This is a genomic window from Anaerococcus senegalensis JC48, from assembly GCF_000321005.1.
Lineage (GTDB): Bacteria > Bacillota > Clostridia > Tissierellales > Peptoniphilaceae > Anaerococcus > Anaerococcus senegalensis.
Map to the genome: position 1 here is coordinate 443,601 of NZ_HE578907.1, position 57,671 is coordinate 501,271.

Consider the following 57,671-nt stretch of genomic DNA (forward strand, 5'->3'; position numbering starts at 1 on the left):
AATAATCTGATATAGGAAAATACGGTAAATTCCTATTCATCAATATCCCTATTTTCTATATCATCTTCATATTCATTTACAATTTTATCAATTGTATCATAATCCCAATAATGTGAAAATAGATGATATATTTCATCTAATTGCTCTTCATCTTCTAAAGAATTCAACTTAATTTCTCCAGTTTCTTCATTATCTAATTTATATAATAGTATGATTAATTCACTATTTTCAGAATCTACTAAAGCTATATAATCTTCTCCGTCAACTGAAAATATATCTATTAGATAACACTCACTAGGAACTTCACCAAGTTGTAATTCAATTATTGCTTTTCCTTCGTTCTTCTCAAATTCAATTTCATGACCATGAATTTCTATTTTTTTTGACATTTTTACTCCAAACTTCTATCTAGTCTAAATAAAACTTCTTTTATTAAAGAAAATGTTTTTAAAATATCTTTAAAATCACTGGTAGATTTTTTTATATCTACTTGTTTATATTTTACCCCAATTGATATCATATTAACATCAAATTTATAAAAAATTAAGTTACAATCTAAAGAATATTGTGTTTTTATTATCTTTATGTTGGATTTAAATAAATAATCATATGCATTTTTAAATACTTTTGCTAAATAATTATTTTTATTTTGCCATGATGGAATCATTAACCTATTTGTAAATTTACCTTTATTTACATTACAAGCTAATTTTGTTTTTTCAATCATTTGTTGTAAACTATCCTCTGATAATGATCTAAAAATCATAACAATATTCAATTTATTACTTGATGTAGTTGATTTTGCTAAAGTTGAAGATGATATTGTTGTTTTTGTATTGCTATCTACAGAAAATGTTCCATTCATAGCTAATTCTACAAACGATGAAATATGATTAAAAGATTCTTGAGTCATTGGGTAAAATTTAGTTTCTTCTATTTTTTCAATCTCAAATTTTAAATTTGGTTCTATGCGTAGATTAGTTGATAAATACTCACTTACAATTAATTTAAATACATCTAATAAATCATTCTCAAATTCTTTTTTACATACAAGATCAACATAACTTATGTATGGATTATTATCAAATCTTGTACCACCTCTAATTTCTATTACATCTAGATCTACTTTAGACTTAATTTTTCTTAAAAATGTCATTAACATCTTAGTAGAATTATTAAAGAAATTATTTATTTCCGAAGTAATATTGTTACCAAGTACATCATTTAAACTTATTCTATAAAAATAGTTTTGTTCCAAAAAGTTTTTTTCATTTATTTCCATTCTTTCAATTGGTATTTCAATAGTACTTAATGTATAAGAAGCAAAACTTTCTGCTATACAATTTGACTCATTAAGATTTAAATTTATTATATTATTTGATCTAATTACTGACCTAAGTTTGTTAAAATCTCTATTATATTCATTAAAATGATTATTTGTAAGTAATATATCAAAACTATCTAAACCATCTTCTAAAAGCAATATAATTGAGATAAGTCCACTTATCTCAATTATATTAATATTAGTTTCTATTTCAGATTTTTGCTCACCTATTAATTTTATATAAGATGATGAGTTGATTTTATCACTAATATTTAGATGTAAAACTGCTTTTGGATTTTCATTTTTTATATAATAGCAATCATTAATTAATGAAATTTTTAATTTTTTTCTTTTGCTTTTGATAAAACAAATTTTATTAGTGATTTATTATCATCAATAACTTTTATATATTCACTTAAATCTCTAGTTATAGATTTTAATTTATGATGATAGTTCGAATTGTCCATACAAAATTCCTTTTAGTAATATTTTTTTACATCTACCTTTTCTTTTATTTTATTAGTTTTTTCTAAATATTTTTCTTGTCTTTTAATCATTAATAAGGTGTCATGAATCTTATCTTTTATTTCATCAAATTCTGGTAAGTGAGCATCATGAGTGTGATCAAGTTTAATTATATGATAACCAAATTGAGTTTTTACAGGTTCTGAAATCTCACCTTCTTTTAATTTATCAAGAGCTTGTTCAAACTCTTTTACCATTGCTCCTTGTGGAAATTCTCCTAAATCCCCACCTTTACTAGCTTTATCTGTTGAATATTTATCTGCTGCTTTTTCAAATTCTAATCCAGAATTTATTTCTTCTAATACTTTGTTTGCTTCGTCTTCACTTTCAACTAAAATATGACTAGCCTTATAAGTTTTTGGTTGTTCTATAACTTCTTTATTGTTATCATAATATTCTTTTAATTCATCATCGCTTACTTTTATATCCTTAAATAGTAAGTGCATAGAATAATTCTTTAACATATTTTCTTTAGTTAGCTCTAGTTGATCTATAAATTCTTTATCTTGATCAAGTTTATTATCGATTGCATCTATATACATTAACTCTTGATTAACAAGTTCATCTGCAATTTGATGTATTCCTTGAGGATTTAAAAATTGTTGTCCTCCTTGCATTTGTGTTATAAAGCTAACTACATCTTTTTGATTAATTTTTTTTCCGTTTACTTCTGCTAAAATATCATTTTGTTTATCTGTCATTTTATCTCTCCAATAGTTCTATTTTTTTAGGATAAATCCTAATATATTTTTCTTTATAAAGTCTACCAATTGCTCTTTTATAAGCTGATTTTGAAAAACCAAATGTTTTATAAATTTTTTCTGGCGATGATTTATCACCTAAATATATAACACCATCATTCTCTTCTAAATAATATAAGACCTTTTTACTATCATCATCTATTTCTAAATAAGATCTTTTTCTATTTGATAATTCTATTTTCCCATCAGTTTTAACTTCTTTAACTCTTAATTTTAAGAGCTCACCTTCAATATGAACTCCTTTTAGCTCATTTATTCTTATTAAAGAATCATATTGATTATTAATAGCAACAAAGGCTCCTATATGTTTATTTATAGAATATATCCTGCCTTCAACAGTATCATTTTCCTTAAAATTATGCTCATTTGATAAAAGATTTCTAATTTTACTTGTTAATAAGGGCATATTTTCATTATCAAAATAAACTGCAACTGGATAAGTCATATCCTTAATGATTCTATAAGTTTTTTCACTAGATGGCATTAATAACTTTATCTTGTCCTGAAATAGAAAATATGCACCATTTTTTTTAACATCTATACAAGTCATGCTATAAATTTTATTAGCTTCTAAGTTTATATTTCTGCTAGCTCTTAAAGTATTATTTTTATCATAATAAATATAAGTTTCTATTTCATCACCTTGCTTAAATTCCATAATTTCATTTTTATCGATTGAAGCATTACCAAATTTTGTTTTAATGTATGCTTTATTTTTATTGAATCTTTTTATTTTTAACTTATTTATAAAATCACTCCTACTTAATTTAAAATATCATATGTAAAACCTTCACCCAAAACTTCAGAAATTGTATGTGTAAATACAAATGCATTCTTATCTATTTTTAAAATATCATCCTTAATAGGTATATATTTCCTAAAAGGTACAACTGTTAGAAGTATATCTCTTTTTCTATGAGAATATCCTCCCTCAGATTTATACAAGCTAACTCCTCTTCTATATTTATTTAGAATCATTGAATTAATTTCATCACTGTAGTCACTAATGATTGTAATGGCTATTTTTCTTCCTAGTCCTTGAATAAAGTAGTTAAAGCCAAAAGACTGTATTATTACAGACAAAACTGCATACATAGCCATTTCTATCCCAAATTCTTTAACAGCCATTACTACAACCAAAAAATCTATAGAAAATAAGCATTTTGCTAGAGCTATATTAAAATATTTATTTACAATAGCAGCAATTATATCTGTTCCTCCCGAAGATGAGTTATTAAAAAATATTTTACTTAAAGCATAAGATACTATACCTGATCCAAACAAAATATTTATTATTGTATCATTTGAAAATATTGTATTTGGAAAAAATTTTTCAAAGTACATTAGACTTAAAGATATAACTGTTGCGGACAGAACTGATTTACTACCAAATTCTTTTCCCATTAATATAAAAGCCAAAATAAATAGAATTAAATTCAAAAATAATGACCATTGTCCAACAGTAAAAAAAGAAAACCACTTTGAAAATATTAGTGAAATTCCTGTTACACCACCTGAAGCTATATTATGTTGCACTAGAAAAAAATACATTCCAAAAGCTATTAATATTGAATTAAAAATAATATTAATAGCTTTAATAATTTTACCACCCATTGCACTTATTTCCTTATAATAGTATTTATTTAAATTTTATCATATTTTATTATTACACACAATTGTATGTTAAATTATAAAAGATAGGAAATATAAAAGGCTAAGAAACAGACTTTCCTAGCCTTTTTCAAATCACCTTGCCCAAGAAGGTATAATTTCTGAAAAATTATCATACATATTTAATATTTCTTCTATTTCAAAGTCACTTAAATATGATTTTTTATTATCTCTTATATCTACCAGAGATTCTAGTATAAAATATGCCTGGTAAAAACTCAACAGTCTATAAAATTTTCTGGAAATCACGTCATTTTGATGATAAGAATCAATAACTCCCTTTGAAAATTCTGGATGTTTAATAGCTATTTTATTAATGTTAACAAAATCACTAACACCATCTCCTACTTTAATTTCTTTTAATCCACGTATATCAATTTCGCCCTCGTTGAAAATTCTAATGTTTTTAAAGCTAATATTTTGATATAGTGAATTTGAAGTTGTATTTTTGCAAATATATTTATTTGAAATTAAATAATCTACTAGTATATAATCATTATTCTGATTGACTTTATTCAATCCATGTCTATACAACAGAAAATTAACTTTTGTATCTATAGACTTATACCAATCAACTTCATCTTTTTTATCTATTTTTTTTATATGAATATTTTTAAGTATTCTCCCAAATTTAGATCCTATAGCATACGCTCTTTCTTTGCTAACTTTGTCCAAATATTCACCTAGAGACATTTCATTTCTATATTCAAATATTTTATATGATTTATTTATATCTGGCATAATTCCAATTTCATATAAATCTAATGTATCAAGCAAATCTATACTTTTTAAATAATTATTAATGATTTCTTCTTTTTTTAAATTTTCATAGTCATTTATATTGTAAAGGCCCAATACATATGATTTATTTACAATCTGAACTCGTAATTTATTTGAAGAAATTTCTTCTATTAAAGTAATTTTGTCGAATTTATCATTAAAAAATTTACTTCTTTTAATGATATCAAGAGGTTCATTATTCATATTTTTAACCATTAATTATGCTTTTCAACAGATTCCTTAACTTCTTCAACATCTTCTAAATCAAGAACTGTTAATGCAAATTTTTCTTCATTTTCAAAGTTAGAATTTCTTATTATATCTTTAACTTTAGGTAATTTTGAAGCTGATCCTGAGAATTCATCCAATCCAAGCCCCAATAATAATTTTGTAGCTTTTGTATCAGACGCAAATTGTCCACACATTCCTGTCCATTTTCCAGCTTTGTGACTTTCATCAATAACGTGTTTAATTGACCTAATTACAGCTGGATTAAAGTTATCATAAATATCTGAAATATTTTCATTACCCCTATCACAAGCAAGAGTATATTGAGTTAAATCATTAGTTCCAATAGAGAAGAAATCAGAATATTTTATTAGTTTATCAGCCATTATTATAGATGCAGATGTTTCAACCATTATTCCAAGATCAATATCCTTATTATAAGCTATTCCTTCTTTATCAAGATCTTTTTTCAATTCTTCAAGGATTATTCTTGTTTGCTTTATTTCATCTGTAGAAATTACAAAAGGAAGCATTATTTTTAAATTACCATAAGCTGATGCTCTCAGTAAAGCTCTTAATTGATCTTTAAAAATATCTTGATGATCTAGGCAAAATCTTATAGCCCTATAGCCTAAAAATGGATTTTCTTCTTCAGCAAAATCATAATAGTCAAGGCCCTTATCTCCACCAATATCCAAAGTTCTAACTACTAAAGGCTTTTCTCCAAGCATTTGAGTAGCTTTTTTATAAACTTCAAATTGTTCTTCTTCTGTAGGGAAGTGATCATTTTCCATATATAAAAATTCAGTTCTAAATAGTCCAACTCCATCACAGCCATGTTCTATTGCAACTTCTAGGTCAGCAATATTTCCAATATTAGCAGAAACTTCACAAACTTTTCCATCTAATGTTTTTGCTTCAAGATTTTTAACTTTTTCTAGTCTTTGTCTTTCTTCATTTTCTTTTTCAATTTTCACTTGATATTCTTTAACTTCATCTTCTGAAGGATTTATTATTAGTACACCTTGGTTTCCATCTATAATAGCTAATTCGTCTCCATTAATTTTTGTTGAAATATCTTGCATTCCAACTAAGGCCGGAATATCTAAATTTTGAGCAATTATAGATACGTGAGAGGTCTTTCCACCAAGATCTGTTGCAAAGGCTAAAACTTTTTCCTTATCCATATTTGATGTATCTGAAGGTGTTAATTCTTTAGAAATAACAATACATTCTTCATCCAATTTTGATAAATCTTTTGGAACTATATTTTTAATCTTACATAAAACTTGAAATCCAATATCTTTATAATCATCAGCTCTTTCCTTTAAGTATTCGTCATCAAGAGCTGACATAACCATAACCATTTGATCAACAGTTTCACTGGTAGCTAGTTCTGCATTTTTATTGTCATTTTGAATTTTTTCTTTAATTGTATCTGAGAAATATGGATCTTGTAAAAGTTCTTTATGAGCTCTAACTATATTTAAAACTTCTTCATTTTTTTCATTATTTTCTTTGTACTCTAAATCATTAAAGTAAGAATTAATAGCTTCATCTACTTTTTTTAAATGAAGATCCTTTTCATCATCTTGAATGCTTAATTTATCAATAACTAATTCTTCTTTATTAAATAAAAAAAGTTTACCTATAGCTACTCCATTAGAAGCTATAATACCTTTTAATTTATCTGACATTTTCAAATTCCTTTCTAAATTATAAAAATATAGGGGTACAAGAAGTACCCCTTAATTAATTATTCTGATAAGTTATCAATAAAATCAGCTAATTTATCTGCAAATGCTTCTTCGTCTTCTCCTTCAACAACAATACCAATTTCAGTACCTTTTGAAATTCCAAGACTCATTACATTAAATATGCTCTTAGCGTTAGCTTCTTTGCCATCTTTAACTAATTTTACATCACCAGGATAATTTTTAACGAATTGAACTAATGATGCAGCTGGTCTTGCATGTAGACCTGTTTCGTTAGTAACAACAATTTTTCTTTCTGCCATAATTGCCTCCTAAATTATTATACTATTATTTTAACATTTAAATAAGTTACATTCAACTAATGCTTTTTTGTACTATCTCTTTCTATTAACTGAGCATCTAGAATCCAATTGTTCTCGAGAATATCCTCTTCTCCTCTAATTCTTTTGATTAATGCTCTAATTCCAATAGCTCCTATATCATAGTTAGGGATAGAAACTGTAGTTAGTTTTGGCCTATATACTCTTGATATTTCAAAATCACCAAATCCAACAACTGAATAATCATCTGGTATTTTTATACCATTATCTAAGCAATAAGATATAAATCCTACTGCAGTTTGATCATTATAAAAGCTTATAGCACTTATATTTTCGCTTTTAGCTTGAGAAATAACTTCTTCTCCTATATTATACCCATCATCACTATTTTTTCCATCAGCTTCTATAATAATAGATTTTAAATTATTTTCTTTTATAAATTTTTCATATCCATTAATTTTTGTATCTGTTAAATAGTTATGATTTTTTAATGTAACATAAGCTATATTTTCATGCCCTTGTTCGTATAAATGTTTAATTAGCTCATATTGTTCTTTTTCATAATCTATTTTTACTGTATTAATTTTTTTGAAATCATGTAATTTGTCTAATAATAAAAATGGTATTTTATTATCTCTTAATTTTACTAATATTTCTGCAGATATGTCTTCACTTATAACTACAATTCCTTCAACTTGTTTTGTTGATAAAAATTCTATAGCATTTTCCAAAGCATTATCATCACCATAAGTACTTGAAAGAATAATATCATATTTATAGAGGTGTCCAATTTCTTCTACTCCCCTAATTAATTGTGCCATATATTCGATACCAATATCTTCAACTATAACACCAATTAGATTAGATTTTTTCATTACTAAACTTCTAGCAAGTTGATTTGGTTTAAAGTCAAGTTTATTGATAGCATCTAAAACTTTTTTTCTAGCCTCTGGGCTTACAGGTTTTGAATCATTCATTACTCTTGAAACTGTTGATATTGATACACCTGCAAGTTTTGCAACATCTTTAATTGTTGGTTGTGCCATATATGCTCCTTTCTATAAAACATAAATAAAGGCCATCATCATTGATGGCCTATCTTCCTGATATTACACTCTTTACAATGTCAAAAACATCCATTATTAATGAAGCATAATCATTTATTGAAGCTATTCCTTCTCCAAATGTATCAGTTGTATCTACTACACTTTCCCCAAAATAATTAACTGTGTCCTTTACATCAACAGTAATATCACTTACGTTAGAGATAGCTAGATTTGCATTTGATATAGCCATCTTTAAATTAGGATCAGAAACTAATTCGTTAACATTATCTACTAAAATATTAGCTTGATCAACAAGTGCTGGTAGTTTATTAATTACTCCATCCAAATTATCCTCATTTTTATCAACGATTTTTTGAATGGAATCTACTAATCCTGAAGCTTTTTTCAAGAATAAAGCTAAAAATATTATAGCGATGATGCCTACTAATAATAAGATAATATCAGCTATTAATCTTAAATTTATTGTAACCATTATCTACTCCTTATTTATTTTTTCTATCTTCAGCTCTTTTAACTTCTCCAGCTTTCTTTTTAGTATCCTTGGTTACATCTTTTACTTCTTCTTTGCCTTCTCTTACGTCCTTAGCTGCATCTTTTGCACCGTCTTTTGCAGCATCTTTAACATCTTTGGCATCTTCTTTTAATTTTTGCGCTTCATCTTTAACGTCTTTTGCGTTATCTTTTAAATTTCCTTTTGTTTTTTCAGCTGTATCTCTTACAACTTTTTTACCTTCTTCAAAACCTTCTTCAATTGGTTGTAATTCTGTATATGCTCTATCTTTAAAGTCTACATAAGAATCTTTAGCGTTTTCAATCAAATCATTAGTTGTATCTTTTACTTGATTTACAGTGCTATCTACAGAATCTTTAATATCTTTTCTTAAATCTTTTCCTGATTTTGGAGCTAAAAATAAACCAGCAGCAACACCTGCTAATGCACCAACCAAAGCTCCTTGAGCTCTCATTCTGCTATCATGATTTTTAACTTTCCAAATTTCATATTTAATTTCTCTTTGTTTTCTTTGTGCTTTACTTTCAATATAATCAGCTATACTCATTTCAACTCTCCTTAATTTTTATTTTATATAATTAATTTGTACCCATAATTCAAGTAAAATTAACATAGGTTTAAAAAATCCAAGGCGGTCCTTTTATTTAATACCTTCGCGTTTGTGAAGGTGGGTTTGCTGTTTAAAATTTCTGACTTCCACTCAAAGGAGGCTTGTCATCAAAGTCAAAACTCCGCAATCCCTTATAAATGTTGTAGGTTTAAATTTGGACCTTTCTCCTTGGAATATATTCATTATATATCATGAAAAGCATAATTGCAAATTAGTTATACTATCTTAAAACACTTGAATTTAAATGCTTATAAAAATCAGGTTTGGATAATATCGTTATTTTCTTTTGATCTCTAAATCTTTTAAATTTTACTCTATATGAATGTAATAAAAATCTATCCAGTTCATATTTTGATCCGTATAACTCATCGCCGATAATTGGATGATTTAAATTGGATAAACTTAATCTAATTTGATGAGTTTTGCCAGTGTAAATTTTACAATACATTAAAGTTAAATTTCCATAATTTTTTAAATTTTTAAAGTAAGTCTTTATATAATCTCCTTCATTATCAACTTTCATCTTTTTACTTACTTCATCATATTTAATAAATAGATTGTAGTAATTATTTATAATCAAGTTTCCTTCAACTATAGCCAGGTATTCTTTATCAAATCCATTTTTTTCAATTAGTTTTTGATAATAAGCCTGAGCATAGGGATTTTTTGCCACCAACATAATTCCAGAAGTATTCATGTCAAGTCTATTTATTAGTCTTATCTGAGATTTTATATTATTTTCTTTAAAATAATAAGCTATATAATTTGAAAGGTTTTCTTGATTTTTAGAATTTACGGTTAGCTTATGTGGTTTTTCAACTGCTAAAATATCATCATCCTCATACAGAATTTTAATTTTTTTATTTACAGGTTCATAATTTAAATTTTCATTTTTTATTATGATTTTTATCACATCTTCTGGTTTTAAATTAATATTTTTTCTAATTTTTTTATCATTTAATAAAATAGAATCTTTAATAATTTTTCTATACGCTCTGTTTGAAATATTTTTATTTTTCATAAATTGATTTAATTTTATGTATTCATTAACTTTAAACTCTATATTTCTCATTTTTACCTCGTAGCTTTTTTTATGTTATAATTAATTATATCTTAAGAAAGGTAAGTAACAATGACTAAAATAATCAATATTTTTAAAAATAAATCTAGATATAGCAAAAATATATACAATAAAACCAAGTATATTTTAAATGATTATGGGTACGAAGTTTCTGTTAATTTCAATCCAAAAGCTTGTTTAAACCTTGTAATTGGTGGAGATGGTACTTTTCTAAATGCTGTGAAAAACTCAAATTTTTCAACAATACCTTTTATAGGAATTAATACTGGTCATTTAGGATTTTATCAGGAAATTAATCCTGATAATATTGAAGATTTTGTTAAATGTTTTTCTGAGAAAAAATATTATATAGAAAATTTACCAATGCTCGAATCTAAAATTGGAAAAAATAAAATTAATGCTGTTAATGAAGTAGTAGTAAAAAGTAACAGAAATCAAATTGTAAGACTCAGACTTTTTATTGATGATAACTTTATAGAAAATTTTTCAGGTGATGGTCTAATAATTTCTACACCTCATGGATCAACTGCATATAATTTATCTTCAAACGGCGCAATTTTACACCAATCTTTAGAGGGATTTCAACTTACTCCAATAGCACCAGTATTCTCTAGTCTAAACAGATCTTTAAAAGCTCCAATAATTCTACCTAAAAATGCTGAAATTGAAATAAACGTAAGCAAAAGAGATAATTATCACACTGTTTTTTTATTTGACGGAAAAGAATTCAAATCAAACAATTTTAAAATAACTACAAAAATTTCAAATCATGAACTAAAAAAACTTATTTTAAATAAAAACCATTATTGGTCTAACATTAAAAATAAGTTGTTATAATTTTAATATAAAAACGGCTAAATATGAAATATAATTTTTCAGATTTAAACCGTTTTTTTAGTATTTTATTATTAATAAATATTTACATTATTTATTATATCATTAATCATTCTGCCGCCAATAGGAACTGCTACTTCTCCAGCTACTTCATCTGAATCTTCTACTACAATCGCAAAGGCCAGTTTTGGATCATATGCAGGTGCAAATCCTACAAACCAAACATCTATTCCACCACCTTTTTTATCAACAGTTCCAGATTTTCCAGCAATTTGAATTGATTGTAAATAAGCTGATTTTGCTGTACCATAATTAACCACATCAACCATATAATCTCTAATTGTATTAGCTATTTCTGTACTTGTTACATCTGATATAACTTCACTTTTGCTTTCTTTTATCACTTTACCATCTTTATTCACAACATTTCTTACAAGTCTTGGTTGCATCATTTTTCCATCATTTGCTATAGTTGATGCAATCATTGCCATATGAAGAGGTGTAACTTTTGTTTTTCCATAACCAAATCCTGTCATTGCTGTATCAACTTCATTTAAATCATCAAAAGGAATTTTAGGATTAACTTTTTCCAAATCAAATTTGTAATTTTTATTAAACATATAGTCTTCAGTAACTTTTTTGAAATCTTTTTTACCAATTTCATCTATTTTAGATGCGAAATAAGTATTTAGTGAATTCATTAATGCTGATCTAAGATTTACTTGTCCATAAGAATAATCACCAAAATTTGTAATTTTATAATTTTGTATAGTTACACTACCAGTATCATTAAAGTTTGTATCTATTCCACTTCTTAAAATTGTATCAGCACTTACAATTTTCATTGTTGACGCAGGTCTGTATATACCTTGGCTAGATCTATTTAATAATGGAGCATCAGTATTTTGAATTAACATATCCCAATTTTCATCCAGTGTATTTGGATCAAATGAAGGTTTTGAAACCATAGCCAAAACTTCTCCATTTCGTGGATCCATGACTACTATTGATCCAATATGATTTCCTAAACTGTTATAGGCAATTTCTTGTATTGTTTGATCTATTGTTAGATTTAAATTATTACCTTCCCCACTTTTTTCTACCATATTTCTAATCTTTGAAGTTGGCTGGTCTGATATATTTAATAAGTCTTTATTATAAGTTTTTTCCAAACCACTTTTTCCATATTTTACAGAATTATATCCTGTAAATGCAGAATTTATTTCTCCATTATTATATGCTCTAACATTATATCCATTTTCATCCTTTTCATTATAAACTAGAACATTTCCATTTCTATCATAAATATTTCCTCTATTAATTTCATTTTCATCTACCCACAATCTTTTATTATGACTATCTTCTGATAATTTATCAGCTTTAAATAATTGAAAATATACCAAATAAAAAACTATAGACAAAAACAATACAATAAAAAATATCATAACATATATTAGTCTTTTATTCATTGTTGATTTTTCTAGGATATGTTTATTATCTTCGTCATCCAATCTATGTTTTTTTTCTATTTCTAGCATTTTTTGAATAAATGGTTTTTGTTTATCTTTTTTCTTTTTCATTCTCATCACCATTTTCTATATTTTGACCGCAGTATTGAAGAATTGCTAGCAAAATAAATCCTGATACCATTGATGATCCACCAGCAGAAATAAAAGGCAAGGTTACCCCAGTTAAGGGTATTAATTTTAAAACTCCACCTAATATTATTAAAGTTTGAAGGGCAAATAAGACACCAATACAAAAAGCAAGTATAGAATAAAATTTATTTTCTTGTTGTAGAGATATTTTTATAGCTCTATAAACTAAAATAAGAAATAATAATACTACTGCTATTCCCATAAAAATCCCATATTCTTCGCATATTGCAGGAAAAATAAAATCACTTTCTGCTACAGGAATATAATCTGGCCTACCTAATCCTATTCCTGTTCCAAACAATCCACCACTTGCTAAAGCAAATAAAGATTGAGTTATTTGATATCCCTTGTCATCTATAACAGACCAAGGATCTAGCCATGTTTCAACTCTAACTCTTATATGAGAAAATAAAAAGTAAGCCAAAACTGCACCAAACAGTACTAAAATCAAATTTATTAATATTAATCTTCTTTCTCTTTCATATACAAATTGTGTTAATATCATAGTTCCAAAAAATATTAAGGCTGTTCCTAATTCTTTTTGTATAAAAAACATCATTATAAAAATATAAATTCCTAGAGACAAATAATATTTCCCAAAAGCTTTTTTTCTAAATTTATTATAGTTAGAATAAAAACTTGCAATAAAAAATATAAAAGGAACCTTAATAAATTCTGAAGGTTGAATACTTATTGGTCCAATAGTAATCCAATTTTTTGCACCTCCAGATGCAAAACCAAATATAATTGTTGCAATAAAAAGAATTATTGAAACTACAAAATAAAAAACAAAATGTTCATCCCAATTTTTATTTTTAGGTAATATAAAATAAGTAATAAAAAATATCAATACACCAATAAAATAAAATAACAATTGCTTTTTACCTAATGAGGGGTCTAATCTGTAAATCATAACAACACCAATAGAAAATAGCATATTAACTATTAGCAATAAAATACTATCACTTCTTGTATATTTATTTGCCAAAACTGTAGATAAAATAGTTATGGTTAGTATTGCTACATATGCATAAAAATCACCACTTTGTAATTTATCGGCATTGTATATCATCGATAAACTTAAAGATAAGAATTCAAAAACAAATAATAGAAAAAGAGCTGATGCCTTATATTTTTTTTGGTTAATTATATTCTTATTTTCTTTTTTAATCATCTTCATCACCATTAATAAATAAAAATTTTAATTCTCCAAATTTAATTATATCTTTATTTTTCAATTCTATAGCTTCGCTAATTCTTTCATCATTTAGATATGTTCCATTAGAAGAATTTAAATCTTCTAAAAAATATATTCCATTGTCTAAAATAATTCTTGCATGAAAACTTGATAAAAATTTATCTTTTATACAAATTGAATTTCTCTCATCTCTTCCAACTGTATTATTTTCACCTATATAATAATATTCTTGAACTTTAAATTTATGTTCTTGGTTTTGATTTATGAATTGTAAATATGTATCTGAAATTTGTTCTTTTTTTACTGCATATCTTACATCATAATAAATAATTCTTATAATTGAATAAATAAAGTACAATACTATAACAACAAAAACATATTTTAAAATTGTTGATAATAATTGATACAAAGTCATATTTCCAAAAACGTGAATCGAAAATACCTTATCTATAAAGTTAAAAAATTGATCCATACGACCTCCTTACTTTTATTTATTATTTTATCAAAAATATATAATTCTTTAAATTAAACTTGTTAAATACAATTAATATAAATACTTGCTAGATTTAAATTTATACAAAATATTATGCCTATGAACTTTAGCAAAATTTTATTCATAGGCATTTATTAATAATCTAAAATTAATCAATTTGATCGATTATTTTATTTACTTCTTCTTTTAATTTAGATTTTTTTTCTTCTGATTTTTCCATACTATTATCAATAACATTCAGATATAATTTAATTTTAGGTTCTGTACCAGATGGTCTTAATACAAACCATGAATCATCTTCTAGATAGTATTTTAATACATTTGATTTAGGAAGGTCAGTATCATCAAATTGATAATCTACAATTTTTTCAACATTTAATCCAATAATTTTTTCTATAGGATTTTTTCTGATTGCTTCCATAATTCTTTTTATTTTCTTAGCTCCATCAAGTCCTTCCAATACTATTGATTGAACTTCATTAGAATAATATCCATACTCTTCATAAATATTTTCTAATACATCTAATAAGGATTTTCCTTGTTTTTTATAGTAAGCTGTCATTTCACTTATAAGCATAGCAGAATTTACTGCATCTTTGTCTCTAACAAAACTCTTATAATTGTAACCTATACTTTCTTCAAATCCAAAAATAAATTCACCCTTGCCTACTTGTTCAAATTTATTTGCAACTTCATATATATTTTTAAATCCTGTTAATACTTCATAAACATCTACTTCAAATCTTTTTGCGATAGGTTTTACAAGATCTGTTGATACAATAGATTTAACTATAGCACCATCTTTAGGAAGTTCATTGTTTTCTTTTAAAGCTGTTAAAATATAATTTGTAAGTAATGAGCCAATTTGATTCCCAGTTAAAAATTTATATTTACCCTCTTTGTCTTTTACCTCTACAGCGCATCTATCAGAATCAGGATCAGTTGCTAATAATAACTCTGCATCTTTTTCATATCCTAATTCTTCTGACAATTTAAATGCTTTTGGATCTTCAGGATTTGGATAACCTACTGTAGAAAAATCTGGATCTGGATTTTCTTGTTGGTCTACAATATAAATATTCTTAAATCCTCTTTGATCAAGAATTCTTCTGACTAATTTGTTTCCACATCCATTTAATGGTGTATAAACTATTTTCACATCTTTATCTATATTATCATTTATTGTACATTCTAAAACTTCTTTTACATAATCTTCTATTAAGGAATCATCAATCCAAGAAATTAATCCTTCATCCATAGCTTTTTCAAAATCTAATCTTTTTATCTTTGAATAATCATCATAATCTTTCATATAATTTTGAATTTTAACAGCAGTATCTTCAAGAATTTGACTTCCGTCAGATCCATATGCTTTATAGCCATTATATTCTCTTGGGTTATGGCTTGCTGTAATCATTACACCTGCTATAGATTTTAATTTTCTAATAGCATAAGAGCAAACTGGAGTAGGTTGAATTTCTTTAAAAATGTTTACTTTTATTCCATTTGCCGCAAAAACTTCAGCAGTTATTTTGGAAAATTCATCTGATTTATGTCTAACATCATAACAAATAGTAATTCCTCTTTTTTTTGCATCTTCACCCATTTCATTAATTGTGTCTGCAAATCCTTGACTCGCTTTAGCAACTGTATATTGGTTCATTCTATTTGTACCAGCACCGATTTTTCCTCTTAAACCTGCTGTACCAAAAGCCAATTCTTGATAAAATCTATCTTCTATTTCATTTTCATCATTTTCTATTTTTTTCAACTCATCTTTTGTTTCATCATCAAAGAAATCATTGTTTAACCAATTTTTATATATATTTTTATAATCCATTTTTTTCTCCTTTTACATAAATATTTGCAGATAGTTTGCCAATTTTTTTCACATCAGATACACTTAATCTTTTATTTATAATACCCTTTTGATTAAAAATTTTAACAAGTGATTTATCTAAACCAAAAATTCTATCTCTCATGTTTTGATTAATATCAACTTCTTTATCTAAGGCATTAATTATAAAATAATAAGTTTTATCAAAAAATTTAATTTTGTAAGCAATTATGTGGTCATCTAAATCATCTATAAAAAAAAGGGAGTTTTTTATATCTGAAGACTTGGTCCATTTAAAAGCTCCAATTTTTTTTCTAATTTTTATAAGATCCTTAACAAAATCATACATTTCAATATTATTAATCTTATCTAACCAATTAATTCCATTGATATTTAAGTTTGAATTATATGAATTGCTATTATTATTTTTTGAATTATTAAATTCGTTTCCTTCATAAATAAATGGTTTACCAAATGATAAAAATAAAATAGAAAATCCTAATTTTGAAATACTGTTAATATCTGCTTCAATATTTAATGATACTTTTAATTTGTCATAAAAAATTAAATTATCATGACAATTTATATAATTAATTACTTCACTTGCATCATCTGCAAAGCCATTTCTTTTTTCATCATAATAAATGCTACCAGCTATCCCTGTTTCAATTTGATTTTTTAGAAAATAATTGCCTTGAATATATCCTTTAGAATATCCATTATTATCACCTTTTATAGCATCTCTAAACTTATCATTAAAGACAGAAAATCCATTTGACCTTTGACTTCCTATTAAAATCTGTTTTTCTAAGGCAAGCGCAGATTCTCCTCCCATCCAAGGTTCACCATAAATGATTAGGTGTGGCTTAATTTTTTTTAATTCTTTTAATGCTATTTTTATAGTATCAATATCTATAAGTGCCATCAAATCAAACCTAAATCCATCTATATCATATTCTTCAACCCAGAATTTGAGAGAATCTATTATTAATTTTCTAACAAATGCCTTTTCGCTTGCAAGCTCGTTTCCAACTCCTGATCCATTTGAAAAATATCCATCTTTATTTCTTCTATAATAATAACCAGGAGCTAAAATTTCAAGATTTGAATCAACCGTTTTAAAAGTATGATTAAAAACTACATCCATTATTATGTTTATATTGTTTTTGTGAATTGTTTGAACCATTTTTTTTAATTCATAAATTCTAGTTTTTGGGTTCTGAGGATTTATTGAATAGGAACCTTCTACATTAAAATATAATTCTGGATCATAGCCCCAGTTATAGTTATCATCATCAAAAAATTTTTCGTCTTCTTCAAAAGTAGTTATAAAATCAAAAATAGGCATTAACTGAATATGAGTAATTCCTAGGTCAACAATATTACTTAGACCAGTACTTATATTAGATAATTTTGTTCCAGTTTCAGCAAGACCTAAAAATTTTCCTCTATTTTTAACACCAGAATTTTTGTTTGATGTATAGTCTTTAACATTTAATTCATAAATAACAGCATCATTTTCATTATTTATAACTAAATTTTTTCTATAATCATCTGGATTTGTGGTGTTAAAGTCTACAATTGCAGACATAAGACTATTTATCGAACTAGCTTTTGAATAAGGGTCAGTAACTTCGTACTTATCTTCAACCAAATAAGAATAAAAAAAACCATCTAAATCTCCACTTATTTTACAGTAAAATATTCCAAATTCTTTTTTTGACATGGAAAATTTATCTTTTCGAGTTTTTCTATAATCATTTGTTAATAATAAATCAATGTTTTCTCTATCGGGAGCAAAAACTCTAAATTCTGTATAAGATTTTGTATATATAGCTCCCATTTTTATATCTTTTATATCTTTGTATTTGTATATCATATTTCTTTTTTAAATTTTTCTAAATAATTACGAAATTTAAATTCTTTTGCCCATAAAATATTATCTATTTCATTATCAATCCATTTATTTTTATCTAAATAATCCCTACTTATAATTGATCTAATATTAAATAGTTCTTGATTGTCATTAAATACAAAAAATGAATCATTATAAGATAATATATAATCATAAATGTTTTTAAAATTATAAGGCAATGTATTGTAATCTTCGTTTATCAAGTTGTCAACTGTATGTCTTATTATATCATTTTTATAGTAGAATTCACGAGCATCGTATAAATTTTCATTTTGAACTTTAATAATTTCTTCATATTCTTTTCCAAACTTATAAATTTTATTTGGTGAATTTATATTATTTAAAACTCCTGCCTTGCTTGAAACAATATTTGAAAAATTAAAAATTGAATTAAGCATATCAAAACTTTGATTGTCATAGATAGGTAAAGTTAAATGACTATAAATATCACATGCCGGATAAATTTTCTTTAATTTTTCTACGTTCAAATCTTCAATAAAAATGATTTTAATTTTTTCTTTAATCAACCTATCTTTATCTATCATATGCTTTAGTGCAAAGATAAATTTTATTATCTCTTTTGCCATATAATAGCTATCACTCGCTTTTCCAGAAAATATATAGGTTGTAGGTGTAATGAAAATATTAGAATTTTCTTTGAGCATATAATATGTGCTAGCAATAGTTATTGCATTTAGCAATTGACGCTTTGCCTCATGAAACATACTAAGTTGCATATCAAAAATTGAATAAGGATTTATAGAATTATTTCTATCTAAATTAAAATAATCAATAAATTTTATTTTATTATTGTATTTCATTATATCAATATCATTATAAAATTCTAGATTTCCTTTTAAGTCTTTTAATTTTTCTAGGTTATTATTTTCTAAGATATCTATATTATATTTTTTTAAAATTTCTTTAAGATTAATATTTCTAGACTGGCTATACATATATCTATCGATACCAAAATCAAGAGTAGAAAAGTCTTGTATAAAATCTTTATCATTATCAACAATTATCTTAGACAAGTAAAAATACTCATCAACAAAATAATAATTTATTTTATTATATTTTATTTGATCATTTTCTATTATATTTACATTTAAATTATTTTTAGCATATGAGTCTAATTTCAAAATTATATTATATAAAGAGATATCAACTAATTTAATCATTGACATATCATAGTATTCTTTCGAATCAGGAGTAACCAAAAAGGCAATATGATCAAAAACTTTCTTGCAAATTTCTACACATTTTTCTAAATCTAAATCATACCCAAAATGCAAACATCTTATAAATTCGATTATTGCCAAAGAAGGGTGGATATCACAAAGTATTATTTTTATTTTTTCGTAAATCTTTTCAATATTATCATTATTTTTAAAATATCTTCTAAAAATATCTTGAATTGTGGAAACACAATAGAAATATTCTTGTTTTAATCTAAATAATTTACCTTCATATGTCGAATTATCTAGATATAAGAATTGTGTTAGTGAATTATTATCTATATAATCTTCATAGTATTTTTTAAAATCTGAACTAATATTATTAGAGTAGTTAATCTTATTTATAGACTCAGCTTTCCATAATCTTAAGGTATTAACAAAATCGTTCTCATTATTATATATTGGCATATCATATGCAACAGATTTCAATTTTTTATCTCCTATATTAATAAGATATGAAAATGCCTTTTTGTGTTCCCATTTATTTCCTTTATAAAGCCATTCATTAGAATCTATAAGTTGAATTCCATTCATTATTTTTTGCTTCATACCTCCACTTTCATATCTTAAAGCATATGAAAGCGACTTTATTTTATTTTCACTCAGTTGTTTTGAAAGATACCAAGCACCAGTCCCAATTTCACTAATTCCAAGGCTCGCTTCTTTTTCATATTTTATTAAATCACTCATAGATATATTTAAAATAGATAAACATTCACGAACTTCGTCTTGATAATTTAATGAATCTATAGCATTTGATAAGAATTTTCCAGGATTATATTCAAAAGATAAAATGTATACTTCTTTACTTTTAAAGTTTTTCTTTGATTTTGACCAATTTTTACCAATATCTTGCATTAATGCTTTGACAAGTCCATCGTATATTTCACTAAGCCTTGCTTCTTTTATATCTTTAGCATAAAAAGAATACAAAAAATTTTGTATTCTTTTTAAAATAAAATTATTCTCTTTTTTCATTTCTAAGCCTTAATACTCTTGTACAAATCAATATATTTTTTTGAAGATTCTTCCCAATCATTCTTTTCATTCATTGCATTTTCTATAAGTTTATTAAAAGCATTTTTATTATTTCTATATAAATCTATAGCATTTTTACTAGCAAAAAGTAATTCATGTGCATTAATATTTTCAAAAGAAAATCCTGTACCCTCGCCAGTGTATTTATTGTATGCTTTAACCGTATCTTTTAATCCACCAGCTTCTCTTACTATTGGTAAAGATCCATATCTCATTGCAATCAATTGGCTTATACCACAAGGTTCAGAAATTGAAGGCATCATAAATAAATCACTTGCTGCATATAATTTATGGCTTTCTTTTCCATCATAATAAATTCTTGCAGCTACTTTTTCAGGATATTTCCACTCAAAATATTTAAACATTTCTTCATAAGTATAGTCGCCTGTTCCAAGAACTACCAATTGTATATCCTCTTGCAATAGTTCATCTAAAATATATCTTACAAGGTCAAAACCTTTCATTGACGTTAATCTTGAACAAATTGCAATCATAGGAACATCTGGGTTTACTGGCAAACCATACTCTTTTTGTAAATTTATTTTATTTTCTATTTTCTTGTCAATAGATTTCAAATCATAATTTTTATAAATATTCTTATCAGTTTTTGGATTCCATAGATCGTAATCAATACCATTTACAATACCTGATAATTTATTTTGATATTCCCTTATAACTCCATCAAGACCTTCACCATAAAATGGATACTTAATTTCTTCAGAATAATTTTCACTTACTGTATTAAAGGCAGTAGAATGAACAATTCCACCCTTCATAAAATTTATAGCATCGAAATATTTTAGATCATGCTCATTAAAATAATATCCGTCAAGACCAGTAAGGGTTAAATATCCAGAATCAAATACTCCTTGATATTTTAGATTATGAATTGTAAACAAAGTTCTTATATCATCAAAAAACTTATCCCCTTTTCTAAAATCATTTACATAAATATTTACAAGAGCAGTATGCCAATCATTAGCATGAATTATATCCGGCTTAAAGTCAATTTCTTTACCAAGTAAAGTGGAAGCTTTTGAGAAAAATATAAATCTTTCAGCATCATCGTCGTAACCATATGCATTTGGTCTATCAAAATATTCCAAATTATCTATAAAATAAAATTCAACATTATCCCATTTTAAAGAATATATCCCAGCGTATTGATGTTTCCAATCGAGATCTACATAAAACTCTTTTATTTTTTTCATTTTATTTTTATAAATATCATCAATACTTGAATACAAAGGCATTACAACTCTTATATCAATACCTTTTTTTACAAGTTCCTTTGGTAAAGAACCTGCTACATCTGCAAGTCCACCTGTTTTAATAAAAGGATCAGCCTCACTTGTTAAAAATAATACTTTCATATTGCCCCCTTAGTTAATGTGTTCTCCCTTATCTGTTAAGTAAGGATGGGTTCTGTTTCCAAATAATTTAACATCTTCAAATACTTTTGTATCTTTATCAGTAATTACATGATTTAAAATTGCACCTTCACCAATTTCTGAATTTTGGAATATAATTGAATTTTTAATAACTGCTCCTTTTTTTACAGTAACTCCTCTAAAAATAATTGAGTTTTCTATTTCACCTTCTATAATTGCTCCATTTGCAACTAAAGAATTTCTTACTTTTGAACCCCTTAAATATTCTGTAGATGGTTCATCCTTACTTTTCGTGTATACCATCCCTTGTTTATAAAATATTTCATCAAAATAATTTCTATCTAACAAGTCAAGACTTGCTTCAAAATATGTCAAAGTATCCATAATTACTCTTAAACTTTCTTTTGATTTATATAAGCCTAAAGATTTCTTCTTAGGATATTTAAATAAGGCATCTAGAATATTTGTAGAATTATTTTTTTCGATAGAATATCTTAGAAGATCCATAAAAACATCTTTTTTAATTAATAGAGATCCTGTAAATAAATTAATTTCTTCTTCAAGACCCAAATTTATACCAACACTTGAAGGATACCCATTTTCATTAGTGTTAATAATTCTTCTATTTAGATAGTAGCCATAATCATCTTTTTTAGTTTGGGTAAAAATTAAAGCGTCTAAATTTTCTTCTTCCATTTTTTCATAAGCATCTGTAATATTAACCTTAGAAATATACATTGGATTAGTTATATAAATATATTCACGTTTATTATCAATAAAATGTTTCATTGTGTTATAATAAGTTTCTATTTCATTAGCCAATCTAGATCTGTTGTATACTGGTGGATTTATCATCAAACCACCGCTTCTTCTATTTAATTCCCAATTTCTTCCATCACCTACATGATCAAGTGTTGACCTTAAAGGCTCACCACCATATAAAATAACACTTGATATATTATGATTCGTTATATTTGATAAGGTGAAATCAATAATTCTATACCTACAACCAAAAGGAAGCATATAATCCGGTCTTATCTTACATAGGGTATCGTAGTTTTTTTCATCAAATTCTGAACTATAAATTAAAGCAAGTATATTTTGCATCTTATTCCTCCTCTATTCCATCTTTACTAACAAGATAAACTGATGTAGAATTTTTATCTCCAATATTTTTTGTAATTTCCATATCTTCTGTAATAACAGAATTGTATACTCTCACACCTTTTTTTATAGTTACTCCTGATAAAATAACACAATTATTTACGCATGCATCTTCTTCAATTTTTACGTTAGAAAATAAAACAGAATTATTAACTTCTCCATCAATAATGCATCCTTCATTTATCAATGCATCATTCAAAATACCCTTACTACCAATTCTATGAGGAGGTAAATTCAATGCAGTTGTATAAATTTTCCAAGAATCGTCTTGAATATTAAGAGGATTTTCTGGATCTATTAAATCAAGGTTAGCTTGCCAATATGATTTTACAGTTCCTACATCCTTCCAATATCCATCAAACTTATAAACAAACAAATCTCTATCATTATTTAACAAATAAGGAATAATATCATGACCGAAATCATTTGTAGATTCAGAATTATTATGATCCTCAATCAGCGCTTGTCTTAACACTTTCCAATTAAAAATATAAATTCCCATTGATGCAAGATTTGATTTTGGATTCTTTGGTTTTTCTTCAAACTCAACAATCCTACCTTCATCATCTGTATTCATAATCCCAAATCTTGAAGCTTCATCCCAATCCACTTCCATAACAGCAATAGTTGCATCAGCACCTTTTTTTGTATGTTCCTCAAGTAGTTTAGTATAATCCATTTTATAAATATGATCACCTGAAAGAATAAGAACGTATTCAGGATTGATACTGTCTAAATAATTAATATTTACAAAAATTGCTCCAGCAGTTCCTTCAAACCATCTTCCACCTTCTTCAGTATAATATGGTGTTAAAATTCTTAATCCACCAAAATTTCTATCATAATCCCAAGCTGCACCAATTCCTAAATGTTTATTTAATAATTGAGGTTTATATTGAGTTAGAACTCCGATATCTCTAATTTCTGAATTTGTTGCATTTGATAAAGCGAAATCAATAATTTTATATTTACCACCAAAAGGTACAACTGGTTTTGCCATTTCTTTTGTTAAGGCTTTTAATCTTGATCCTTGCCCACCTGCTAGAAGCATAGCAGCAATTTTATTATTATTTCTCATAGAACCTCCAAATATTTCTAGATTAAATTAATCCAAATAACTTAATATAATAATACCCAAAACTAAGAAAAATAATTTTCACAATTTAATTTTCAATAAAAATATCATGCATAATTTTGAAATATATTTATAATTGAGTATAATAATAGCGTTAACTACTGCGGGGATGTTTTGGTTTCGACGTGCTTGTTAAGATTTAAGCTGCAAGTCGTTTATCAATTCGTAAAAATTGAAAATTAAATATAAAAGCAAACAATAATAGCGAAAGACAATTCGCATTAGCTGCCTAATTTAGGCAAGCAGCAAATAAAAATTAAGCCACAATAATTTTTATTTGTTTCATAATTTTATGTGGCAACTAATGTACAAAGCTTTGAGTATATTTAGTATTTATGAAGCTAGTCTAGTAAGTTATTTGTAAGTAGATAAGTGCTAGATGAATTTAAAATACTTACTAAACTTGTAGATGCTTTTATTAAGACTCGTGCGGATACGGGTTCAAATCCCGTCATCTCCACCATACATATTATAAACCTTGATTTTTCAAGGTTTTATTTTTTTGAGGTACTAAAAAGGTACTAAAAATTTTATCATCTTTTTATCATCTCTTTTGATTGTTTCAACGTTTATATTTAGCCATTTAAAAAATCATTTTTTTATTTTTTTATTTTGTTAAATATTTTTTATTTTTTCTTATTAATTAAAGTCCTTTTCAATCTCCATTTTCCAATAAAAAAAGCACTCAATACAGTTTTTTTATTTCTGTATCAAGTGCCTTTTTTGGTGTTACCTTGTAACATCATTTCACTTTTTATTATTATATTTCATTTCTTGAAATTTTGTCAATTTTATATTTTTTATTTCCTAGAGTTTATATTTTTTATGTTATAATATTTTTGTTATCGTTCCTATACTGATATCAGTTAGGGGGTGATTCATTTGAACAACTTTCTACATTCTCTCTTAGTGTCAATCATGGGTGCTATAATTTCTCACTATATCATCAAATGGTTAGATTGCCACTATAACAATAACGATAATTAGCCTAAACAAAAAAGACGGGAGTTCGTGTCTCTCGTCTTTTTGCGTGTTCATTGAACAACTTTCTTTTCTCATGTACATTATATTATCTTTTACCTTTAAAATCAAATTTATTTATTTGATATTGTAAAAGCAAAAAACGACAATTTGTTATGCCGTCCTTTGGTTAAAAATAATTTATATATCTATATGACTATATTATACACATTAGATTTTTAGTTTCAACTATTATTTTTTGGAGTTTTTTCAATTGTAGATTGATTGACTTTTTTTATACCTTAAATTCTTCATCATTTTAACTATATACATTTTAATTTCTCTAATAATAGAATTGTATTAGCATAAATATAAAATCGCTTATATCTCAAATAAAAGAGCCTTATTTTCATACTCATTTATTAATTTTAAAATTTGGAGATTATTTAAGGTTTATTTTTATATCCTGCCCTTATTTCTTTTTTAAAATCTTTCATAAAGTTTTTCATACACTTTTTTTCTCTTTTTTCTCTTGCAAATAATGTCGCCCATATTTGAGGATCTTTATTATTTGCTTTTGTTGTTTTATCCAATGAGTAATTAGTAGCTTTTAGATAACTTATTTCATTTTCTTGATAATATTGCTCTTTATATTCTTTGAATTGTCTACAGCTCTTTATCTTTATTTTTATGTTTTGCAAATTACGTCCAATTTGAGTTTTTGATAAGCCTATTTTCTTTTCTATTTCTCTATATGATAAATCATAGATATAGGCTAGTTTTATAAGTTCTATTTCTTCATCATTGAGTAAAATTTTAATATTTGAAATTATATCTTTATTTTCACATTCTTTGAATACATCTGCTTTTTCATCTTCTAGTAAATCAAGTCTAGTTACTTTTTCATCTTCATCTTCCATTGACTTTAAAAATTCGTCAAGGCTTGTATCAGTATTATAATCAAGTCTATATCGTGTTATTGATTTTATATAAGAAATCGCATAGGTTGAAAATGAGTACCCTTTTTCTATATTAAAGTTTTCAACTGCTTTCAATAAGGCTATAAATCCCTCTTGTTCTAGTTCTTCTTTATCGTGTATTTCTGCTATATAATAAGGTCTTATGCCTATGTATATTAAATTATAATTTTTTAGAGCTATTCGGTTTCTTAATTCTATATCTTTTGTTTCCTGATACTCACTTAATAATTTTTCATTATCTCCATAAGTAGACAATTTGCACCCCCTAACAATTGTATTTTTAGGTTATTATAGTTTTTAGTAAAAACGGGGGTATTTATTTATTGATTATACGTTCAAAGCTTTATTTTTACATATTTATCATTATTTTACCTATACAATTATATGTCTTGATTTTTAACTTGCCTTATATCGCATTTTATGAAGTCTATTTTTCTTGTGAATTAGATTGTTAATTTATTTTATTGATATTTCAATGTTTTTATTTTTGTATGTGATTATTGATGTGATCTTTAATATTTTTTATATGATTTTGGAGATTGTTTTACTATTTCTTTTATATTTTGGTTTTTGTTGATTTTAAGATTTTGAAATATATAATATTAGTATTAAATTACGCTCCTTATTTATGCTTTTTATTTTTTAAAGTATAATATTTTATGAGAAACATTATTCCTCTTATTTTTATATTTTTATGACTTCTAAATTTATATTTAGGAGTCTTTTTTTATGTAAAAAAATTAAGCATATTCCTATGCCTAATCTTTTTATCGCTATTTTATTTTATGATATACACCCTTTATTTCTCCTATTATTTTTTTCATTTTGATAATCTTCTTTGGAGATTATAAGTGCTTTATCATTTTTTACTAATGCTATTATTTCACTATCTAATTTATTTGTTTTTTTAAAAAATACTATATCACCTTTTAATATATTTTTAATATCTCTATCAGCTTTTATTAAGAAATCTATACCGTCAAATATATCAAGAAAGCTTATTTTATAAAAATCACTTTTCATTGTATTTATTTCCATAGCCTCTCACCTTTCTTGTCCATACTCTATTACATCTTCATTTATTGCTTTTAATAATTTTAAGGTATGACTACAAGCCTGACTATACATTATATCGGTTATTGATATATTATTATAAAATTGTATTTTTAGATAAACGCCTATTTTTGTTGTGCCTATTTTCACCGTTGGAAATCCCTCACATAGAGTTATTTCATAGCCTTTTGATGTTTTTTCTCTTTTACTTCCATATAGCAATATATCTTTTCCTTGATTTCTTATTTCTTTTAAATAAATTTCTTTGAAGTCGTCTATTATTTTAAATATTTCTTTTTGATCAACGTACATTTTAGATCTCCAATAGTTTTTCTTCTCTCATATTCATTTCATTTTCCATTATCATTTTTCTTATTTCGCTATAATGGTCTTTTGCTTTTGTGATTAATAAGTTAGTTATGGAGATATTTCCAAATAATTCTATTTTTAAATATACTCTTATTGGGCTTACTCCTATTCTTATTGTTGGTGTACCCTCACACATTACGACTTCACGTTTATTTTCTGATTTTTCTAATCTAATGCCTTTATTTAGTAGTTCAGCACCATAGTTTTCTATGCCATTTATGTATATTTCTTTTATTTGGTCTATTGTTTGAAATATTGTTTTTTCTGTAATTTCCATTTTATACCTCTTATTTTATTTTGAATTTGGTTGGTTGGTTATTTGTTCGGGTATAAATTTTTATTTCTTTTGAAGAAATATTTTATATATTGTTTTTTTCAATATATTCTTTTACAGCTTTTCTTATTAGTTCGGTTTTTGTTATTTTTTCCAATTTAGCAATTTTTTTTATTTCTTTATCTAATTTTTCATCTATTCTTATGCTATAGATATGTCTTTTCTTTTCGTTTGCTTTCATTGGTGGACGTCCTTTTTTTACTTTATCTAGTCCCATTATTTTTTTCCTTTCGTGATTTATTTTAACTTATATTTTTATTTTTTGCAATACATTTATTATATATTATCATACATTTTTAAAAGTATGAAATTACATTGTCTTTACATTTTATGATATACATTAATTAAATCATTTTTTATTATAATTTTATCGCTTATAGTGTTATAATTATGTTAGTAAAAACGGGTTATTTTATTATGAAAGGAGCATTAAAAACATAATGTTAGATAGTGTGAAAAAGTTAGAAAATGATTATGATAATTTTATTAGTAATCGTGATAAGCAAATTGGAGATATTGAAGATAAGATTGATGATAATACCATTGAAATTAATAAGCTTAAAAAAAGATTAAGTAATCCTGATGATATTGACAGTTATCTTGATATTAATAGGGAAATTGAGAAAAAGCAAAAAGAAATTAATGATCTAAAAGTTTTAAAGTCTAACTTAAAAGCTAAAAAGTTTGATATTAAAGCTTATGAAAAAAGTGTTATTGATGAAACTACTTCTTATTTAAAAAACAAGGAAAAAGAAGTTTTGAATTTATGTAAAACTGTAGATAGTTTAAATTCTGATGTTTGGAGCGTAGTTAATAAGTCGACTGATCTTATTGGAGATATTTATAGAAATGAAACTAAAACTGATAAGGGTTACTGGACTGAAAGAAATATATCTAATGAGCTCGATGACCAAACAAGATTCTTTTTGAAAAATATTGTTGAAACTTCATATTATAGAAATCGTTACATGAAAGAAAAGGGAGAAGACAAATGAAAGAAAACAATGGTTCATTTAACTTGGTAAATGATTATGATAATGATAGTGAATTATTAAAATCTATTAATGACAATTTAGAAACTATCGCATCAGTAGCAACAGGAAAATTAGAAGAGGATGAACTTAGAAAATTCGTTCATAAGTTAGATAACAACAATATTGAAGAAATGTCCCAAAGTAATTTAAATAAACTTTTTAAAAAAATTTCAGACGATATTGAGGAAAAAGATGAAGTAATTTATCATAATAAAAGTAGGGACGATTATAACAAACTATATAATGATCCAGATGTTAGAGATTGGTTAAGAAAATATGAATTTTAATAAGTAATACATGCAAAAATTTTATTCAAATTTAGTTAAGTATAAACTGAAAGGATATATCTATGCCCAAGGTTTTATTATGTGGGCTGATGAAAGAATTAATGAATTAATTAATAATAAAACATTAGCTTTTGATAATGACAATTCACATAATGAGTTGATTGGAGATAATGACCCATCAAGTATTGGTGATGAAATAGATATGTTGAGGACTAACATCAAAGAGAATGAAAGTATTATTGAAGAGATTGATTGTGCCTTTAATAACATAAGTGAAGCCTATAAAGATATAACATTAGTGATCTATGGAATGCCTTATAAAAATAATAAGATACAAGCTTTAAAGGATAGATATCATTATAGCAAGGCTAATTTATATAACATAGCTAACGATACATTGAAACATCTTTCTTTGAGTTTGTTCGGTAATTATTAAATAAAAAAATAATTAATAAAAATTAATTTAAAACGAATAATTGTATAGAAATTTCATAAAAATATTTTTAAAAAAAATTTTTTTGATGTTGAGGGGGAATACCCCCCCTCCCTCCAAGCTCGATCGGAGTTCCCCCATCACTGTACAAATATACACATGAAGTAATAAAGAAGTTTGTTAATTAAAAAAACAATATGAAAAATTATGTAAAAAAAATCATTTTTGTATGTGGTTTTATCGGTTCTGGTAAAACTACTTACGCAAATAAACATTATAAAACTGTTACTGACCTTGATTTTATGCCTGAATTTTCTAAGAAAAAGGATCAAATAAATCTTACTTTGAAATTATTAAAATATAATGATAAAGTATGCCATATTACTTGTTTTCCTACTGATGAGGAATTACAAGCTTTTAAAAATTATGATGTAGATTTTATATTGATTGATACATCATTAAAACAAGCTAAAACAAACATATTAATTAGAAATAGAGATAGGGATATAGCGAACTTGAATAACGTACTATTAGCAAATCAAAAGTATAAATCAAAGTTTAAAGATTCTAATATCCCGTGGCGTAAAATAAGGGTGTTTAATTGAAAGGGTACAAGAGTACTCTTTTTTTTATTTGATGAATTATCACCTCTAATCTATAAAGGTTTTCATTATAGAGTTTTTTTCCTTTCCTTAAAATTTTTTGGTATGTTACAAGGCTCTATTTTGAGTTTTAAGCGATTTTAGTATTTAAGCCATATAAATATATTGGTTTATATTATAAATCGTCTGTACGCTTAAATTATTAATTATTTTTAATACTTCCAAGCGATTGGAAATTAATTTTTAAGATATAGATTAAAATCTCCGATGTTTTATATCAGTCATAAGATCTAATATATTTTTTGATCTCTAATAGAAAAATTAAATCAGTCAAAGCTGACACATTTATATTTTAGAAAATCTTAGTAAACCTTAGCATTTTTCAATTCAAAATTTGACTAATTCATGTATTTATAATTAATAAAATTATAGTATAATATTTTATATGGAGGTACTTTCCACCTTCCACATTTGTGGGGGAGTGAGTTAGTACCTCTATTTTTTATTTAAATATCTTCAAACAAAAAACACGCCTTTAATAGCGTGCTTTAAAAAAATAGTAAACATACATTTACTTTATACCAGTATTTTATTAATTATAATGCCCTTTACATTGGAGAATTACAAGGCTATCACCGTCAATGAAATAAACCAACCTATGTTCTTTGTCTATTCTCCTACTCCATAAGCCTTTTAAATTTTCTTTTAAAGGCTCGGGTTTTCCTATCCCCTCAAATGGATTTCTTTTTGTATCTTTGATTAATTGATTAATTCTTTTAAAGTTCTTTTTATCTGCTTTTTGCCAATATAAATAATCGTTCCAAGCATCAAAATCCCATTTCAAACTATTAATTTTCATCTTCAATAATCTCATTTTCAACAAGTTTCATATTACCTTTTTTGTACTCGTTGAATTTTTCTTCAAGGTATGCAATATTATTTTTATTATAAAATGGGTCTGCTGATACCTCAAACGGGATTTTATATTCCCTACCTAATTTTTTTAAATAAATGTTTATAGCACTTGATAAAGAAATGCCTATATCATTACATACTATTTCAGCTTGTTTCTTTACTTCGTCATCTACTCTTAAATTTATTTGTGCCATATTATCACCTCTTAATTGTATTATATCATTATTATATGATTTGTAAAGATATATTATATTATTATTATTTCTTTTAAAGTTAAAATAAAAATATGAGTTCGTCTTTAATTTAACATCTTAGAGTTTTATACTAACAATTTCTAACAATTTTATATAATCAAGTTATGCCAATTTCTAAAATCTTAAATCATTGACGAGCGTTTATATTTCAACGATATATCTGTTTTAATACCCCCTCAAAAATTGACTTTAATTGATATTTTAAAGTGTTTAATTTTATACTAATAATCTACTAACATTTTATAGATATAAATTTAGGTTTTCTTAGTAGTATTTTTTTATATATATAAAATGTTTCCAACATTTTCCAACAATATTTCAATCTATTGTCAACATAAGCTTTTAAATACTAGGATTTTCTAGGTTTTTACTCGGTATAAGTATATATGTTATTTTTTTATCAGCATAGGCTTTTACACTCACATTTTCCAACATTTTTGTAATAGTGTAGGTTTATGTAGGTTTTAATAACAAGTTTTAACAGGTTTTCTGTCCTATATTTTCCATTATTTTTTATGATGATATATTGAGATTTGTTCAGGTTTTTAAGGTTATGAAATGTTAGTAAAATGTTAGCATTTGTTAGCATAGCTTTTTATGTTATGTTTTGTTAGTACTTTGTTATTGTTTTATCAACATAAGCTTTTATAACAGGTTTTGTAAGGTTTTATATATAAATATTTTCCACCTTTATCAACCTTTTTTGTTTCAGGTTTTTTCAGGTTTAATCGGTATAAATATATTAGAGATTATAAGAAGTCATAATTTGAGTTTTAAGGCTTTCAAGATATTAAGTCATATATTTATATACCCAACATAAAACAAATTGAATAGGCTTTATAATATGAATTATTTTGCCTATCTAAATACCTTTACTATCTCCAATCTGATATATACAATAAAAATAGACTAGCCAATAAAAGCTAGTCCATAAAAATATTATTCTTATTTCATCTTTGGAGATTGCAAACGACTTTTATATATCTTTATTAGTTCATCTTGTAATAAACTTTCAAAGTCGTCTTTATACTTATATACTTCATTACAAATTTTATCAGATATTTTTTCTTCTTCTTTTTCTCCCAATTCTGCATATTGCCCATACGTTGCCTTTTCATCTTTTATCAATAAGTCTATATACTCACTTGTAATCTTTTGCTTAATGATTATGTTTATAATCTCTTTTGCAGTTATGCCCGTTTCGTCTATATCTAATAAATAGGGCAAGTATATAAAATCATTTTTGTAACCTTGTTTTATAAAACTGGTTTCAAGTTTTTCAATACGTTCTTTTGTTTCGTCTGATGATTTCAAAACATCTTGATATGCTTTTAGTGTTTTATTAAATGTGTTTGTGTCCTTTTCTTCTTTTTCATTGTAGCTTTTATTATAGGCTTTAAAATAAAAATTCATTTTTTCTTCATTGTTTAGTGTGTCATTTTCAATTAAAGAAAGTTCCTTTTGAATATCTATCACTTCAATAGCTCTTGATATACTCTCAACCTTTGATAAAACGTCATTATATGCCCTTTCGTAACCGTGCCTATATCCTGCCATATAGTTAGCATTATAATCTTCTATCCCGTCAAGTTTTGATAATTCAAGTTGTTTGTTTTCTTGTTTTAAATATTTTTCTTTATCTGTATTCATTCTTTTTTTACTCCCAAGCTATAAAGCTTTTATTTAGATCATATTTATTTTCAACTTTGGAGATTGTTTATAATTCTTCTAATACTCTTTTAGGTTTTTTCTCAAAATTTAGAAAGTCGCCTAAATTATTCACTCCGTTTTTTAAATCTGAAAATAAATAATTTGTATCTTGTAAAATAAAATAGATCACATTGACTATATAATCATAGCCAATATTATTTTTTGTTTTCTCGTCTTCTATCAGCCAATCAATGTTATATAAAACAATTGAAAGCTTTTGAATTTGCTCTACACGTTCAATAATTGTGTTTAATGTTGTTAGTTCTACATCGTCATAAATTGACCCGTCTAGTTCATCAAATATATAGCCATACTTTATTAAATTTTCCCAATCTACAAGCTTATTTATTATCCTTTCACTCAATAACTCATGATTTTTAATAATCATATTGTGCAAAATCTCCAAGCTTTCGATTATAGTGTTTGTATAAGTAAAACAATCAAAGCCTAATGCTCTTTTAGTGAAATAATAGCCTTTGAGCATTAAATCAATATTTTGTAATTGTATAAAAGTTTTGTCTATAATTCTTTTTTCTTCATCAAGTTTTATAGTTTTTTCTTTCTCCATTATCTCCCCTATTTAAGCTTTATTTTTCTTTGAATTTTTAAGGTTGTCCATCGCTAGCTCTATGCCACTTGTTGAAATATCCCTAACAGCTCTTAAATAATCGATAAACATATTGATATTTTTGTTTGGTTTATCGTCTTTATATTCTTTGTAATTTTGTCGTTTTAAATATTCCAATGATGAAAACATATCATCAAAAGCTTCATTGTAGCCATAAATAAAGGCTTGTTTTTCCCTTTCAGTCATTTTATTTTCCATTATTTTTTTACGCTCCTAACTTATAATAATAATTTAATATCAAATCAATAACACGGGGTCGCTAGATGGACGAACCTAGTAAAATCAATACTTATATACGTTCATAATCTCTTATCATTTTCTTAGCTATTTCAATAATCTTATCGGGGTCATCAATCATTTCTTTTGCCTTTTGGTCAGTTACATACCCCCCATATTTTCTAATTGACGGTAGCACTTCATGAGTAACCCAACGTTTAAATCTTTTTGCGTTTTCTTGGTTTGACCCAAATATCGCCTCATAAAGTCCACTTTCATTTATCAATAACATTCTTCTAATATTTTTATTAGGTTCAACTGGTGTAGCTAAACGGACGAACCTAGTATAATCAATATTTTGTGGGTCAATCTCCATATAGTTTTTCTTATTTAAAAGTTTTCTCATGTTGGCAGTTTCTTTATATCCCAAAACTTTTGAAACATCTTTACCAACGAACCAAGGTTCGCCATCTTTATCTGTCATAATCCTAACCGACTTAAATTCGTTATCTTTAAAAAAATCTTTTATAGTCAATTCATTTTTCATTTTAACCTCATCATATTTTGCTCTCTATTTTACGTTTTAAGGCTTTTTTATATGTTAGTTATATAAATATATGTCTATACCTATATTTTTAATTCTAGTCTTATTCTGTGAATCATTTCGCCTATTGTATGCCCTCATTGATAGCTTGATTTTTATTTTCTACTTCTATTTTGTCAGTCGCGTTTTTTTGACTTCTTACCAAATCATAAATAATAGTTTCTAAATCGTCTACCTCGTCTTTTATTCTATCAACGGTTATATTTACAATATAATCAAAGCCTTTCATTCTATCTTTATCTACAATTACTTGATCACTCTCTTCAACCGTGCCTTTAAAATATAGCAAATCTTTCAAGGCTAATACGTCCATACCTAAAGTGTCTATATTGTTTCTTAAAGCGTTGTGATTATATTTTGTTGTGTCCATTTTCTTATATCTCCAATCTTATTTATTTTAATTTTTAATCTTTTAATTTTTCGTTGAATAAGTTATAATATACATGATTGTATATATTACTTGTTTAATGTTTAGGCTTTACCGTTTTTGGTAAAGCCATTTTTTATAATTTTTTCCTAAAACTATCACCATTTAATTGGTAAAGGTTCATAGCTCCGTTCATTCTATCCAATATTTGTTGAGGAGTTTTATTCTCATTAGAGCCACCCCATCTTTTAATCAATTGTTTTGCATTGTAATTTGATGTTATAAAAAGCCTATTACCTCGATTCATAGTTTCATCAATAACCCTTTTAATTGCACCTACGCTCCATTTATTGTCTGTATCTCCTAGCTCGTCTATAAATACTAAATCATGAGAGCCTATTTTTTTTATAATATCTTCGGGTCTTTCTGGAGATTTGGTATCAAAAGCTTTTGTTATCTCGTCAACCATTCCCATTTCACTTGAAAAATATAAGGTTTTATTATAATTTTTGACTATCTTTTTACAAGTTATCCCAATAAGAGTTGTTTTCCCTATTCCCGTTTCACCAATTAAGCCAATGCCCTTTCTAGTTCTTTTATAGTTTTTAACGTATTGTGATAAGTCTCTAATCATCTTGATGTTATCTTTATTTTCTATCAAGTCGGAAAACTCATATTTCTTAGCATTTTCTGGTAAAGATGAATAATCACCCTCACCCTTTTTCTTATAATAACTTTTAGATGTTTCATTGATTCGTTTTTGTAAATCTCTACATCTTTGTTTATATCGTTCTTCACCTAACTTTGAATATCCTTTCTCGTTTGTATTGTAATCTTCCATAGGTTTTTTCATTTACCAGCCTAATCCTTTCGTAAAATTATTTATATATTCGTCTTGTTCTGATACCTTATCAGAATAATTGCCCTCTAATACTTTGATAAAATTAGTAGGTTTCACAAACCAATCAATCGTGATTCTAAAGTCATTTACATAGCCTTTTAAAAAATTACTGTCTTTTATCTTATCAATAGCCTCTAGAACTTTCTCCAAGCCATGTTCATTTATCCTTGCCCTTAACATTTGATACCTTTGTGTATTGCTATTTAAAGCTTGAACTTTTGGTATATTCACATCAAGGTTATTCCATTTATCCAATATTTTTTCTAAAGATTCTTTACTTAATTTATTTGAATTATTATTTTTGATTTCTTCATCTTCATTTTCAGAATTATTTTTAAATTCGTGATTTTCATCTTTGACCTCGACATCACGACTATCCTTATCTGAACTCTTCTTATCTAAACTAATCTTATCTAATCTTATCTTATCTGTGTTAACCAATGGTAAACCATCGGTTGCCACTTGGTTGCCATCTGGTTGCCAAATGGTTGCCATATTTTTTTCATTAATGTAATATCGCTTATTTCTAACGTTTATAAGAGATAATTCATCTTTATAAATAGTTTCATTGTATCTGTCCTTTCTTAATTGGTTTGACTGTAAAAAATCTCTAACAACTAGTACGCCACTTTCAAAAACATAAATATATCCTAGTTTTTGTAGCTCGTATAAGTTTTCTTCATCGGCGTTTATTACATTCATATACATTCTGTAATTGTTGGAAAATCCGTCATCATCAACTAATAAGCCAATATGAAAATATAATAATTGAGACTTAATACTCATAGAAAAAAACTTGTCTGATTGTATTAATTCTTTTGAAAACATTCGTCTATTTGCCACTTTTCCCCCTTTCTTTCTGGTCGCCACTTGGTTGTCATCTGGTCGCCACTTGGTTGTCATCTGGTCGCCACTTGGTTGTCATCTGGTTGCCACTTGGTTGCCATATGGTTGCCACTTGGTTGTCAATATAACATTTGTTTAAATTCAAATATTTGGAGATTGTTTCAACTATTAAAATTCTTTTTTTACTATCTCCAAATCATCAAGACTTAAATTATATCTTTTGATTAAATAGTCGGCAGGTATTCTGCCATTAATTGTTAAATATCCGTCCTTTTGTAATTCGGCGTTTAATTCTCTCATACACTTATAGGCTTTTGATCTATTAACGTTTAATAGTTTCATTACTTGTTTAAAGTCTAATAACATTTTTTAGTCCTCCATTTTTACAATATTTTCAACTTCAACTTCAAGTGCTTTAGCCAGTTTATTAATTATATTAGGTTTAGCATAACCACGTTGTAAAATCACCCCTAACCATTGACGGGATACTCCCATCAATTCGGCTAACGTTCCATTGTTCAAATTCTTTTCAGTCATACATAATTTAATATAGGACTTGTTTAAATTCATTCTTTACCCCCTTAATTATAAATTTTAGTATTCACTTCACTTTAATTTCACTGTAATACTTTTTTTTTACTTTGTCAAGGCTTTTGTGTTGAAGTTAAAATTTTATTCTGTTATAATTTCAATAAGGAGAATAAACATGAATAATACAATCGGTGAAAATATAAAATCATTTAGAATTATGAGAGGACTGACACAAAAACAAGTAGCAGAAAATACCAATTTATCTATAACTTTTATATCTCAAATAGAAAACGGTATTTCAAATCCATCAATTGAAAGTTTAGAAAAAATAGCTGATATTTTAAGAGTTTCTGTTGTAGACTTAAAATCTAAAAATGGTTTTACAAATTTTAGAAGCGAAAGGCTAAGGATTGTAAAACTATTAACTGGTTTAACAAGAAGAAACAGAATAAAATGGGATATAAAGAAAGAAAAATTAATAAAATGTAAAACTGAAATTTTTGGTAACATTTATTACTTAACTTTTTCAGAAACTGAACATAAGAATTATAGCTATATTGATTTTATTTTAGAAAACAAAGAAAAAAATATGAAAATTAATTTTTTAGAAAATTCTACAGATGAAGTCTATGAGGCTACAATTAGTTTAATATCAACTATAATGCACCCTTATGAATATAACACTGAAAAAGAACAAGCAAATCAGATTATAAACGACCTTGAAAACTTACTAGACGAATAACCATGCCAGCATATAAAGACAAAGATAGTGGAAAATGGTTGTGTAAATTTTATTACCAAGACGGGAACGGAAATAAAAGACAAAAAAAGAAAATGGGTTTTGATACAAAAAAACAAGCTTTAGAATATGAAAGAGAATATCTTTTAAAACGTCAAGGTCAACCTACTATGTTGTTATCTAGCTTTATAAATCTATATGAAACTGACCAATTTCCACAATTAAGACAAAACAGTATAAGAACTAAAGGTTCAAGATATAAAAAAATTATAGAGACTTTTCCCGATATGCCTTTGAATGAAATATCTCCAAGAGATATTAAAGCTTGGCAAAATAAACTTATTAGCCTTGACCACTCTAATGGATATATAAAAGCATTGCAAACAGAATTTTCAATACTTTTAAATCATGCAGTTAGATTTTACGGATTGCCTAAAAATCCCATACACATGGTGAAGCTTGCAAAAAATCCTAACTATATACCCCCTAAAATGCGATATTGGACGTTTGAAGAATTCAGACAAGTATATAATCAAATAGACAATATAAAATCAAAAACAGCTTTAAATTTGCTTTATTTTACGGGTATGAGAAAAGGCGAACTTGACGCCCTAACATGGGAAAAAATAGACTTTGAAAACAAAACTATATTGATTGATAGATCTCTTCAAAGATTAAAGGGTAAGGATGTAGTTACACAAACGAAAACTTATGAAAGTCGTAAAATAAGCCTACCTAATACGACGCTTGAAATTCTTGGAGATTATAAAAATCATTGCTACAACATCAACAAAGAAGATAGAGTTTTCCAATGGGAAAAAAGATATGTTGAAAATGGTATAAAACAAGGTGTAGAAAAAGCCAATCAAGAAATTAAAGAATATAATAAAAGTCATGAAGATAAAAAGCCATTGATCAAAAGAATACACGTTCACGGATTGAGACACTCTCACGCTAGTTATTTGATAAATCACAATATCAATATTGTCTTAATCTCCAAAAGACTTGGACACAAAAACACATCAATCACCCTTGATACTTATAGCCACTTTTTCCCTATTGCTGAAAGTAAATTAATTGATGTAATGAATAATGAAAAACTATAAAAAAAGGTACTAAAAAGGTACTAAAAATTTAAAAACTATATAAAAATAGTGGATTTTAAGGGAGATTAAAAAATAAAGATGTTGAATTTTCAACGTTGTAAATTATAGTAAACCGTCTTTCTGTCTCCCGTCATCTCCACCATACATATTATAAACCTTGATTTTTCAAGGTTTTATTTTTTTCTGATAACAAATTGATAATATAAATTTTAAAAGTTATTTCATAATATTATTTTTAATATAAAAAAAGACACTCAAAATAGTTTTTTATTTCTATTCCAAGTGTCTTTATACGTTAAATTTTTTTATTTATTCCTTATAAAAATATAATTTTATAAAATTATATCGCTATTAATAATCTAAATGTATAGATTTGTTTAAATTTTATAAAATTGTAGTAATATATTGTTAAATAGAGACTTTACTACCTTTCGCATTTGTGGAGGGACAGTAAGAGTCTCTATTTTTATCATAATATTAAATAATAAATATTATAATTTTATCTAATTCAATGATTAGCAAATTGGTGTTACAAAATTTTTAGAATATATTTTTAATGATTCCAATATATCAAACTTACTTATTTAAATATATATTTATAATTACTTTTAATTTTAAGATATAAAAAAGATGATGTAAAATAGTTTTATCTATTTCTAACATCATCTTTTTTTAAAGTATTTTTTATATCTTATTTAATTTCTTTTAATAATTCTTGTACATATTCATAAACTCTTTGTACTGATTCTATTTCTACTTTTTCATCTGGAGAATGAGCTCCTGTGATATTTGGACCTATTGAAATTATATCCATATTTGGATATTTTTCATATAATGCTCCACACTCTAATCCAGCATGAATAACAATAGTTTCAAATTCCTTGCCTTCTAATTTTTTATAAATTTCTTGAGCAAGAGGTCTTAATTTTGAATCTTCTCTATATTCCCATCCTGGATAAATAGAATCTATCTTATAGTTTATTCCTAGATTTTCAAGAATTGTTTTTATTTCTTTTGATAATTCATCTAACACATCATTATCTGAAGATCTTAATGAAATTTCACTTTTTACTGATCCATCTTCTTCTTTTACTAAAGCTAAGTTATCTGAAGATTCTACTGTAATTCCGTCTTTCATCATTGAATTTTTACCAGATGGAATTTCTATTATCATTTTTATAATTTTTTCTGATAAATCTTTTGGATAGCTTTTTCCAGATGCTTCATTTATATCTATTTTTAATTCACCTTTCACATCTTCAAATTCTTCTATAGCTTTTTCTTTAGCACATTCTAATTCTTCTAGGTTTGATCCAAATATTTTTAAACTTGCTGATGATGGAATTATGTTATCAAGGCTTCCAGCGTTAAATTCTCCAATTGTAATTTCTGATTTAACATTTTCTAATATTTGAGCTAATACTTTAATTGAGTTTCCTCTATTATCATTGATATCCATTCCAGAGTGACCACCAAGTAGACCAGAAACTTTAATTTCAAAACCGTCTTTTTCTTCTTGATCCCCTATCTTTTCATCTACAAAAAAAGTAATTCCACCAGCAGATCCTACTGTTAATATTCCTTCTTCTTCAGAATCTAAATTTATTAAATATTCACCTTCTAAAACATCACTTGCTAAATTTAATGCTCCAGCCATTGAAGTTTCTTCTTCAGTTGTAACTAAGAGTTCTAATTGAGGTCCTACATAATTTTCATCTTCCAATAATGCAAGCCCCATAGCTACTGCTATTCCGTTGTCTGCTCCAAGTGTAGTATCTTTTGCAGTTAGATAATTACCATCTATTACAGGAATTATTGGATCTTTTAAAAAGTCATGATTTGAATCATCAGTTTTTGATGCTACAATATCCATATGACCTTGAATTACAACTTTAGGTGCATCTTCATATCCTTTTGATGCATTTCTTTTTATAACTACATTTAGGCTTTCATCTTGATATGTTTCTAAGTTTAATTCCTTTCCAGTTTTTACTAAGAAATCAGAAACTTCTTTTTCATGAAAACTTGGTCTAGGAATTTCCATTAATTTTGAAAAGTAGTAAAAAACTCTTTGTGGTTGTAAATTTTCCATTATTTCTCCTCCTTTGCATTCAATTGAACAATATTTTTCAAAACTTCGTATGATTTTTCCATAATATCAACAGATAATAATTCGTATCTGCCATGGAAATTATATCCTCCTGTAAATAAATTAGGTGTAGGAAGACCTTTATAGGATAAACTAGCTCCGTCAGTTCCTCCTCTTACAGGTTTTACTATTGGATCCATGTCTGCTTTTTTTATAGATTCTTTTGCAAGATCAACTATTTCTATGCAAGGTTCTACTTTTTCTTTCATATTATAGTATGAATCTTCAATTTTTAAATCAATAATTTTTCCATACTTATCGTTTAGGAAATTAACTGTTTTTTCTAAATATTCTTTCTTATAATTGAATGATTCTTTATAAAAATCTCTTATCAAATACACAATATCAACTTCAGCAGATGTACCATAAATTTCATCTAACATGAAAAATCCTTCATAACCTTCTGAATATTCTGGTCTTTGATTTACAGGTAGCATTGAGTTTAATTCTTGTCCAACTATAAGAGCATTTATCAAGACATTTTTTGCAGAACCTGGATGAACAGATTTTCCTTCAATATGAATCTTAGCAGTTGCAGCGTTAAAGTTTTCATATTCTAATTCTGCAACAGGTCCACCATCTATTGTATAGGCAAAATCAGCGCCAAATTTTTCTACATCAAATAAGTCTGCTCCCCTACCAATTTCTTCATCAGGAGTAAATCCTATTTTTATATCACCAAAATTTAAATCTCTATTTTCTGTGAAAAATTTAGCTATTTCCATAATTATAGCTATACCAGCTTTATCATCTGCTCCAAGCAAAGTTGTTCCATCTGTTGTAACTAATTTATGTCCTACTAATTCTTTTAAAAATGGATATTCTTCTTCGCTTAATTTATATTTTTCATTTAATACAATATCTCCACCTTTATATGAATCAATAATTTGTGGATTAACATTTTTTCCTGTAATCTCTAAAGCTGTATCCATATGAGAAATAAAACCAATTGTAGGAACATTTTTTACTGTTCCTTCTATTGATGCATAAACATATCCATTTTCATCCACATGAGCATTTTCAATTCCTATTTCTTTTAAATCCTCAACAATAACTTTTGCAAGTTTCATTTGTCCTGGTGTTGATGGACATGATTCATTTTTATCATCACTTTGAGTATCATATTTGACATATTTTAAAAAATAATCTAACATAAAGTCTCCATTCTAAAGTACAGTTTGTAATCCTAACATTACTATAGCTAAAATCAACAATATTCCCATCAATGGCGCTATAAATTTAATCCATTTATTATATGAAACATCTACCATTTCTAGAGTTGCCAAAATCAATCCTGTTGGTGCAATTATTGCCATCCAACCTTGTCCAAAATTATAAGCTGAAACAACAACATCTCTTCCAAGAGAAACTGTATCTGCTAGCGGTGCAATAATTGGCATTGATAAAGTAGCAAGTCCTGATGATGAAGGTATAAAAATTCCCAAGAATGAGAATAGAATCATTTGAACAGATGAGAATAATACACCATTTATTCCGCTGATAATATTTGATGCACCATAAAGCATTGTATCTGAAATCATTCCATCATCTAATATAATATTTATCCCTCTAGCAACACCTATAATCAATGCAACAGAAACTAGATCAGCAGCACCATCTAAAAATGATCCTACAGCTTCTTGTTCTGGAAGTCCTGATAAAATTATTAGTAAAATTCCAACTACTAAAAATAAAGTAGACATCTCTTCGAACCACCATTCAAGGTTCATAACTCCATAAATCATAATTGGAAATGCTAACATGAACACAATAAGCATTGCTATTCTTCTAAAATTAAATGGTTCTACGTTTTCAGGATCATAATCTTTTAAATATTGATCTTTAATTCTAGGCATTTCTTCAGCTATAATTGAATTTGATGCATCTTTTTTCACCTTTTTTGAATATCTATATATATACCAAAGTGAAATAGCTTGTGCTAAAACTAAACTTATAATTCTTATTCCCATTCCTTCTTTAAAAGAAATACCCGCAGCATTAGAAGCAACAACTACTGAAAAGGCATTAGTAGTTGAAAACATTGTCCCGATTGATGAACCCATATAAATTGCTGCAATTGTTACCATAGCATCAAAACCTGAAGCTAAGAAAATTGGCATTAATATGGGATAAAACGCTATTGTTTCCTCAGCCATACCAAAAGTTGTACCACCTAAGGCAACAATACTAGATAATATTGCAACCATCAAAAATTCTTTTCCCTTTGTTACCTTTGATAAAGCTGCAATTCCTGCATCAAATGTACCAGTTTTATTCAAAATACCAATACATCCGCCAAGAATCAAAACAAATACAATAATACCTATAGAATCTGCTACACCATCAATTGGTGCTCTAGCAACTTTAAAAAATCCTTGTGGTTGTTGGTCAAGTTTATGATAAGTACCTGGTATTGCAACAGGTTTTTTAATATCCTCATTTACAAACTTTTTAAGAGGAACTGTTATCTTCAACTTATCCAATACATCTTGGGTTGCTGGTAGTTTTTCTTCTTCTCCATCAACCCCTGTTCTTAGGAATTCATTTTCTTCCTTATTATATTCTAACCTATCATAAGATCCAGCTGGAACTATAAAAGTTAAAATAGACGCCAAAACTAATACAATAAATAACACTGTAAAAGCAGAAGGAAATTTAAATTCCTTTTTATTCCTTTTCTTTAATTCACTCATATCGATACCTCCAATCCAAGCATACATTTCTTTCTTTAATTTGTCAATTATTTATTAAATTAAAGTATTTAAAATAAAAGATTGAGCTAAAATTGTTATCTAATGTTATTAATCAATAGTAATTGCTTTATTTTTTCTATTTTGCATATTTATATAATATATTTAGTTTTTATATTTTATAACTCTTTATTTTTTATGTTTATGAAAATATAAATAATAAAAATACCAAGATTAAGGATCTTGATATTATAATAATTCGTTTTTGTATTTAAATATTTGTCCAATTAAATATAAAGATCCACAAAACAAAACTAAATCATTATCTTTAGCCTTGGATTTTGCAAATTCAACAGCTTTAATATTATCATCAATTGCTGTAACTTTATTATCAAAATAATCTTCAACTATACTTTTTAATTCTTCTGACTTGAAAGCTCTAGGGTTATCTATACTAGTTACTAAAATTTCACTTGCAACGCTTGATAACTTTTCAATTATATATTTATAATCCTTATCTTTAAGAACTGAAAATCCAACAATTAACCTATCGTATTCAAAGCACTTTAAAGATTCAATCATTGAATCTATAGATTCTTCATTATGGCATCCATCTACTAATACTCTAGGTTTTTTCAAAATCATCTGTAGTCTTCCTGGGTTTTCACTATTACAAATTCCTTCTTTAATAATATTTTCATTTAATTTAAAATCATTTTTGAAATAATCTAATAAATTTATAGCATTACAAGCATTATAAATTTGAACTTTTCCAATTAAAGATGTTTTAATATTAGAATAATTTTTAAAATCAAATTGATTATAAGTACTATTTTGTGATTTAATGTTTACCTCATCAAATGAAAAATTATATATTGAAGCATTTTTAATTCTAGCTTCTTTTTTTATTATTTTATATACTGATTCTTTTTGAGGATAAATAAAAACCGGTACATTTTCTTTTATTATTCCTGCTTTGTTTTTAGCTATTTCTTCTATATTATTTCCTAATATATTAATGTGATCCATTGAAATTGTTGTAATGAGTGTTGCTATTGGTTTTTTTACAATATTAGTAGAATCTAGTAAACCTCCTAATCCTGTTTCAATAACACATACATCAACATTTTTATCATAAAAATATTTAAACATTATAGCTGTAATTACATCAAAATAAGTATTAATGAGATTAACTTCATCTAATTTTTTACATATAGGTTTAATTTGCTGGCTATAATAAATAAAGTCCTCATCGCTAATCGGCACTCCATTTATTTTTATTTCTTCATTTATTATTTCCATAAAAGGTGAAGTAAAAAGTCCACATTTGGTAGTTTTTGATAAAGTATTTGCTATATAATTTGCTGTAGACCCTTTGCCGTTTGTTCCTGCTATATGTATCACTTTAATTTTATCTTGAGGATTCCCCAATTCATTTAAAAGTGCTTTTATGTTATTTAAATTTTTCTTTCTACCAGAAGAATTACCTCTGCTATATATCCAATCAACGTAATAATTTTTATTCTTTAACATATTACCTCTTTTCTAACAATTATATTATATAATATTGCAAAATAAAGTAAAATAATAAGAAAGAAGATTTTTTTAGAAAGGAATAAAATGAAAAGAAATTATATATTAGACAACTACAGAGGAATCACTATAATATCAATGGTTTTATTTCATCTTTGTTATGATATAAACTTATATTATAAACTTGATTGGTACAATAATTTTTATATTAATAAAATTTGGCAATTATCTATAGCTATATCATTTTTTATTATTTCAGGTATCTCTTCTAATTTTTTAAATTGGAAAAAAAATTTAAAAAGAGGTGTTTTTATATCGATATTAGGTATTATCATAAGCCTTATTACCTATTTTTTTGTACCTGATCAATTGATAATCTTTGGAGTTTTAAATGGATTAGGCTTATCAATGATTTTAATCTCATTAATTCAAAGATTTATTAAGATTAATAATAAGTTACTAATCTTATTCATTATTTTATTTGTAATAACTTACAATCTTCCAAATCAAAAAATATTAACAAAACCTATAAATCCTTTAATATATGAAAAAAATTTATTCGTATTAGGTCTACCATCAGCAAAATTTCATTCTACAGATTATTTTCCTATAATACCATGGTTTTTTATTTATATCAGTGGTTTTATTATAGGAAAAATACTAATAAGAAATGATTTTTATAATTATTACGGGAAAAAGACATGGCTTACCATTATAGGACAAAATTCATTAAAAATTTATCTAAGTCATCAGATTATAATTTACTTTTTAGTATATTTTATTTTTAAATTTATCTTATAGTAATAAAATAAAAAGTGATAAAATAGAATAATCTATCTTATCACTTTTCTTATTCTTTACAATTAGGACAAATTCCTCTAATTGTAAGATCAATATTATTAATTTTATAATTTTCTAATTCATCTAACTTTAGATTTTCAATATTAACATTTAAATCCAAAATATCTCCACATTTTTCACATATAAAATGTGCATGATTTCTTTGATAAAAATCATATCTTTTTCTAGTTTGATTAAAATCTAATTCGCTAATAATATTATTTTTAACAAATAAATTTAAAGTATTATAAATTGTTGCTTGAGAAAGAACAGGATCTTTATATTTTAAATCTTTATAAATATCATCAGCTGTGGGATGATTTCTATTATTTACTAAATAATCCAAAATCATCATTCTTTGATGACTAACCCTAATGCCATGTTTTTTTAAAATATGTTTTTCTACCTCATATTTTTTAGACTGGTCAACATTAACAAGAGAATCTATAATTTCTTTCATTTTATCTTCTTTCCAAAACTAGAATCTTTCAAATTTAATATACATTATTAGTTTCTATATGTCAATAAATATAATAAAAAAAAGGCTCCAAAGAGCCTTTCTAAATAGAAACTATGCTAATTCTATTTCAGCACCAGCTTCTTCTAATTTTGATTTTAATTCTTCAGCTTCGTCTTTAGCTACGCCTTCTTTGATAGCTTTTGGAGCTCCGTCAACTAATGCTTTTGCATCTTTAAGTCCAAGACCTGTTACTTCTTTAACTACTTTGATTACGTTGATTTTTGAAGCACCTGCTGATTTTAATACAACATCAAATTCTGATTTTTCTGCTGCACCTGCATCAGCTGCTCCTGCTGCAGCTGCTGGAGCTGCTGCTACTGTAGCTTGAGCTGTTACATCAAATTCTTCTTCTAATGCTTTAACTAATTCTGATAATTCTAATACTGTAAGTTCTTTAATTTCTTCTAATAAGTTTGTTACTTTTTCTGACATTTTAATCCTCCGATATTTTTAATTAAATTTTATATTAAGCTGCTTCGTTTTCTTTTTTTTCTCTAACTGCATCAAGTGCATAAACAAGTTTTGCATTGATTTGTGATAAATCACCAGCAAGTTTTCTAATTGGTGCTTGCAATGTATTAACAAGCATAGAAGCAAGTTCTTGTTGTCCTGGTAATTTAGCAATTGCTAACATTTCCTCTGGAGTTTGATAATTTCCATCAACTACACCAGATTTAATAATAAGCTTATCTTTGTTTTCATCATCTGCATCAATATATTTTCTAGCTACTTTTGGTCCATCAACCATTTCTTCGTTTGAAAAAATAAGCGCATTAGAACCTTTTAGCTCTTCAGTAAATTGATCAAATCCTAGTTGTTGGAATGCAAATCTCATCATAGTATTTTTGTATACTTTATATTCTGTATTTGCATCTCTAAAATTGTTACGTAAATCAGTAATTTCTTTTACATCCATTTTATCAAATTCAACAAGAGTTACTGATTTTGCATTTTCAATTTTTTTAACTATTTCATTAACAATTACTTGTTTTTGTTGTATAGCTTTTTCAGACATATTTCACCTCCTATGGCTTTGGGTAGGTATATAAAAATCCCCACAATAAGGCATAAAATTATGCCTACATCGGTGGGGATGTAGATTCTTATTCCCACCTATACGGAATAATTAAACTCTAAAGTCTCCGTAGTCTTTGGTAGCCTATTTATTTGACTTTGACAGTATATCACTTTAAATATCACTTGTCAAATTTTTTTATTTTTCAACTAAGTCCATTGCTTTTGCTGGAGATAATTTAACTCCAGGTCCCATTGTTGATGCAATAGTAATTGATTTTAAATATTTTCCTTTAGCTGAAGCTGGTTTTGCCTTTACAATAGCAGTAATTAAGGCACTTAAATTGTCTGATAATTTTTCTTTTCCAAATGAAACTTTGCCTGTTGGTACATGAACAAGGTTATTTTTGTCTGTTCTATATTCAACTTTACCTGCTTTAACTTCTTTAATTGCATTGGCAATATCATTTGTTACAGTACCAGATTTTGGGTTTGGCATTAATCCTTGAGGTCCTAAAACTCTACCAAGTCTTCCTACTTGACCCATCATGTCAGGGCTTGTAACTATAACATCAAAGTCCAACCAATTTTCTTTTTGGATTTTATCTGTGTATTCTTCACTACCTGCATAGTCTGCACCTGCATTTAAAGCTTCTTCAACTTTATCATCTTTTACAATTGCAAGTACTTTAACATCTCTACCAGTTCCGTGTGGAAGTACAACTGTACCTCTTACTTGTTGGTCAGCATGTCTAGAATCTACACCTAATCTTACGTGTAATTCTACAGTTTCGTCAAAGTTTGCTTTTGCAGTTTTTTCAACTATATCTAATGCTTCTGATAATTCATATTCTTTTTGAATCTCAAAAGATTTTTTTGATTCTATATATTTTTTACCTTTTTTAGCCATGTTGCCTCCTTGTGGTATAACGAGTTTCCTCTTCCACTTATTCTTCTACAGTAATTCCCATGCTTCTGCATGTACCTTTTATCATGCTCATTGCAGCTTCTAGGCTTGCAGCATTTAAATCTTGCATTTTAGTTTCAGCTATTTCTTTAACTTGATCAAGTTTAATTGAACCTACTTTATTTTTGTTTGGTTCTCCACTTGCTTTGTCAAGTCCAATTGCTTTTTTAATTAATACTGGTGCTGGTGGTGTTTTTGTGATAAATTCAAATGATCTATCCTTATAAATTGTCATTTCAACCGGTATTATCATTCCAGCTTGGTCAGCTGTTTTTGCATTAAATGCTTGCACGAATTCCATAATATTGATTCCGTGTGGTCCTAAAGCTGTACCTACTGGAGGTGCTGGTGTTGCTTTTCCTGCTGGTACTTGTAATTTAACTTTTGCTTGTACTTCTTTTTCTTTTGCTGGCATATTAAATCCTCCTTTGTGGTTTTTGGCGGGTTACCCCTCCCACTTACTTTACGTAAGCCAGTTTAAATTGTTTCAATATCTTCAAAACCTAAATCTATAATTGTATCTCTTCCAAACATATCAATTAAAGCTTTAATTGTTTGTTTTTCTGGATCAATCTCTTTGATTTCTGCAAGTAAATCTTTAAATGGTCCTTGGATAATATTTACATTATCTCCAACATTTATATTAATATTTAATACAGGCTTGTCTTCTTTTATTCCAAATTTTCTAACCTCTCTTTTTGTAAGTGGGACTGGTTTAGAATCTGGTCCTACAAAGCCTGTTACACCTTGTGTATTTCTTATAATATACCAAGATCTATTTGTAATGTTCATTTTAATCATTACGTATCCAGGAAACAATTTTCTAGTTTTAAGTTTTTTTGATTCATTTTTTACTTCAACATACTCTTCTTCTGGTACTGTTACATCGATGATATCAGGATTTTGTTCATTATCAATCATCATTTGGATCTTATCTTTGACCCTGTTCTCGTATCCAGTATATGTGTGAACTACATACCATCTTGGTTGTTTTTCTGAATCTTTAGAATCAATTTCTTCTTTAGTATTGTTTAATTCATTTGAACTATTGTTATTAGATAAATCTGTCATATCTTACCTACATCAAAAATCCAAGCATGTTTCCAAAGACTATGTCTAATAACCAAATGAGAAGTCCTGTAATCACACTGACAATTATAACAAGTAATGAGTAGTTTAAAGTTTCATTTTTTGTTGGCCATGTGATTTTTTTGAATTCTCTTCTAATAGATTTAAAAAATCCTTCTTTTTTCTTAGCCATTTAAAAACTCCTTACTATTTTGTTTCTTTATGAACAGTGTGTTTTTTACAGAAAGGACAATACTTTTTAAGCTCAAGTCTTTCTTGAGTGTTCTTTTTGTTTTTTGTAGTATCGTAATTTCTATTTTTGCAAACTGTGCATTCTAGTTTTACTTTATCTGCCATTAAAACACCTCCTAATTTATATGGATAGTCCCATACAAAAATATATGTTACCATCTATTACTTATCATGTCAATATTTTATCGACTTTTTTCAATTAATTCGTATAGTTTTTTTCTTTTATTTATTAAAAAATTTCTTAAATCGTCTAAATCGTGATTTGAAAAGCAAAAATCACTATAATCAATAAGTATATCTTCTATATCCGCTAGTTCATAAATTCCTTCGTCATACATTTTCCCTAAAAATTTATGATTTTTATCATAAAATATTTTAGGTGGATAACCATCAAGTTTTCTTGTATCCATGCTAATATATGAATTTTTCGAATATACTTTATTTCCTACTACAAGTACAGCTTCTTTTATATTTATTTCTCTACCTGTAAGATAATCTTTCATTATAGTCCACTTTTTTCTATAGCTTCTACTATATTATCTACTTTTCCGTTTGCTATTTCTTTTGTTTCAGCTTCTGCCATAACACGTATTAATGGTTCTGTTCCGCTTTCTCTAACTAAAATTCTTCCAGAATCTTTTAAGTCTTGGCTTTCTTTTTCTATGATACTTTTTATAGACTCATCTGATAAAACTGCACTTTTATCTTTTACTCTTACATTTTTTAATACTTGTGGGTAAATTTTTAACTCTCTTTTTAATTCTGATAAGCTGGATTTATTGTCTATCATTGCTTCCATTAATCTTAAAGAAGTAAGAATTCCATCACCTGTATTTGCATATTTTGAAAAAATAATGTGGCCTGATTGTTCTCCACCTAGTTCATAGCCGTGTTCATTCATTTCTAAATGAACGTATTTATCGCCTACTTTTGTTTTGCTATAATTAATTCCAATTTTATCTAGAGCTTTATATAAGCCAATATTTGACATAATTGTTGTTACAATTGTATTTGATTCTAAGCTAGCTTCTTCTTTCATATGTTTTCCACAAATGTAAAGAATTACATCTCCATCTACAATCTCCCCTTTTTCGTCAACTGCTATACATCTATCAGCGTCACCGTCATAGGCAAAACCACAATCTAGTTTGTTTTCTTTTACATATTTTTGTAAAACTTCAATGTGAGTTGACCCACAATCTACATTTATATTAAATCCATTTGGGTTGTTATTAATTACAAATGTTTCGGCTCCTAAGGCATCGTATACACTTTTTACTATTGATGATGCAGCTCCATTTGCACAATCTAATCCCACTTTTTTGCCTTTAAAAGATTTTGATACAGTTTGTATTAAAAATGCAGTATATCTATTTCTTCCACCAACAAAATCATGAGTTCTTCCAATTTCATCTCCAACTTTTAAATCAATATCTTTAATATCAGAATCAATGTATTCTTCCAATTTTTGCAAAAATTCATCATCCATTTTTTCTCCATCAGAATTGATTATTTTTATTCCATTATCATGATATGGATTATGACTAGCAGTTATCATAACACCACAATCAAAATCTTCACTTCTAACCACGTATGATACTGAAGGAGTTGTTGTTACGTGTAGTAAATATGCATCAGATCCTGAAGAAGTAATACCTGCTGATAAAGCATCTTCAAACATGTATGATGATCTTCTTGTATCTTTTCCTATTACAATTTTTCCATTTCCATTTTTTTCTTTATTAAAATAATATCCTAAAAATCTTCCAATTTTAATCGCATGATATAGAGTAAGATCTTGGTTAGCTTCTCCTCTAAATCCATCTGTTCCAAAATATTTCATTCTAACCTCCTAGTTTACTAATATAATTATAGATTAGTAAGTTCATTGATTCAAGTAATTCTTTGTTTTAAATAACAAAATATATTTTTGCTTATTTTATCCATTATTATATAATTTAATTATGGAAAAATTAGATTACATACCAAAAACCAACTTATACATGAAACATGTTGACAATTCTTATTCTTTTGGAATTGACTCTATATTACTTGCAAATTTTTCAAAAATGAAAAAAAATAAAACTTTAATTGATATAGGGGCAGGAAATGGAATTTTATCATTAGCTTGCCTTTCATATTATAATTTAAGTAGGGTTTATGGAATTGAAATTCAAAAAATAAAAGCAAAATTGTTTAATGAAAATTTAAAAATAAATTCTATCAAAAATATAGAAATTATAAATAATGATTTAAACTTGACAGATTTTCCAAATAATTTTTGTGATTATGTTATTACAAATCCTCCATATTATAAAAAGGGAGCAAATATTAAAAATGAAAGGGAAGAATTTTTATTATCTAGACAAGAAATAAAAATGAATCTTTCAGATATTTTTAAATTCTCTAATAAGTGCCTTAAAGATAGAGGAAAATTATATATGATTCATAAACCCGAAAGACTTATTGATATTATAAAAGGAAGTGGAAATTTAAAATTAAAAAGATTAAAATTTGTTCAATCAAAAGCAGGAGAAAAACCTGTATTTATGCTAATGGAATTTGTAAAAAATGCTAATGATGGACTTAAGTTTGAAGATCCTTTGATCATCTATGATAATGATGGAAATTATAGCAAGGAGGTTAGATTTATAAATGGATTATAGTATTTATTTTGTACCAACTCCAATTGGTAATTTAGAAGATATGACAATTAGGGCTATAAATGTTTTAAAAAGTGTAGATATAATTGCTTGTGAGGATACTAGGGAAAGTAAAAAATTATTAAACTATTTTGACATAAATAAAAAATTAACCTCATATCACAAATTTAATGAAAAACAAAAATCTCAAGAAATTATTAAAGCTACTCAAGAAGGTAGAACTTATGCAATTATAACAGACCAAGGAATGCCTGGAATTTCAGATCCGGGTCATATTCTAATTAAAGAGTGCATAAAAAACAATATTTCTTATACAATTCTACCAGGTCCCTCTTCAATTTTAACAGGACTTATAGCAAGTGGATTTGATAATACTAGATTTTCTTTTTATGGATTTATTCCAAAAAAATCTTCTGATAAGAAAAAATTATACCAAGAATTAAAAAAGGAAGACAAAACTTCAATTCTTTTTGATACTCCTCATAATTTAGAAAATACTATTAATGACTTTAAAAAAGAATTTCCAGAAAGAAAAATTGCAATTACAAGAGAGTTGACCAAAAAATTTGAACAATATCAAATTTTTGATATAAAAGATATTTGTGTAGATGAATTAACTTTAAAAGGTGAGTTCGTTCTAATTTTAGAAAAGAATATAAATAAAGATAATTTAGATATTTCTTATTTTAAAGATGAAATTTTAAATATGAAAAAAGAGGGAAAATCTACCAAAGATATTGTAAAATCTTTGAAAAAATCCACCTCTTTTTCAAAAAACGATATTTATAACTATGTTATTTCTTTAGTTTAAATTATCTAATTTATTTACAGGATAATTTTCTAAATATTCTATTGCCTCTTCCAAAGTTTGTCCTGCAGAAGCACTTACTGCAACTTGAACACTTGTTTCAACAATAGGTGTTCCTGATAGATAAACTTTGGATTTTTTTTCTTCATCTAGCATATCAATTGCCATTTGACAGTTTAACATTGATGAACCCAAATCAAAAAATATAACCAGACCATCATCTGTTGCATATTTATTGATTATCTCATTAATTTCTTCAAAATTTGATCCTATATTTCCTTCATTATCTCCACCACTAACTTGAATATTTACATCAGGAGCCATTTGAATCAAAATTTCTCTAAGTCCTTCAGCAACTTTTTTACTATGACTTGCTAATAAAATATTAATCATTTAATTCTCCTAAAGCACACTTAATACATAAATATGATGAACAAGCTCCTGGATCTATATGACCTATTGATCTTTCTCCAAGATAAGCAGCTCTACCTTTTATAGCTTTAATATCTTTTGTTCTTTCCATATTTTCTTTTGCAATGTCAACTACTTCTGAAAAACTTTTATTTTCTTTTAATGCATCTGCTACTGGAGAAAGTACATCAACCATAGTTTTATCACCAACTTTAGCTTTTCCTCTCATAATAACTCCATCTACTCCATTAGAAAATGCTTTTGTAAATATTTCTTTATCAATATCAGCACATCCATCAAGAGATTGAGCAAATTTCATAAAAAAAGTACCATATAGTGGTCCACTAGCTCCACCAACTGTTGAAATAAGAGTCATAGCAATTTTATTAAATAGTGATTTTAGGTCAGAAAATTCTTCATTCATAGCTTCTTTTACTTTTGAAAACCCTTTTTTCATATTATAACCATGATCAGCATCACCAATTTCCCTATCAAGATCTGTTAAATAAGCTTCATTCTCACTTATTAAATCAGCAATATTTACAATTTTTTCTTTTACTTTTTCTATATTCATTTTATCCCCTCACTACATCAACTTTTTCTTCTAAATATTTTAAAATTTCATCATCAACTTTAAACAGGGTTAAAGAAAATCCAGCCATATCCATACTAGTCATATAATTACCTAAAAATGTTTTTTTGATATTAATATTTTTGTCACTTAAATAATCATTTACAAAATTATTAACTATAAATAGTTCCATTTCAGTTGTTTGACCCATTCCGTTAACCATAAGAACAAAGTCACCATTTTTATCTTCATAATCATCTAAAATGTGATTTAAAAGTTCTTTAGAAATCTCATCAGCAGATTTTACTTTTTCTTGTTTAACGCCTGGCTCTCCATGGATACCAACACCAATTTCCATATCTTCTTCAGATAAATCAAAACTTTCTTTTCCTGAAATTGGATTTATACAAGCCTTTGTTGCCATACCCATAGACTTTATATTTTTTACAATTTTTTCAGCCATAGCTTTTATTTCTTCTAGACTTTTTCCTTCTCTTGCCATGGCTCCTAAAACTTTGTGAACAAAAATAGTTCCAGCTATTCCTCTTCTTCCACTAGTATAAGTAGAATCTTCAACTGCTACATCATCATTTACAATGATATAATCTACATTTATACCATCCATTTCAGCCATATCTTTTGCCATTTCAAAATTCATAACATCACCGGTATAATTCTTAATTACCATAAAAACACCTTGACCAGAATCAGCAAGTTTAATAGCTTCTAAAACTTGATCTGGAGTTGGTGAAGTAAAAATTTCTCCACAAATTGCACAATCAAGCATTCCATCACCAACATATCCAGCATGAGCAGGTTCGTGTCCACTTCCACCTCCAGAAATTAATCCGACTTTTCCCTCAATAGGTAAATCTTTTCTATAGATTATTTTTAATTCTTCGTTTAACTTTACCTTGTCTTGGTTTGCTTTATAAAGTCCATTTAACATCTCTTTAATTATCATATTTGGATCATTAATAATTTTTTTCATAAATACCTTCCCTTCTAAATAAAATATACCCAAATAGTTTTTTTTATTTATTACAGTAATAAAATTATCATTATTTAATTGTAAGCATGAATAAAAATTATCAAGATATATTTTTATAAATTTTTATTCACTTTATTTTAATAAATTAACTGAATTTTATCTATTATTACCTTGAATTTAAAATATTTTTACTGCCTGATACTAAAAATATTAACATTTACTTTTAAAATTATTTTTATAAGAAATGCAAATATAGATATCAAGGAAATGAAAAATCTTTGTTATTTTTTTATCTTAAAACCTTATAATCTCAAGGTTTTTTTATTATATTTAAAAAATAATTAAAAAATAGCTTGACAAAAACAATAAATGAATATATGATTAGCTTAGATGTTGATAGAGGTTATCAATATCAAAGAAATTTAAAGGAGAAAATTAATATTATGAAAAAAATTGCTATTGTTTACTGGTCAGGTACTGGCAACACTGAAGCTATGGCCAATGAAATTGCAGGAGAATTAAAAAATAATGATATAGAAATTGATTTATTTGATCCTAATTCTTTTACAAAAGATTCTATAAATCTTTATGATGGATTTGCTTTTGGTTGCCCAGCTATGGGTAGCGAAGAGTTGGAAGAAACAGAATTTGAACCTATGTTTGAAAGTATAGAAAATGATTTATCTGACAAACCTGTTTTAATTTTTGGTTCTTATCAATGGGCAGATGGTGAATGGATGGAAATTTGGCAAGATAGGTGTAAAAATGATGGAATTAATCTTGTTCGTGATGGATTAATGGCTTATGATACTCCTGATGATGAAGCATTAGAAGAATGTAGAAAGGCGGCATTAGATTTATCTAAAGCTGTAGGTTAGAAAAATGAATGAAGAATTATTAATTGATTATGCATCACAAACTCTGGCTAATAAAAAACTTGCTAATTTATTTACATTTAAAAATACCGACAATATAGACATTGAAAAAATGGTCTATGAGTGGAATGAAATACTTAATGAAAAAAATATGTACGTGGAAATACTTAAAAATAATCATTCATCCGCTCAAATTTATGCATACAGACCCCACAAGCTAAAATACGTATTAAATGATAAAAAAACAAAATCTCTCCTTAGGTCTTTGGGCTACAACACTCAAGACCTAAACCAATGCATAAATCATTTGAAGTTTAGGTATAAAATAGAAAACTTTCCCCATGAAATTGGAATATTTTTAGGCTATCCTTATGAAGATGTAATGGGTTTTATTGAAAATAAGGGTGATAAATTTCTAATTAACGGATATTGGAAGGTTTACTATAATCAAGATGAAAAAATAAAAATTTTTAATAATTACAACAAAATAAAGAAATCTTATAAAATCCTTTTTAATCGATACAAAAATATAAGTAACTTATGTGTAAATTAATAATTCTTCTATAAAAAAATTATGTGTACTTGCAAAAAAATAAAGGCTTGAGCCTAGCTCAAAGCCTTTATTTTTAATAAATCGCTAATTTTATCAATTTTATAATCTGATAAGTTGCCTTCTCCTTTTTTAGCATAGCCATACTTTGCAAAAATGGATATATTATCGTTTAAATAGCCTGCCTCTATATCGGATTTTCTATCACCTATTATTATAAAATTGTCTATTTTATTTATTTTTATTATTTCTGATTTATCCTTATAATCATAATCTTCGCCTATTAAATATTTACTAAAATATAAGTCTAGCTTATAAAATTTTCTTGCGGTATCAATATATTTTCTAGGACATGATGAAAGGATTATTAATTCGTGTTTCTTTTTTAGGATATTTAATACTTTTT

69 protein-coding genes and 2 other RNA genes (2 of these 71 cut by a window edge) are annotated in these 57,671 nt (G+C 26.3%); 13 read left to right on the forward strand and 58 right to left on the reverse strand.

The features are described from left to right. The 15 genes from mnmL to ASHG_RS02325 all read right to left on the reverse strand — a co-directional run. A protein-coding gene (gene mnmL / locus ASHG_RS02265; RefSeq protein ID WP_040397255.1) for a tRNA modification radical SAM protein MnmL/YtqA crosses the window boundary here: on the reverse strand, window positions 1–40 show its 5' end (the start). The gene continues 917 nt to the left of window position 1, outside the view; only the first 40 of its 957 coding nucleotides appear in the window; its start codon is at window positions 38–40; its stop codon lies off the left edge, out of view. Then, complete coding sequence (locus tag ASHG_RS02270) at window positions 33–389, reverse strand: DUF1292 domain-containing protein (protein WP_040397256.1); 357 nt, start codon at window positions 387–389, stop codon at window positions 33–35. Before ASHG_RS02270 ends, mnmL begins: the two co-directional genes overlap by 8 nt. A gap of 2 nt (window positions 390–391) precedes the next feature. Continuing rightward, window positions 392–1,483 (reverse strand): zinc-binding metallopeptidase family protein, encoded by a 1,092-nt coding sequence (locus ASHG_RS02275; RefSeq protein ID WP_244264230.1) that lies wholly within the window; start codon window positions 1,481–1,483, stop codon window positions 392–394. A gap of 179 nt (window positions 1,484–1,662) precedes the next feature. After that, window positions 1,663–1,791, reverse strand: a complete 129-nt coding sequence (locus ASHG_RS09465) for a hypothetical protein (RefSeq protein WP_262359288.1) — start codon at window positions 1,789–1,791, stop codon at window positions 1,663–1,665. 12 nt (window positions 1,792–1,803) lie between these two features. After that, a complete protein-coding gene (locus ASHG_RS02280) occupies window positions 1,804–2,550 on the reverse strand; it encodes a peptidylprolyl isomerase (protein ID WP_040397258.1) in 747 nt (248 codons plus the stop codon). Window position 2,551: 1 nt separating this feature from the next. Continuing rightward, window positions 2,552–3,358 (reverse strand): S1-like domain-containing RNA-binding protein, encoded by an 807-nt coding sequence (locus tag ASHG_RS02285; protein WP_167320524.1) that lies wholly within the window; start codon window positions 3,356–3,358, stop codon window positions 2,552–2,554. Between the two features lie 14 nt (window positions 3,359–3,372). Further along, window positions 3,373–4,224 (reverse strand): YitT family protein, encoded by an 852-nt coding sequence (locus ASHG_RS02290; RefSeq protein WP_040397259.1) that lies wholly within the window; start codon window positions 4,222–4,224, stop codon window positions 3,373–3,375. Window positions 4,225–4,356: 132 nt separating this feature from the next. Further along, window positions 4,357–5,265, reverse strand: coding sequence for a kanamycin kinase (locus ASHG_RS02295; protein ID WP_244264231.1), 909 nt, complete (start codon window positions 5,263–5,265; stop codon window positions 4,357–4,359). Window positions 5,266–5,276: 11 nt separating this feature from the next. After that, a complete protein-coding gene (gene ptsP / locus ASHG_RS02300; protein WP_040397263.1) occupies window positions 5,277–6,986 on the reverse strand; it encodes a phosphoenolpyruvate--protein phosphotransferase in 1,710 nt (569 codons plus the stop codon). A gap of 59 nt (window positions 6,987–7,045) precedes the next feature. After that, a complete protein-coding gene (locus tag ASHG_RS02305) occupies window positions 7,046–7,306 on the reverse strand; it encodes an HPr family phosphocarrier protein (protein ID WP_040397264.1) in 261 nt (86 codons plus the stop codon). A gap of 56 nt (window positions 7,307–7,362) precedes the next feature. Next, a complete protein-coding gene (locus ASHG_RS02310; RefSeq protein WP_040397266.1) occupies window positions 7,363–8,370 on the reverse strand; it encodes a LacI family DNA-binding transcriptional regulator in 1,008 nt (335 codons plus the stop codon). 49 nt (window positions 8,371–8,419) lie between these two features. Beyond that, entirely contained in the window at window positions 8,420–8,863 is a 444-nt protein-coding gene (locus ASHG_RS02315; protein ID WP_040397267.1) for a DUF948 domain-containing protein, read from the reverse strand. Between the two features lie 10 nt (window positions 8,864–8,873). Next, entirely contained in the window at window positions 8,874–9,449 is a 576-nt protein-coding gene (locus ASHG_RS02320; protein WP_040397269.1) for a YtxH domain-containing protein, read from the reverse strand. A gap of 72 nt (window positions 9,450–9,521) precedes the next feature. Next, window positions 9,522–9,690: non-coding RNA, 6S RNA (gene ssrS, locus ASHG_RS08835), on the reverse strand. A 42-nt stretch (window positions 9,691–9,732) separates the two neighbouring features. After that, window positions 9,733–10,584, reverse strand: coding sequence for an RluA family pseudouridine synthase (locus ASHG_RS02325; RefSeq protein ID WP_040397271.1), 852 nt, complete (start codon window positions 10,582–10,584; stop codon window positions 9,733–9,735). A gap of 60 nt (window positions 10,585–10,644) precedes the next feature. Here ASHG_RS02325 and ASHG_RS02330 point away from each other — a divergent pair, with 60 nt between their 5' ends. Next, complete coding sequence (locus ASHG_RS02330; protein ID WP_040397273.1) at window positions 10,645–11,430, forward strand: NAD(+)/NADH kinase; 786 nt, start codon at window positions 10,645–10,647, stop codon at window positions 11,428–11,430. Window positions 11,431–11,501: 71 nt separating this feature from the next. On the opposite strand, the gene ASHG_RS02335 is transcribed toward ASHG_RS02330, so the two are convergent. The 9 genes from ASHG_RS02335 to ASHG_RS02375 form a co-directional block, all read right to left on the reverse strand. Next, window positions 11,502–13,013, reverse strand: coding sequence for a peptidoglycan D,D-transpeptidase FtsI family protein (locus ASHG_RS02335; protein ID WP_040397274.1), 1,512 nt, complete (start codon window positions 13,011–13,013; stop codon window positions 11,502–11,504). Then, complete coding sequence (locus ASHG_RS02340; RefSeq protein WP_040397275.1) at window positions 12,988–14,265, reverse strand: FtsW/RodA/SpoVE family cell cycle protein; 1,278 nt, start codon at window positions 14,263–14,265, stop codon at window positions 12,988–12,990. The genes ASHG_RS02335 and ASHG_RS02340 overlap by 26 nt, the downstream gene beginning before the upstream one ends. Continuing rightward, a complete protein-coding gene (locus ASHG_RS02345) occupies window positions 14,252–14,755 on the reverse strand; it encodes an FHA domain-containing protein (RefSeq protein ID WP_040397276.1) in 504 nt (167 codons plus the stop codon). Before ASHG_RS02345 ends, ASHG_RS02340 begins: the two co-directional genes overlap by 14 nt. Before the next feature lie 169 nt (window positions 14,756–14,924). After that, window positions 14,925–16,616 (reverse strand): phospho-sugar mutase, encoded by a 1,692-nt coding sequence (locus tag ASHG_RS02350; RefSeq protein WP_040397277.1) that lies wholly within the window; start codon window positions 16,614–16,616, stop codon window positions 14,925–14,927. After that, window positions 16,606–18,492, reverse strand: coding sequence for a type I pullulanase (gene pulA / locus ASHG_RS02355; protein ID WP_040397278.1), 1,887 nt, complete (start codon window positions 18,490–18,492; stop codon window positions 16,606–16,608). Before pulA ends, ASHG_RS02350 begins: the two co-directional genes overlap by 11 nt. Further along, the gene (locus ASHG_RS02360; protein WP_040397280.1) at window positions 18,489–20,744 is read right to left on the reverse strand and encodes a glycogen/starch/alpha-glucan phosphorylase; all 2,256 of its coding nucleotides are present in this window, start codon (window positions 20,742–20,744) and stop codon (window positions 18,489–18,491) included. Before ASHG_RS02360 ends, pulA begins: the two co-directional genes overlap by 4 nt. 2 nt (window positions 20,745–20,746) lie before the next feature. Further along, a complete protein-coding gene (gene glgA / locus ASHG_RS02365) occupies window positions 20,747–22,177 on the reverse strand; it encodes a glycogen synthase GlgA (protein WP_040397282.1) in 1,431 nt (476 codons plus the stop codon). A 9-nt stretch (window positions 22,178–22,186) separates the two neighbouring features. Further along, on the reverse strand, window positions 22,187–23,302 hold the full coding sequence (gene glgD, locus ASHG_RS02370) for a glucose-1-phosphate adenylyltransferase subunit GlgD (RefSeq protein WP_040397283.1): 1,116 nt from the start codon (window positions 23,300–23,302) through the stop codon (window positions 22,187–22,189). Window position 23,303: 1 nt separating this feature from the next. After that, entirely contained in the window at window positions 23,304–24,437 is a 1,134-nt protein-coding gene (locus ASHG_RS02375; protein WP_040397285.1) for a glucose-1-phosphate adenylyltransferase, read from the reverse strand. A 162-nt stretch (window positions 24,438–24,599) separates the two neighbouring features. Between ASHG_RS02375 and ssrA the strand changes: the two genes are divergently transcribed. Then, window positions 24,600–24,957, forward strand: a transfer-messenger RNA (tmRNA) gene (gene ssrA, locus ASHG_RS08840). 943 nt (window positions 24,958–25,900) lie between these two features. On the opposite strand, the gene ASHG_RS08700 is transcribed toward ssrA, so the two are convergent. The 5 genes from ASHG_RS08700 to ASHG_RS02400 all read right to left on the reverse strand — a co-directional run bounded on the left by ASHG_RS08700 (window position 25,901) and on the right by ASHG_RS02400 (window position 28,407). Then, on the reverse strand, window positions 25,901–26,689 hold the full coding sequence (locus ASHG_RS08700; RefSeq protein WP_051145861.1) for a sigma-70 family RNA polymerase sigma factor: 789 nt from the start codon (window positions 26,687–26,689) through the stop codon (window positions 25,901–25,903). A 528-nt stretch (window positions 26,690–27,217) separates the two neighbouring features. Then, the gene (locus ASHG_RS02385) at window positions 27,218–27,472 is read right to left on the reverse strand and encodes a hypothetical protein (RefSeq protein ID WP_040397286.1); all 255 of its coding nucleotides are present in this window, start codon (window positions 27,470–27,472) and stop codon (window positions 27,218–27,220) included. A 6-nt stretch (window positions 27,473–27,478) separates the two neighbouring features. Then, a complete protein-coding gene (locus tag ASHG_RS02390) occupies window positions 27,479–27,799 on the reverse strand; it encodes a hypothetical protein (protein ID WP_040397288.1) in 321 nt (106 codons plus the stop codon). A gap of 1 nt (window position 27,800) precedes the next feature. After that, complete coding sequence (locus tag ASHG_RS02395) at window positions 27,801–28,133, reverse strand: hypothetical protein (RefSeq protein ID WP_040397290.1); 333 nt, start codon at window positions 28,131–28,133, stop codon at window positions 27,801–27,803. 82 nt (window positions 28,134–28,215) lie between these two features. Beyond that, on the reverse strand, window positions 28,216–28,407 hold the full coding sequence (locus ASHG_RS02400; protein ID WP_040397291.1) for a ribbon-helix-helix domain-containing protein: 192 nt from the start codon (window positions 28,405–28,407) through the stop codon (window positions 28,216–28,218). A 223-nt stretch (window positions 28,408–28,630) separates the two neighbouring features. On the opposite strand from ASHG_RS02400, the gene ASHG_RS02405 reads away from it, so the two are divergent. From ASHG_RS02405 to ASHG_RS02420, 4 genes are all read left to right on the forward strand, one after another. Beyond that, window positions 28,631–29,185, forward strand: a complete 555-nt coding sequence (locus ASHG_RS02405; RefSeq protein WP_040397293.1) for a hypothetical protein — start codon at window positions 28,631–28,633, stop codon at window positions 29,183–29,185. Then, window positions 29,182–29,511 carry a hypothetical protein gene (locus tag ASHG_RS02410; RefSeq protein WP_040397294.1) on the forward strand — a complete coding sequence of 110 codons (330 nt, stop codon included), beginning with the start codon at window positions 29,182–29,184 and terminating at the stop codon, window positions 29,509–29,511. Before ASHG_RS02405 ends, ASHG_RS02410 begins: the two co-directional genes overlap by 4 nt. Before the next feature lie 79 nt (window positions 29,512–29,590). Beyond that, a complete protein-coding gene (locus tag ASHG_RS02415) occupies window positions 29,591–29,947 on the forward strand; it encodes a hypothetical protein (protein WP_244264232.1) in 357 nt (118 codons plus the stop codon). A 194-nt stretch (window positions 29,948–30,141) separates the two neighbouring features. Beyond that, window positions 30,142–30,549: a hypothetical protein gene (locus ASHG_RS02420; protein ID WP_040397296.1), complete on the forward strand. Its 408-nt coding sequence runs from the start codon at window positions 30,142–30,144 to the stop codon at window positions 30,547–30,549. Window positions 30,550–31,138: 589 nt separating this feature from the next. Here the strand turns inward: ASHG_RS02420 and ASHG_RS02425 are convergent. From ASHG_RS02425 to ASHG_RS02480, 11 genes are all read right to left on the reverse strand, one after another. Further along, entirely contained in the window at window positions 31,139–31,405 is a 267-nt protein-coding gene (locus ASHG_RS02425; protein ID WP_040397297.1) for a Txe/YoeB family addiction module toxin, read from the reverse strand. Further along, window positions 31,395–31,655: a type II toxin-antitoxin system RelB/DinJ family antitoxin gene (locus tag ASHG_RS02430; RefSeq protein WP_040397299.1), complete on the reverse strand. Its 261-nt coding sequence runs from the start codon at window positions 31,653–31,655 to the stop codon at window positions 31,395–31,397. The genes ASHG_RS02425 and ASHG_RS02430 overlap by 11 nt, the downstream gene beginning before the upstream one ends. Window positions 31,656–32,660: 1,005 nt before the next feature. After that, the gene (locus ASHG_RS02435) at window positions 32,661–33,365 is read right to left on the reverse strand and encodes a hypothetical protein (protein WP_040397301.1); all 705 of its coding nucleotides are present in this window, start codon (window positions 33,363–33,365) and stop codon (window positions 32,661–32,663) included. A gap of 67 nt (window positions 33,366–33,432) precedes the next feature. Next, the gene (locus tag ASHG_RS02440) at window positions 33,433–33,993 is read right to left on the reverse strand and encodes a hypothetical protein (RefSeq protein ID WP_040397302.1); all 561 of its coding nucleotides are present in this window, start codon (window positions 33,991–33,993) and stop codon (window positions 33,433–33,435) included. 12 nt (window positions 33,994–34,005) lie between these two features. After that, window positions 34,006–34,251: a hypothetical protein gene (locus ASHG_RS02445; protein ID WP_040397304.1), complete on the reverse strand. Its 246-nt coding sequence runs from the start codon at window positions 34,249–34,251 to the stop codon at window positions 34,006–34,008. Between the two features lie 91 nt (window positions 34,252–34,342). Beyond that, window positions 34,343–34,816, reverse strand: a complete 474-nt coding sequence (locus ASHG_RS02450) for a BRO-N domain-containing protein (RefSeq protein ID WP_051145862.1) — start codon at window positions 34,814–34,816, stop codon at window positions 34,343–34,345. A 121-nt stretch (window positions 34,817–34,937) separates the two neighbouring features. After that, a complete protein-coding gene (locus tag ASHG_RS02455; RefSeq protein ID WP_040397307.1) occupies window positions 34,938–35,243 on the reverse strand; it encodes a hypothetical protein in 306 nt (101 codons plus the stop codon). Between the two features lie 133 nt (window positions 35,244–35,376). Beyond that, on the reverse strand, window positions 35,377–36,093 hold the full coding sequence (locus ASHG_RS02460; RefSeq protein ID WP_040397309.1) for an ATP-binding protein: 717 nt from the start codon (window positions 36,091–36,093) through the stop codon (window positions 35,377–35,379). Beyond that, on the reverse strand, window positions 36,094–36,984 hold the full coding sequence (locus tag ASHG_RS08705) for a hypothetical protein (RefSeq protein ID WP_148334110.1): 891 nt from the start codon (window positions 36,982–36,984) through the stop codon (window positions 36,094–36,096). Between the two features lie 171 nt (window positions 36,985–37,155). Beyond that, window positions 37,156–37,353 (reverse strand): hypothetical protein, encoded by a 198-nt coding sequence (locus ASHG_RS02475; RefSeq protein WP_040397310.1) that lies wholly within the window; start codon window positions 37,351–37,353, stop codon window positions 37,156–37,158. A 3-nt stretch (window positions 37,354–37,356) separates the two neighbouring features. After that, the gene (locus ASHG_RS02480) at window positions 37,357–37,557 is read right to left on the reverse strand and encodes a helix-turn-helix domain-containing protein (protein ID WP_040397312.1); all 201 of its coding nucleotides are present in this window, start codon (window positions 37,555–37,557) and stop codon (window positions 37,357–37,359) included. Window positions 37,558–37,693: 136 nt separating this feature from the next. Here ASHG_RS02480 and ASHG_RS08710 point away from each other — a divergent pair, with 136 nt between their 5' ends. Together ASHG_RS08710 and ASHG_RS02490 are read left to right on the forward strand one after the other, a co-directional pair. Then, window positions 37,694–38,260, forward strand: coding sequence for a helix-turn-helix domain-containing protein (locus ASHG_RS08710; RefSeq protein WP_051145864.1), 567 nt, complete (start codon window positions 37,694–37,696; stop codon window positions 38,258–38,260). Window positions 38,261–38,262: 2 nt separating this feature from the next. Further along, the gene (locus ASHG_RS02490; protein ID WP_040397314.1) at window positions 38,263–39,363 is read left to right on the forward strand and encodes a site-specific integrase; all 1,101 of its coding nucleotides are present in this window, start codon (window positions 38,263–38,265) and stop codon (window positions 39,361–39,363) included. Window positions 39,364–40,054: 691 nt separating this feature from the next. Here ASHG_RS02490 and pepD read toward each other — a convergent pair. The 4 genes from pepD to ASHG_RS02510 form a co-directional block, all read right to left on the reverse strand. Continuing rightward, complete coding sequence (gene pepD, locus ASHG_RS02495) at window positions 40,055–41,455, reverse strand: beta-Ala-His dipeptidase (protein WP_040397316.1); 1,401 nt, start codon at window positions 41,453–41,455, stop codon at window positions 40,055–40,057. Then, the gene (gene pepT, locus ASHG_RS02500; protein WP_040397317.1) at window positions 41,455–42,666 is read right to left on the reverse strand and encodes a peptidase T; all 1,212 of its coding nucleotides are present in this window, start codon (window positions 42,664–42,666) and stop codon (window positions 41,455–41,457) included. The genes pepD and pepT overlap by 1 nt, the downstream gene beginning before the upstream one ends. A 12-nt stretch (window positions 42,667–42,678) precedes the next feature. Next, window positions 42,679–44,205 carry a YfcC family protein gene (locus ASHG_RS02505; protein WP_040397318.1) on the reverse strand — a complete coding sequence of 509 codons (1,527 nt, stop codon included), beginning with the start codon at window positions 44,203–44,205 and terminating at the stop codon, window positions 42,679–42,681. Window positions 44,206–44,451: 246 nt separating this feature from the next. Continuing rightward, the gene (locus ASHG_RS02510) at window positions 44,452–45,735 is read right to left on the reverse strand and encodes a bifunctional folylpolyglutamate synthase/dihydrofolate synthase (RefSeq protein WP_040397319.1); all 1,284 of its coding nucleotides are present in this window, start codon (window positions 45,733–45,735) and stop codon (window positions 44,452–44,454) included. 87 nt (window positions 45,736–45,822) lie between these two features. Between ASHG_RS02510 and ASHG_RS02515 the strand changes: the two genes are divergently transcribed. Then, window positions 45,823–46,536 (forward strand): heparan-alpha-glucosaminide N-acetyltransferase domain-containing protein, encoded by a 714-nt coding sequence (locus ASHG_RS02515; protein ID WP_040397320.1) that lies wholly within the window; start codon window positions 45,823–45,825, stop codon window positions 46,534–46,536. A 49-nt stretch (window positions 46,537–46,585) separates the two neighbouring features. Here ASHG_RS02515 and ASHG_RS02520 read toward each other — a convergent pair whose 3' ends face one another. The 10 genes from ASHG_RS02520 to glmM form a co-directional block, all read right to left on the reverse strand. Next, window positions 46,586–47,035 (reverse strand): Fur family transcriptional regulator, encoded by a 450-nt coding sequence (locus ASHG_RS02520; protein ID WP_040397322.1) that lies wholly within the window; start codon window positions 47,033–47,035, stop codon window positions 46,586–46,588. A gap of 111 nt (window positions 47,036–47,146) precedes the next feature. Beyond that, window positions 47,147–47,527, reverse strand: a complete 381-nt coding sequence (gene rplL, locus ASHG_RS02525) for a 50S ribosomal protein L7/L12 (RefSeq protein ID WP_040397324.1) — start codon at window positions 47,525–47,527, stop codon at window positions 47,147–47,149. A gap of 34 nt (window positions 47,528–47,561) precedes the next feature. Then, complete coding sequence (rplJ, locus tag ASHG_RS02530) at window positions 47,562–48,110, reverse strand: 50S ribosomal protein L10 (protein ID WP_040397325.1); 549 nt, start codon at window positions 48,108–48,110, stop codon at window positions 47,562–47,564. A gap of 198 nt (window positions 48,111–48,308) precedes the next feature. Then, complete coding sequence (gene rplA, locus ASHG_RS02535) at window positions 48,309–49,019, reverse strand: 50S ribosomal protein L1 (protein ID WP_040397330.1); 711 nt, start codon at window positions 49,017–49,019, stop codon at window positions 48,309–48,311. A 37-nt stretch (window positions 49,020–49,056) separates the two neighbouring features. Beyond that, window positions 49,057–49,491: a 50S ribosomal protein L11 gene (gene rplK / locus ASHG_RS02540; protein WP_040397331.1), complete on the reverse strand. Its 435-nt coding sequence runs from the start codon at window positions 49,489–49,491 to the stop codon at window positions 49,057–49,059. Window positions 49,492–49,553: 62 nt separating this feature from the next. After that, on the reverse strand, window positions 49,554–50,147 hold the full coding sequence (gene nusG / locus ASHG_RS02545; RefSeq protein ID WP_040397332.1) for a transcription termination/antitermination protein NusG: 594 nt from the start codon (window positions 50,145–50,147) through the stop codon (window positions 49,554–49,556). A 7-nt stretch (window positions 50,148–50,154) separates the two neighbouring features. Continuing rightward, window positions 50,155–50,337, reverse strand: a complete 183-nt coding sequence (gene secE, locus ASHG_RS02550; protein ID WP_004813575.1) for a preprotein translocase subunit SecE — start codon at window positions 50,335–50,337, stop codon at window positions 50,155–50,157. A 14-nt stretch (window positions 50,338–50,351) separates the two neighbouring features. Then, the gene (rpmG, locus tag ASHG_RS02555) at window positions 50,352–50,501 is read right to left on the reverse strand and encodes a 50S ribosomal protein L33 (protein WP_004816546.1); all 150 of its coding nucleotides are present in this window, start codon (window positions 50,499–50,501) and stop codon (window positions 50,352–50,354) included. A gap of 77 nt (window positions 50,502–50,578) precedes the next feature. Then, complete coding sequence (locus tag ASHG_RS02560; RefSeq protein WP_040397335.1) at window positions 50,579–50,899, reverse strand: hypothetical protein; 321 nt, start codon at window positions 50,897–50,899, stop codon at window positions 50,579–50,581. Further along, window positions 50,899–52,239 carry a phosphoglucosamine mutase gene (gene glmM / locus ASHG_RS02565; RefSeq protein WP_040397336.1) on the reverse strand — a complete coding sequence of 447 codons (1,341 nt, stop codon included), beginning with the start codon at window positions 52,237–52,239 and terminating at the stop codon, window positions 50,899–50,901. The genes ASHG_RS02560 and glmM overlap by 1 nt, the downstream gene beginning before the upstream one ends. Window positions 52,240–52,360: 121 nt before the next feature. On the opposite strand from glmM, the gene ASHG_RS02570 reads away from it, so the two are divergent. Together ASHG_RS02570 and rsmI are read left to right on the forward strand one after the other, a co-directional pair. Beyond that, complete coding sequence (locus tag ASHG_RS02570; RefSeq protein ID WP_040397338.1) at window positions 52,361–53,062, forward strand: tRNA1(Val) (adenine(37)-N6)-methyltransferase; 702 nt, start codon at window positions 52,361–52,363, stop codon at window positions 53,060–53,062. Then, the gene (gene rsmI / locus ASHG_RS02575; RefSeq protein ID WP_040397339.1) at window positions 53,052–53,870 is read left to right on the forward strand and encodes a 16S rRNA (cytidine(1402)-2'-O)-methyltransferase; all 819 of its coding nucleotides are present in this window, start codon (window positions 53,052–53,054) and stop codon (window positions 53,868–53,870) included. Before ASHG_RS02570 ends, rsmI begins: the two co-directional genes overlap by 11 nt. Here the strand turns inward: rsmI and dhaM are convergent. The 3 genes from dhaM to dhaK are packed head-to-tail and all read right to left on the reverse strand — an operon-like array spanning window position 53,862 to window position 55,840. After that, window positions 53,862–54,260 (reverse strand): dihydroxyacetone kinase phosphoryl donor subunit DhaM, encoded by a 399-nt coding sequence (gene dhaM, locus ASHG_RS02580; RefSeq protein ID WP_040397341.1) that lies wholly within the window; start codon window positions 54,258–54,260, stop codon window positions 53,862–53,864. The two genes, rsmI and dhaM, sit on opposite strands and share 9 nt — an antisense overlap. After that, window positions 54,253–54,852, reverse strand: a complete 600-nt coding sequence (gene dhaL / locus ASHG_RS02585) for a dihydroxyacetone kinase subunit DhaL (protein ID WP_040397343.1) — start codon at window positions 54,850–54,852, stop codon at window positions 54,253–54,255. Before dhaL ends, dhaM begins: the two co-directional genes overlap by 8 nt. 1 nt (window position 54,853) lies before the next feature. Beyond that, a complete protein-coding gene (gene dhaK / locus ASHG_RS02590) occupies window positions 54,854–55,840 on the reverse strand; it encodes a dihydroxyacetone kinase subunit DhaK (RefSeq protein ID WP_040397345.1) in 987 nt (328 codons plus the stop codon). 443 nt (window positions 55,841–56,283) lie between these two features. Here dhaK and ASHG_RS02595 point away from each other — a divergent pair, with 443 nt between their 5' ends. After that, window positions 56,284–56,718: a flavodoxin gene (locus ASHG_RS02595; RefSeq protein ID WP_004813592.1), complete on the forward strand. Its 435-nt coding sequence runs from the start codon at window positions 56,284–56,286 to the stop codon at window positions 56,716–56,718. 4 nt (window positions 56,719–56,722) lie between these two features. Continuing rightward, window positions 56,723–57,268, forward strand: a complete 546-nt coding sequence (locus ASHG_RS02600; protein WP_004813594.1) for a DUF3793 family protein — start codon at window positions 56,723–56,725, stop codon at window positions 57,266–57,268. 53 nt (window positions 57,269–57,321) lie between these two features. On the opposite strand, the gene ASHG_RS02605 is transcribed toward ASHG_RS02600, so the two are convergent. Then, window positions 57,322–57,671, reverse strand: the 3' portion of a protein-coding gene (locus ASHG_RS02605; protein ID WP_040397346.1) for an HAD family hydrolase. 256 nt of this gene lie beyond the right edge of the window; the window shows 350 of its 606 coding nt (coding positions 257–606); its start codon lies off the right edge, out of view — the gene reads right to left on this strand; the stop codon is at window positions 57,322–57,324.

Coding starts and splice junctions, on each gene's coding strand:
- ASHG_RS02280 (WP_040397258.1), bottom strand. CDS start 2,550: ATGACAGATAAACAAAATGATATTTTAGCAGAAGTAAACGGAAAAAAA.
- ASHG_RS02290 (WP_040397259.1), bottom strand. CDS start 4,224: ATGGGTGGTAAAATTATTAAAGCTATTAATATTATTTTTAATTCAATA.
- nusG (WP_040397332.1), bottom strand. CDS start 50,147: ATGACAGATTTATCTAATAACAATAGTTCAAATGAATTAAACAATACT.
- secE (WP_004813575.1), bottom strand. CDS start 50,337: ATGGCTAAGAAAAAAGAAGGATTTTTTAAATCTATTAGAAGAGAATTC.
- dhaM (WP_040397341.1), bottom strand. CDS start 54,260: ATGATTAATATTTTATTAGCAAGTCATAGTAAAAAAGTTGCTGAAGGA.
- rplL (WP_040397324.1), bottom strand. CDS start 47,527: ATGTCAGAAAAAGTAACAAACTTATTAGAAGAAATTAAAGAACTTACA.
- dhaK (WP_040397345.1), bottom strand. CDS start 55,840: ATGAAAAAAATTATTAATGATCCAAATATGATAATTAAAGAGATGTTA.
- ASHG_RS02475 (WP_040397310.1), bottom strand. CDS start 37,353: ATGTTATTAGACTTTAAACAAGTAATGAAACTATTAAACGTTAATAGA.
- glgD (WP_040397283.1), bottom strand. CDS start 23,302: ATGCAAAATATACTTGCTTTAATTTATAGTTCAGAATTTGATGAAAAA.
- rplA (WP_040397330.1), bottom strand. CDS start 49,019: ATGGCTAAAAAAGGTAAAAAATATATAGAATCAAAAAAATCTTTTGAG.
- pulA (WP_040397278.1), bottom strand. CDS start 18,492: ATGATATACAAATACAAAGATATAAAAGATATAAAAATGGGAGCTATA.
- ASHG_RS02420 (WP_040397296.1), top strand. CDS start 30,142: ATGAAAAATTATGTAAAAAAAATCATTTTTGTATGTGGTTTTATCGGT.
- rplK (WP_040397331.1), bottom strand. CDS start 49,491: ATGCCAGCAAAAGAAAAAGAAGTACAAGCAAAAGTTAAATTACAAGTA.
- ASHG_RS02395 (WP_040397290.1), bottom strand. CDS start 28,133: ATGGAAATTACAGAAAAAACAATATTTCAAACAATAGACCAAATAAAA.
- ASHG_RS02350 (WP_040397277.1), bottom strand. CDS start 16,616: ATGGATTATAAAAATATATATAAAAATTGGTTAAACAATGATTTCTTT.
- ASHG_RS02520 (WP_040397322.1), bottom strand. CDS start 47,035: ATGAAAGAAATTATAGATTCTCTTGTTAATGTTGACCAGTCTAAAAAA.
- ASHG_RS02360 (WP_040397280.1), bottom strand. CDS start 20,744: ATGAAAAAAGAGAATAATTTTATTTTAAAAAGAATACAAAATTTTTTG.
- ASHG_RS02425 (WP_040397297.1), bottom strand. CDS start 31,405: ATGAAAATTAATAGTTTGAAATGGGATTTTGATGCTTGGAACGATTAT.
- ASHG_RS02505 (WP_040397318.1), bottom strand. CDS start 44,205: ATGAGTGAATTAAAGAAAAGGAATAAAAAGGAATTTAAATTTCCTTCT.
- ASHG_RS02330 (WP_040397273.1), top strand. CDS start 10,645: ATGACTAAAATAATCAATATTTTTAAAAATAAATCTAGATATAGCAAA.
- ASHG_RS02560 (WP_040397335.1), bottom strand. CDS start 50,899: ATGAAAGATTATCTTACAGGTAGAGAAATAAATATAAAAGAAGCTGTA.
- ASHG_RS02340 (WP_040397275.1), bottom strand. CDS start 14,265: ATGAAGATGATTAAAAAAGAAAATAAGAATATAATTAACCAAAAAAAA.
- ASHG_RS09465 (WP_262359288.1), bottom strand. CDS start 1,791: ATGGACAATTCGAACTATCATCATAAATTAAAATCTATAACTAGAGAT.
- ASHG_RS02310 (WP_040397266.1), bottom strand. CDS start 8,370: ATGGCACAACCAACAATTAAAGATGTTGCAAAACTTGCAGGTGTATCA.
- ASHG_RS02460 (WP_040397309.1), bottom strand. CDS start 36,093: ATGAAAAAACCTATGGAAGATTACAATACAAACGAGAAAGGATATTCA.
- ASHG_RS02430 (WP_040397299.1), bottom strand. CDS start 31,655: ATGGCACAAATAAATTTAAGAGTAGATGACGAAGTAAAGAAACAAGCT.
- rpmG (WP_004816546.1), bottom strand. CDS start 50,501: ATGGCAGATAAAGTAAAACTAGAATGCACAGTTTGCAAAAATAGAAAT.
- ASHG_RS02315 (WP_040397267.1), bottom strand. CDS start 8,863: ATGGTTACAATAAATTTAAGATTAATAGCTGATATTATCTTATTATTA.
- ASHG_RS02600 (WP_004813594.1), top strand. CDS start 56,723: ATGAATGAAGAATTATTAATTGATTATGCATCACAAACTCTGGCTAAT.
- glgA (WP_040397282.1), bottom strand. CDS start 22,177: ATGAAAGTATTATTTTTAACAAGTGAGGCTGATCCTTTTATTAAAACA.
- ASHG_RS02385 (WP_040397286.1), bottom strand. CDS start 27,472: ATGGAAATAAATACAATGAAAAGTGATTTTTATAAAATAAGCTTTCTT.
- ASHG_RS02480 (WP_040397312.1), bottom strand. CDS start 37,557: ATGAATTTAAACAAGTCCTATATTAAATTATGTATGACTGAAAAGAAT.
- ASHG_RS08710 (WP_051145864.1), top strand. CDS start 37,694: ATGAATAATACAATCGGTGAAAATATAAAATCATTTAGAATTATGAGA.
- ASHG_RS02570 (WP_040397338.1), top strand. CDS start 52,361: ATGGAAAAATTAGATTACATACCAAAAACCAACTTATACATGAAACAT.
- ASHG_RS02390 (WP_040397288.1), bottom strand. CDS start 27,799: ATGTACGTTGATCAAAAAGAAATATTTAAAATAATAGACGACTTCAAA.
- ASHG_RS02450 (WP_051145862.1), bottom strand. CDS start 34,816: ATGAAAAATGAATTGACTATAAAAGATTTTTTTAAAGATAACGAATTT.
- ASHG_RS02295 (WP_244264231.1), bottom strand. CDS start 5,265: ATGAATAATGAACCTCTTGATATCATTAAAAGAAGTAAATTTTTTAAT.
- ASHG_RS02410 (WP_040397294.1), top strand. CDS start 29,182: ATGAAAGAAAACAATGGTTCATTTAACTTGGTAAATGATTATGATAAT.
- ASHG_RS02345 (WP_040397276.1), bottom strand. CDS start 14,755: ATGGATCAATTTTTTAACTTTATAGATAAGGTATTTTCGATTCACGTT.
- ASHG_RS02405 (WP_040397293.1), top strand. CDS start 28,631: ATGTTAGATAGTGTGAAAAAGTTAGAAAATGATTATGATAATTTTATT.
- ASHG_RS02325 (WP_040397271.1), bottom strand. CDS start 10,584: ATGAGAAATATAGAGTTTAAAGTTAATGAATACATAAAATTAAATCAA.
- rplJ (WP_040397325.1), bottom strand. CDS start 48,110: ATGTCTGAAAAAGCTATACAACAAAAACAAGTAATTGTTAATGAAATA.
- ASHG_RS02440 (WP_040397302.1), bottom strand. CDS start 33,993: ATGGAGAAAGAAAAAACTATAAAACTTGATGAAGAAAAAAGAATTATA.
- ASHG_RS02375 (WP_040397285.1), bottom strand. CDS start 24,437: ATGAGAAATAATAATAAAATTGCTGCTATGCTTCTAGCAGGTGGGCAA.
- ASHG_RS02455 (WP_040397307.1), bottom strand. CDS start 35,243: ATGGACACAACAAAATATAATCACAACGCTTTAAGAAACAATATAGAC.
- ASHG_RS02400 (WP_040397291.1), bottom strand. CDS start 28,407: ATGGGACTAGATAAAGTAAAAAAAGGACGTCCACCAATGAAAGCAAAC.
- ASHG_RS02490 (WP_040397314.1), top strand. CDS start 38,263: ATGCCAGCATATAAAGACAAAGATAGTGGAAAATGGTTGTGTAAATTT.
- ASHG_RS02515 (WP_040397320.1), top strand. CDS start 45,823: ATGAAAAGAAATTATATATTAGACAACTACAGAGGAATCACTATAATA.
- rsmI (WP_040397339.1), top strand. CDS start 53,052: ATGGATTATAGTATTTATTTTGTACCAACTCCAATTGGTAATTTAGAA.
- ASHG_RS02510 (WP_040397319.1), bottom strand. CDS start 45,735: ATGTTAAAGAATAAAAATTATTACGTTGATTGGATATATAGCAGAGGT.
- ASHG_RS02595 (WP_004813592.1), top strand. CDS start 56,284: ATGAAAAAAATTGCTATTGTTTACTGGTCAGGTACTGGCAACACTGAA.
- ASHG_RS02335 (WP_040397274.1), bottom strand. CDS start 13,013: ATGAGAATGAAAAAGAAAAAAGATAAACAAAAACCATTTATTCAAAAA.
- ASHG_RS02445 (WP_040397304.1), bottom strand. CDS start 34,251: ATGGAAAATAAAATGACTGAAAGGGAAAAACAAGCCTTTATTTATGGC.
- ASHG_RS02270 (WP_040397256.1), bottom strand. CDS start 389: ATGTCAAAAAAAATAGAAATTCATGGTCATGAAATTGAATTTGAGAAG.
- ASHG_RS02435 (WP_040397301.1), bottom strand. CDS start 33,365: ATGAATACAGATAAAGAAAAATATTTAAAACAAGAAAACAAACAACTT.
- ptsP (WP_040397263.1), bottom strand. CDS start 6,986: ATGTCAGATAAATTAAAAGGTATTATAGCTTCTAATGGAGTAGCTATA.
- ASHG_RS02415 (WP_244264232.1), top strand. CDS start 29,591: ATGTGGGCTGATGAAAGAATTAATGAATTAATTAATAATAAAACATTA.
- dhaL (WP_040397343.1), bottom strand. CDS start 54,852: ATGAATATAGAAAAAGTAAAAGAAAAAATTGTAAATATTGCTGATTTA.
- ASHG_RS02320 (WP_040397269.1), bottom strand. CDS start 9,449: ATGAGTATAGCTGATTATATTGAAAGTAAAGCACAAAGAAAACAAAGA.
- glmM (WP_040397336.1), bottom strand. CDS start 52,239: ATGAAATATTTTGGAACAGATGGATTTAGAGGAGAAGCTAACCAAGAT.
- ASHG_RS02305 (WP_040397264.1), bottom strand. CDS start 7,306: ATGGCAGAAAGAAAAATTGTTGTTACTAACGAAACAGGTCTACATGCA.
- pepT (WP_040397317.1), bottom strand. CDS start 42,666: ATGTTAGATTATTTTTTAAAATATGTCAAATATGATACTCAAAGTGAT.
- pepD (WP_040397316.1), bottom strand. CDS start 41,455: ATGGAAAATTTACAACCACAAAGAGTTTTTTACTACTTTTCAAAATTA.